Raw genomic sequence first — 57,671 nt, 5'->3', positions numbered from 1 at the left:
CCCGTCTCTACTACACTACAGCAAACTGTTTTAAACAAAGCTGCTGAAGGTAAAGCTGGAACGACAGCTAGTCCTAATGTTAACGTCAATTTCGATGTCCTTGGAATTGCCAATGCAATCATTAACGCAGTAAATGCAAATGCCAACCGTTCTGGATTCGTTAAAGGTGTAATGGAAAGCACATTCTATGCTGCTGGCGGCAGATATAACGTCATGGTCTTTAACCTAAGCCAAAACTATGAAGACCGCTTTAATGGCGTGAAAACTTTCGCTACTGCTAACCTTGGTAATGTTGTTTACGGTATTTGGGTTTTTGAGAGCGGTACATTTAAAAACAACGGCGATGGCGGCTGGGATAACTGGGCATTTAGAGGCTGGTTTGACCGTCAAAATAAATTCGTTACGTTCCATCGTCCTTAATTCTCGCTTTATCCATCAATCATACACGCACATTGGACCGATCTCATCGCTGAGATCGGCTTTTTTATGGTGAAAACGTATAAGTTCACCGCTGCTGCTTCATGATATAATGCAAGTCTGGAGGGGTGCACATGCTGAAAAAACTTGCAGTGACAAAAAACGGCGACTTGATTGAACATGCAACATTGCAGCAGCTTTCAAGCCCCGATATTGCCTGGTATTGGATTGATTTTTATGCGCCAACGGAAAAGGAAGCAGCACTGTTAAAGGAATTTTTTCAGTTCCATCCGCTTGCGATTGAAGATTGCTTCCATTATTTACAGCGGCCAAAGCTTGATTTTTATGAAGGGTATTTATTTTTCGTCCTTCATGCCCTCAATCAAAAAACACTTCGATCTGAAGAAGTCGACCTGTTTGTTGGAGAAAACTATATCGTTACTTTTCATTTGAAGGAAGCGCCCTACATTGATCGCGTCATTCGAAAGCTCAAAGGGTCTGATAAAGCACGAGAGAGCGGTCCAGAGCATATGGCTTATATGCTGATTGACCAGCTCGTCGATGATTATTTTCCTATTATTTATCAAATTGAGGACAGGCTCAATGAAATCGAGGATGAAGAAGGGCATAAAACGTATGGTACATTAATGAACGAAGTATTCGGTATTCGATCCGATTTGCTCAAACTGCGCAGAACCATTATCCCGATGAGGGACCTCTTATATCGAATTGTGAACACGAATATGATGAAAAGCGATGCAAACCGGCAAGCATATTTTAATGATATTTATGATCATCTATTGAAACTAACAGAGATCGTTGAGTCAAATCGTGATATGACAGCCGATTTACGAGACAGCTATCAAACACTAAATTCCAACCGAATGAATGCCATCATGATGACACTGACCATTGTCTCGACGATTTTTATTCCACTGACCTTTATTGTTGGGGTGTATGGGATGAACTTTGATAACATGCCTGAATTACACTGGAAATATGGCTATTTTGGCGTACTGATTTTCATGGGTTTGCTTGTCTCAGGGATGCTTTTGTGGTTTAAACATAAAGGATGGTTTAGGATTTTCAAATAGTTTTTTGAGAGAAGTGCTTGAAAGGGAGATACTATGGAAAACTGGATTCCACTGTCAGACAAAGAACTAAAGTACGCATGGAAAACATTTGATCAAAAGTTTAAATTTAACCCAAGCATTTCTCGCTTTCCCGGTTTTCAAGCACCATCTCCTTACATCACATATGATATCTCTGCTTATTTCGAGGACCCTTCTCTCCTAAGTGCGGATGAAGACCTTGAAAAGAAGGCACTGCTGTCTTTTCAGGAGAATATCACCGGAACCGGCGAATATATGCTGGTACTTGATTGGCAGCACGAATGCTATTGGATCACACCATATGGCTCATTTGAAAAAGATGAATTTGGAGAATGGAGAGTTCCTGTGCTCCCAAATGGGGATTACTATTTCTTTTTATCAAAAGAGATGACCTGGGGTTTACTAGGACATCCTTGGGAGCAAAGCATCACGATTTTCGGTGAGGGCTTGATTGACTCCTTTACTCGTCATCGTCCCCTTTTGTTCCAGCGTAAAATAAGAGAAGGATAAGTCAAAAAGCTTGCAGATGTCTGCAAGCTTTTTTCTATAGCTGAGGGAGATGCCATACTTTTTCAAGCATGAGATCGTCTAAGCTTTTAAAGGTATATCCTTGTTTTTTTAAAGCAGTGATGGCATCATCAAGTGCCTCGGCATTGTCCCTTGAGACGGTATGAAGTAAGTAAATGGCACCTGGATGCGCCTGTTTCATCATTTGATTGTACGCATACTGTTTTCCTTTTTGATGGTGGATGTGCCAATCTACAAACGCTACTGACCAGAAAACGGTTTGGTAGCCAAGCTGTTTCGTTTCCTTTAGTACCCTTTCACTGAACACCCCGCGCGGTGGACGAAGGTAGAGGTTATCTTGTTTTCCTGTGATTTTGTATACCGCTTCATTGACATGATCTAGCTCTTCTTTGATTTCTTTCGTGCTCTTTGTTGTTAAATCTGGATGGTGATAGGAATGGTTGCCAATAATATGACCTTCCTCTGCCATACGTTTGACGAGCTTGGGCTGGTCCTTTACGAAGTGCCCAGTCACAAAAAAGGTGCCGGGTACTTGATGCTTTTTCAGCACGTCCAAGATTTTGGGTGTGTACCCATTTTCATAGCCATTGTCGAAAGTAAAATAAATCTCTTTCTTTTTCGTATTTCCTAAATAGAAAGCATCATATTTCTTTAAGAGGGTCGTCAGTTCCTTGCCGGCATCTGCTGGCTTGTGCTCTTTGCTTTTAGCAAATCCCCAATGAATCGGCTGATTAGACACGGCTTCTAAGTTTGAAAAAGGCATCGATACAAAAAGCGCACATAGACAGATCAGTATGCATTTTTTCATTTAAGTCACTTCCCGGTTTTTCTTCTATTGTGCAGAATATACCGGGTACTCATACACTTTTTGACCTGCCAATTTAAAGAAAAAAGCCCGCATCAGCGCGAGCTATTCTTCCTTCCAATCGGTTTTAAATCGTTCATATTTCGCTTCTAGGTCGTCAATCATCTGGATGAGTCTGTCTATATCCTCAACGTCTGTGGATTCAGGATCTAATGAATCAATCACATTCATAAACATATCTAATCGGTTCTTTAAATAATCAACCTGCTGCTCTTTGCTGTCTGCTGCCTTGCCCATAGATACACTCCCTTTAGCATTTGTTTATAGCTTATCTTTTTTTCCTTTGTAAATCAATTGTGTCCCCTCTTGCGTATAACGGTGATGGGGCTTAAAATTAACTGTTGGCGGGTCTATGTTTGCCCGAATGAAAAGGAGATAGATACCATGAACCAAAAAACAGCACTTCGTCCGATTACACCTGCATTCGACCCTTGGGAAGCCTATCTCGATGTGCAGGATTACGGAGAAATGAAGCTGACAAATATTGAATTGACGACAACGACGTTGTGTAACATGAGATGTGAGCACTGTGCGGTTGGCTATACTTTGCAGCCAAAAGATCCGAATGCACTGCCACTCGATTTACTGCTTCGCCGTTTAGATGAAGTACCGCTCTTGCGTTCCCTTAGCATCACAGGCGGAGAGCCGATGCTGTCTCTGAAATCTGTACGGGAATATGTCGTTCCTTTATTAAAGTATGCCCATGAACGCGGCGTCCGTACCCAAATTAATTCGAATTTAACACTTGATTTGGCTCGATATGAAGAGATTATTCCATACTTGGATGTCCTACACATTTCACATAACTGGGGGACGGTCGAAGAGTTTGCTACGGTTGGTTTTGCAATGATGGACCGAAAGCCAACCTTTGAGCAGCGTGAGAAATTGTTTAACCGCATGATTGAGAATAGTCAGGCCCTTGTGAAAGCGGGTGTAACCGTATCTGCTGAAACGATGCTGAATAAGCGTACGCTTCCTTATATTGAACACATTCATCGTCAAATCGTGGACGAGATGAAATGCCAGCGCCACGAAGTTCATCCGATGTATCCAAGTGATTTTGCGAGCGCCCTTGAATCATTGTCGCTTCCACAAATGCGGGATGCGATTCATCAGTTGCTCGATGTTCGTGATGAGAACACATGGATGCTGTTTGGCACATTGCCATTTTATTCATGCAGCACAGATGAAGAAGACCAGCGCCTCTTGACTCGATTGCGTCAAGCGAAAAATGTGACAGTACGAAATGACCCTGATGGCCGTTCACGGTTGAATGTGAATATTTTTGATGGGAATATTATTGTGACAGACTTTGGCGATACACCGCCATTAGGAAATATTGAAACCGATACGTTGCAATCAGCTTATACACGCTGGATGAACACAAAATTGGCAAAAGAACTGAATTGTCATTGCCCAAGTGTGCAATGCCTTGGTCCAAATGTTCTTGTGAAAAACAGTTATTATCAAGATGTTGATTTTACTTCTCGTACAGCCAGGGGGTAACCGATAGATGGACGAAACATTTCTGACAGTGGTCAAGAACAAATACATTGAAATTCTCCTTGTTGGACTCATTCTTTGGCTTGCCGTCTTTATGATCAACAAAGCGCTTCAGATTTTCTTTAAACGAACTGAATTCATTGAAGATAAAAAGAAAAAAACGATTGAGAGCTTGGTCAAATCGGTTTCAAAGTATACAGCTTCCATATGTTTTGTCTTATATGTGATTTCTCTATTTTTTCATGACTTTGGGAAAATCCTTGCGGGGGCTGGTGTTGCTGGAATTGTCATTGGTTTTGGCGCTCAGACCTTGATTCGTGATATTTTAGCTGGCATCTTCCTCATTTATGAAAGGCAAATTCATAAAGGTGACTATGTGACGGTCAATAATCTTTTTAACGGAACCATTGAAGAAATTGGTCTCCGGTCTCTGCAAATTAGAGAATGGAGCGGCAAGCTGTTAACCATTTCAAACGGAGACATTCGTCAAATCCAAAACTACAATATGCACTACATGCGTATCACAGAGTCAGTCTTGATCAGCGCAAACCAAAATCCTGACATTGCTTTCAAGGCGCTAGAAACAGCATGTGATCACTTAAATCAAATGCATCATGATTTACTGAAAAAAGATGAATTCCAAAACGCCATTGAACCTTTTCAGGTTCATGGCATTATGGGGCTCAATAAATTGAATCGCGGGATTGAGATCACCGTAAAAGGAATGGTCGAGGATGAAAAATACTTTGAAGCCGCCCTCGCTGTGCGAAAAGAAATGATCACACAACTTCATCAGCATGATGTGAAATTGCTTGAGGATCTCGTCTATCCACAGCCTACAAAATAACCTCATTTGTGATGGGGTTATTTTTTTGATCACTTTTTGTTAATTAGTTAATTATCATGCATGTAGTTCACATGATCATTCGGTGTGATGAGCTGACTAGACCGCATGAGAAAAATAAGACGCTTGAACAACTTGGACATATCAGCTAAGGAATTCTTTTCTTTTCAGCCGTCTTACTTCTATCCTCTTGACTGATTCATGTATAATAGAAAGCAGATTGATTTCATGCAGCATGGGGACCCTCATACTGTGTATTTACTAATTGAAAGAGAGTGAATAAGATGGGTCGTAAATGGAACAACATTAAAGAAAAGAAAGCATCAAAGGATGCCAATACAAGTCGTATTTACGCAAAATTCGGGCGTGAAATCTATGTGGCTGCCAAGCAAGGTGAGCCAAATCCAGAATCAAACCAAGCACTTCGCTTTGTCCTAGAACGTGCAAAAACATATAGTGTCCCAAAACACATTGTGGACCGTGCGATTGAAAAAGCAAAAGGCGGTGCAGAAGAGAACTTCGATGAGCTGCGTTACGAAGGATTTGGTCCAAACGGATCTATGGTGATCGTTGATGCCCTGACCAATAACGTCAACCGCACAGCGTCTGATGTTCGTGCAGCATTTGGGAAAAACGGCGGAAATATGGGCGTCAGTGGATCTGTTGCTTACATGTTTGACCAAACAGCGGTGATCGGTGTCGAGGGGAAAAGTGAAGAAGAAACGCTTGAACTTTTAATGGAAGCAGACATTGATGTACGTGACATTATGGAAGAAGATGATACGGTGATCGTCTACGCTGAACCAGATCAATTCCATCAAGTTCAAGAAGCGTTCAAACAGGCAGGCGTAGAAGAATTTACTGTCGCTGAAATCACAATGCTGCCTCAAAACGAAGTGACATTAGATGATGAATCGAAAGCACAATTCGAGAAACTAATCGATGTATTAGAAGAGCTTGAAGACGTGCAGCAAGTTTATCATAATGTGGATTTAGGAGAATAATCAGCTAAGCCATCGTAGTTGTTGGATTCATTCAACTTCCGCGTTGGCTTTTTTATTGTCTAGGTAAGGTTTACGTTCTACTCAAGACCATGTAATATGAAGAAAGAGTCGTTTCCACAAATAACCAAGGAGCTGAGTTTCATTTTTAAAACATGGTGGTTTTCGTATTATGGCTTTATGATCCTCCCTTTTATTGGCCTATGCTTAATTTTCAACAATTTGACGATATTCACTAAAGTCTTTCTCTTTCTTTTCTTTGTATGGTTTTTATATAACGCCTTTGATTTTTACATTCATGAAATGAAAAAGAAAAAAGATAGGACATCTTAATCAAAAAACAGTCATCTCCCCTTGGTAAGAGGAGATGACTGTTTTTAATTCATCCCTTGAAACCCAAACGTCAGGTGATCCTGAACAGGAATCCAAGCGCCGATTCCTTGTGAGGTCACATTTTTTACGACAAGTTTGCGTTTATTTCCCTTGAGCACAAGATACACTTCTCCGTAAGTAACCTTTCCTTTTTCGTTAATGGCTGGAGCGTATGCATGCAGGGATGCTGCTTTTTTCGGAGATACGTGGTAGGACTGATCTCGCTTTGTTCCTGCACCAATCACTGTGTCGAAGGCGAGCGGAAGTTTTGTTTTTTGGATGGCTTTTTGCATCATCAATGTTTTCACATCTTCTGGGTTTGGTACTTTTGCTGTGAGCCCTCCACTTACTTTTACTTGTTGCTTTTGCACATATTTGCCGATGGCTGTTTTGTTTCCGCCTCTATTATCAATGTGATTCGTGTTCACTTTTTTGTATTCCCAATTGGCGACGGTTTCGTTTGAATCATAGCTGAGTGCCCATCTTCCAAGAAAAATCGTTGCCCTGTAGCCAACTGCTAGCGGTGTACCTGAGATACTGGATTCATTCAGCATTTTAATTAAATGTGTATTTTCTATTGGTACACTTGTTGTTTTAAATAATTCGGCCGTCAGCTCGCTCGGCTGGAGCAGCGGTTGATCCTGTGACGCATTTGGATACGTATTTTCCTTTGAGATACTGGCGACAGACGATGGCACCTTAAACGGCTTTGCTGCCTCGGCTGGAAAACTATATAGAAAACTTAAGGATAAGAGAACAACAAACATGATGCGGGGCATCTTTTTCATATCATCACTCTTTCTCATTCATTTTTCCATAGTATTTTCCCGAAAGACGTCCCTTATCCACAAAAGATTATAAAAGGAAAAATCCAATCGCCATAATGAAATAGGCAGCGAGCAATGTAGCACCTTCAAACCAGTTCGTATCCCCATCATTTGAAAGGATGACCGTCAGTAAAACAGAGGATGCCATGGCAATGAGCTCTGGTAATGAGAAGATCAGTGGCATTTGCTTTTCAAAAAACAGAGAGCTGATCACAAGGATCGGTGCGACCATCATGGCGACTTGAAGCGTGGAACCGAAAGCAATTTCGACCGCGACATCCATTTTGTTTTTATACGCCATAATGACGGCAGATGCGTGTTCTGCTGCATTACCGACAATCGCAACAATGATGACCCCGATAAACAGTTCACTCCAGCCAAACTGTTCTCCGACTGTGTCAAATGTATGGACGAGCCGCTCTGAAATATAAGCCACAGCAATTGTCGCAAGGAGTAAAATCGCCGTGGCAAACTTCCCAGACCATTCTGGTATTTCTTCTTCCGTCGCGGCTTCCCCTTCCGCAATTTCTTGCTTGGCAACATAAACACCTCTGTGGCTGACCAGTTTGAAATAGAGTGCTGCGACATAAAGCAAAATCATCACAATGCTAATGCCGATACTTAAAACAAATTGACGATCTTCTGCCATCCCTATGGAAAAGACTTCTGGAATGACAAATGCCACAATAATCGCAAACATAAGCAGCCCAGAGTTATGCCTTGCATCGTGGACATTGAACTCTTGTCGTTTAAATTTCAATCCGCCAACGAAAAAAGACAGTCCAGCCACGAGCAGTAAATTGCCGATCACTGAGCCAGTGAGTGAAGCAAGGACAATGGCGGTGAGTCCTTGTTTTAATGCAAAAAATGAAATGATTAATTCCACTGCATTTCCAAAAGTAGCGTTTAATAACCCACCAATCCTTGGTCCCGCTATAATGGCAAGACTCTCTGTCGCTCTTCCCATATAACTTGCAAGACCGATGATGGCGATACAATAGACGGCAAACATGACAGCCTGCGGAAAATGAAGAAAACTACCAATTACAGATAATGGAACACCGATTGCGACAATCACAAGAAACAAACGATTCATACAGCCAATCTCCTTTACATCATATCTGACTGTTATTCTTTCGTGAGTGCCGGCATCATATACATTTAGATTCGTTCGTGTGAAAGGGTGATATCAATCGTTCCTTTCACGGATTGCACCATCGAGCAATGCTTCAGCGCAAGTTTCATTACTTTTTCCAGCTGTTCATCAGAGGTGCTGATGCTTTCAAAGATCATATGTAAATGAATATGAGTGATTTTGTTTACAGTTCCTTCTCTTGTCGTTTCAGGTGTAATGGTCAGCCCTTGATAGGATATTCGTTTTTTTCGGCATACATGAATGACCATTTCTCCAAAACAGCCCGCAATAGCCGAGGTGAACAATTGATACGGCCTGTATCCCGCTTCTTTAATTCCCGAAATAGACAGCTGCCTTTGATCAGCATTTGCGATCCACCGATCATTTTCATATATCAGCTTCATTCCTTTTCCACCTTTCTATTGAAACCCCTATGGTTCCATTGTACGATGAAAGCATGAACTTGTAAGGAGCTTCTTATGGCGAGAATTCATTTTATGATTTTAATTTTACTTGTATCCGTATCTGGTTTTTCGCAGGGAGCGTTACTGCCAGTTATTTCGATTATTTTCGAACATGCCGGCACTTCCCCGACGTTAAACGGACTGCATGCCACCGGTTTATATATCGGCGTGCTGCTTGCGTCTCCTTTTATGGAAGCGCCGCTGCGCCGCTTCGGATTTAAACCATTGATCGTCATTGGAGGCGCTGCTGTCTTTTTAAGTTTGTTTAGCTTTGTCTTTATTGAATCTTATGTCGTCTGGTTCTTCTTGCGGCTGATGATTGGCATCGGTGATCATATGCTTCATTTCTCCACACAGACGTGGGTTACCTATGCCTCATCATCTAGAAATCGCGGGCGAAATATTTCATTGTATGGGTTATCCTTTGGACTCGGTTTTGCCGCTGGCCCTTTTTTAACACCACTCATTGAAATCAATCCATCCTTGCCGTTTATTGTGTCTGGTGCAGTTAGTTTGTGTATTTGGCTGCTTGTGTTTGTTTTAAAAAATACATATCCTGATACAGGTGAAATGCAGACGTCAGAGCAGACAAATAGTTTGAAGCGCTTCAAGAAGGCGTTTCAATTTGGCTGGGTAGCGTTTATGATGCCGTTTTGCTATGGCTTTTTAGAAACAACGCTCAATAGTAACTTCCCTGTGTATGCGCTGAGAAGCGGGGTGACGATAGATGCTGTTGCGTTTATTTTACCTGCGTTTGCGATTGGGAGTATTGTTTTTCAGCTTCCTCTCGGGATGCTGAGTGACCGTTTCGGCAGACGACGCATGATTTTAGTTGTGACACTCGTCGGTTCATTCTTTTTCCTTTTAGCAGGGATTTTCATTCAGTCCGTTTTGGCTGTTGCGATCTGTTTCTTTATCGCAGGTATGGCTGTAGGTTCGACCTTCTCACTTGGCATCAGTTATATGACGGACTTATTGCCAAAGCATCTGCTGCCTGCTGGGAATTTGATGTGCGGGATGGCGTTTAGTGCAGGAAGTATTCTCGGGCCGGTTCTTGGCGGATTCTTTGTGCAGACGTTCGAGGGCATGAATTTACTTTACCTTGTCAGCATTGTGATTTTATTTGTATTTTGTTGTGTTCGATTTGGGAAGACGCTGGCAGTGGTTGACACTCCAAACGAATCCATTTCTCATTAAAAACTCCCCTGCACCTATGCAGAGGAGTTTTTTCATCTAGTGATACCCATTTTGCCCATTCGCACTTCCGCTTGTTTTGTGCTTTGGCTGATGGCCTTTGTTTTGTTTTGTGTTGCTTCCGCCTTTTTTCGATTGTTTAGACATTCGTTATTCCCCCATCCGTAAAGATTGAACATGTTCGTTCTCCTTTAGGATGCCCGGTTTTCTTTAGAGCTTGCCTGGTACGATTTTACGCTTATGTAAAAGCGCATTGAGCTCGCCGCCGAGGATGATCATAATGCCGGTTAAATAAAACCAGATCATTAATATTATGATTCCCCCAATGCTTCCGTACATCGCACTATAGTTGGCAAATTCGCCTACATAAAATGAGAACAGCATGCTGACGAGAATCCAGCCAACAGATGCAAATATGGCGCCTGGCAGCACAAATTTCAATTTCAGCCTGATGTTAGGGGCAAAATAATATAGGGATGTAAAAACAATCAGTAAAATCAGTGGACTAATAATCCATCTCATGGCGGTCCAAATGGTGAGAAACGCATCTGACTGCCCTACTAATTTGGCAACGAATAAACCAAGCTCTTTTCCAAAGACAGGCAGCATCAAGGCAAAAATAATCGTAAGCACCATCGCAATGGTTAAGATGATCGATGTTAAACGTACGAGAATGAAGGAACGATTTTCCTCAACTTCGTAAGCGTGGTTAAATGCTCTGACCACCGCATTAATGCCGTTGGATGCAGACCAGAGTGCGGCAATAATCCCGAATGACAACAATCCGCCGTTACGGTTATTCAGCGTCTCTTCGGCAATGGATTCAATCATTGATAGCGCTCCCTCTGGCGCATAACCAGAAATGACGCTTAGAACATCCTTTGATGTCAGCGGCAAATAACCAACAAGCGTCAGCACGAAGATGAGAAACGGAAATAATGAAAGCAAAAAGAAATACGCAAGCTCAGCTGATTTTGCCGGTCCTTCATGCAGCAAAAAGCGTCCTATTAACGCTTTAACAAAACCCATACGCCTCATCTCCAATGATCAATCTTTCTGTTTCTTTTGAAAGTGATCCTTTGTTTCTTCAATAATCTCTAATACCTTTGGTGTTGTTTCCTTTAACTGATTCACCTGTACATTCAGAAAAGACAAATCATCTGAGACCGTTCTCATCAATTGCTTCGTTTCTTCCATTTTTTCCTTCACGCAAGCAGACATCTTGCCAGGCTCCAGGCGGTATTCATCCAGCTTTTGCTGGCAGTCATTCCATTTTTCTTTTAATGCAATCCTTGTTGGGCGATGAAATAATGTCAGCAATATGCCGCAGGCTGCGCCTATAACAGCTCCCCGAAGCACGATTTGTTTGTTCTCTTCCATCTCATCTGATCTCCTTTCCGTTAAAGGTGTTTCTCTTTTTTTACATACGTCAAAAAACGATCAATTCCTGTTTCAATTAAATCATGTACTTCCTCAAAGTTCCCAGTGTAATAAGGATCTGGCACATCGTCTCGATCGTCGTCTTCTACAAAGTCAAGAAGACGGCCAATAAAGTGATGTTTTCCATAGCCGGCTAAACTGCGGAGGGCGCCAACATTTTCAGCATCCATCGCAATGATATAGTCGTATGTGGTGATATCCTTATCCATGATTTGTCTTGCCATCATTCCTTCATAGCTGATACCCTTTTCATCAAGCAGCTTTCGTGTTCCTTCATGCGGAGGACTGCCTTGATGCCAGCCACCAATGCCTGCTGAATCAATCACAAAGTGTTCACTCAGCCCTTCGTCTTCGACTCGTTTTCTAAACATCGCCTCTGCCATCGGTGACCTGCAAATATTGCCGAGGCATACAAATAATACATGAATCATCCTTCATTCTCCTCCTATCTTTTCCCTAAGAGTCCCTTTGGAAAACCTTTTCTCTATCATATCAAGCCCTTTTTCTTTTGGAAACTTTGCAAGAAAAACTCCCATCGGCATTGACAAATTACACAAAAACAGGAGAAACTTTAGGAGAATTACACAAACAAAGGGGGACATTAGATGGGAATCATTGAGCAATTTGTCACGACGATGAACAATTTTTTGTGGGGGCCTCCCCTGTTGATTTTAATTGTTGGTACTGGAATCTACCTCACCTTTCGCGTTCTCTTCATTCAAATTAGATTACTTCCTTATTCTTTAAAGCTCGCTTTTTCAAAACAAGACAAAACTTCAGAGGGAGATATCTCCCATTTCCAAGCATTAATGACGGCTCTTGCTGCAACTGTCGGTACAGGGAATATCGTCGGTGTTGCCTCAGCTGTCATTGCAGGTGGTCCTGGTGCAGTATTTTGGATGTGGTTTGCTGCATTTTTCGGGATGGCCACCAAGTTTGCAGAAGCTGTTCTTGCTGTAAAATACAGGGTCAAAAACGAAAAAGGCGAAATGTCTGGCGGACCTATGTATTATTTAGAGCATGGCTTAAAACAGAAATGGCTAGGGGTGCTATTTGCTGTTTTCGGTGCCAGTGCTGCCTTTGGGATCGGCAACCTGGTACAGTCTAATTCCATTTCAGGCGTCATGAATTCTACTTTTCAAATTCCAACATGGGTAACAGGTATCATCATTACCGCCTTTACGGCACTCGTGATTTTAGGCGGAATTAAAAGTATCGGCCGAGTGACATCTATTTTTGTACCAGTCATGGCTTTATTTTACGTCATTTGTGGGCTCATCATTCTTGTCATGAATGCTGATCTTGTTCCTGGCGCAGTCAGTCTTATTTTCTCAGATGCCTTTACAGGTCAAGCCGTGGCAGGTGGTGCGATTGGAACCGTTATTCGTTGGGGTGTCGCGCGAGGCGTCTTTTCCAATGAAGCTGGTCTTGGATCAGCACCAATTGCTGCTGCAGCTGCGAAAACGGATATGCCTGCCCGTCAAGCGCTCGTCTCTATGACGCAAGTGTTTATTGACACCATCATTGTTTGTTCTATCACTGGCATTACGATTGTCATGGCAGATATGTATTTAACAGAAAAAAGTGATGCGCTGACTTCGTTATCCTTTGCTCACTTCCTCGGTCCAGCTGGCTCAACCATCGTGGCAATCGGGCTGCTCCTGTTTGCCTATTCAACCATCATTGGCTGGTCCTATTATGGAGAGAAATGCTTTACATATTTGGCGAAGGATTCGTACGTCATGTATTACCGTATCGTGTTTGTGATAGCTGTCTTTTTCGGTGCCGTGTTTAAGAATGACTTCGTTTGGGGCGTAGCAGATATGCTCAATGGGCTGATGGCCATTCCAAACTTAATTGGCCTCATCGGTTTATCAGGTGTTGTGGTGTTTGAATCCAAACGAATCATTGATAAGATCAAAGAGGAGAAAAAGGAAAAAAACATTTCAGTGTCGTCATAATAGCCCTTTTATTCTTTTGCTTTTCTGTTAAAATAGACATATTATTCGACACATGCAGGAAAGGACGTGCCGCCCTTGTCACAGCAAAAAGCGGCTGAAGTCAATCAGCTGATTGAAGACATTTCGCAAAAGCTCAATATGCTGAATATTGGAGTCATCAAAGCAGAAGACTTCAGTCCAGATAAGTATGAAGATATTGAATTTCTTCACCAAATGGTGATGAAAAAATCTTCATTCAGCCCAAGTGAAATGCAAGCCATTGCAAGCGAGCTGAAAAGCTTAAGAAAATAATCGTGCACCTGATACTGAATTGCGGTTTACGCCGCTTTCTTACATCCATGCACAGAAAAAGCCAGCACCTCGCAAGGTGCTGGCTTTGTTTATCCTGTCAAAACTACTTATTTTGCAAGCAGTTTTAATGATTCACGGTTAAATGCTGGAATGTCATCAGGTGTACGGCTTGTGACAAGCTGATCCTGACAAACAACGACTTCTTCATCTTTGAATTTGGCGCCTGCGTTTTCCATATCTACTTGAATGGATGTATAGCCGGTCGCGCCTCTTCCTTCCAACGTCTTCGCTGTAATAAGCAATTGCGGTCCATGACAGATCGCAAATACTGGTTTTTTCTCGTCCATAAAAGCTTTTGTGAATTGCACGTAGCGATCATCCGCACGCAGAATGTCTGGTGAGAAACCGCCAGGAATCAGAAGTGCATCGAAGTCTTCTGGTTTCACGTTATCGATAGACGCATCGACTCTTACTTCTGCCTCTCCTTGCTTTCCTTTCACTGTTTTTCCTTTTTCGTTTTCAATCACTGTGATCTCATGGCCTGCGTCTTTAAAGGCTTTTGCAGGCTCGGTGAATTCAACATCCTCAAAGTAATCTGTTAAGACAACTGCAATTTTCTTACCCATGTAGAAACCCTCCTGCTTAATTATCGTTTACACTACACACTATACCCCCACCAATTGAAATCAAACATCCTATCCCTATGAGAAAACACCCTTTCAGAAAAATAAGCATTTAGACTCATTCACATTCCCTTAACAAGGTAATTCGTATGATTTATGTTATCTTTACAATAATCTGCAAAAAATAACTACAAAAGTTAACGAAACATTTCTACAATAGGTATTGTGGTCAAAAAAATTAGAAAGGCGGAGATCAGGTGAAGAAGCAAGCACATAGGTCTAAACGAAGGAAAAACCTGTCTATTCTGCTCACTTCCATGATGTTGATTAGTCTCATTCTCCCAGCAGTACCTACTCATGCAGAAACAGAAAGCGGCAGCGCCGTAAAGGTCAGTATCTTAGCCACAACGGATGTTCATGCGAACATGATGAATTACGATTACTACAGTGACAAAGAAACAAATGAATTCGGTTTGGCAAAAACAGCCGAGCTGATTGACAAGCACCGTTCACAAAATCCCAATACACTCCTTGTTGATAACGGAGACCTGATTCAAGGAACCCCTCTTGGAGAATACGTTTATAAAAATGAAAAAGACAGCATCATCAATCAAACAAAGGTTCACCCCATTATTCATACACTCAACAAATTAAAATATGATGCAGGTACACTCGGCAATCATGAATTTAACTATGGTTTATCTTTTCTTGACGGTACCATTGCGGGCGCCAACTTCCCGATTGTCAATGCGAACGTCAAAAAGTTAAACGGAGAACACCGATTTACTCCTTATGTCATTCAGGATAAAACCTTTAAAGATGCAAACGGAGCCTCCCAAACTGTGAAAGTCGGTTACATAGGATTCGTACCACCACAAATTATGACGTGGGATAAGAAGCATTTAGATGGACAAGTTCAAGTGCAGGATATTGTGGAGTCTGCCAATGAAACCATTCCAGAAATGAAAGCAAAAGGCGCAGATGTCATCGTCGCTCTTGCTCATACAGGAATTGAAAAAACAGCTTCACCTAAAGGATCAGAAAATATGATCTTTGACCTTGCCACGAAAACAAAAGGCATTGATGCGATTGTGTCTGGCCACCAGCATGGCACATTCCCTAGCGCTGAATATAGCGGCGTAGACAAATTTGATGTCGCGAAGGGAACCATTAATGGCATTCCTGTCGTCATGTCAAAAAACTGGGGAAGCTACCTCGGGGTCATTGATTTAACGCTAGAACCAGACGGAAGCAACTGGAAAGTCACAGACGGAACAGGCAAAATCGAATCCGTTGCCGGGGTGACATCTCAAAACAGTACAGTGAAAAATGCCATTCAAACAACTCACCAAAACACCCTAGATTACGTCAGAAAGCCAGTTGGAAAAACAGAAGCAGACATTAACAGCTTTTTCGCTCAAGTGATGGATGACCCTTCTATTCAAATCGTGACAGATGCCCAGAAATGGTATGCACAAGAAAAAATGAAAGATACTTCGTACAAAAACTTGCCGATTCTCTCTGCGGGTGCGCCATTTAAAGCCGGGGGACGCAACGGTGTGAACTATTATACAAATATCGCAAAAGGTGATTTAGCCATTAAAAACATCGGCGATCTCTATCTTTACGATAACACCGTACAGATTGTAAAACTAAAAGGCAGTGAAGTAAAAGACTGGCTTGAAATGTCTGCTGGTCAGTTTAACCAAATCAAACCAAATACTTCAAATGAACAGCCTATTTTAAACGAAGAATACCGCTCATATAATTTTGATGTAATCGATGGTGTGACGTACCAAGTAGATGTCACACAGCCTGCTAAATACAGCACAACAGGCACACTTGTTAACGCTAGTGCGAACCGCATCAAAAACTTGTCTTACAACGGAAAACCCGTTTCTGACAATCAAGAATTTTTAGTCGTGACAAACAATTACCGTGCATCTGGCGGCGGAGGCTTCCCGCACCTCACACAAGATAAAGTCGTGCTCGCCTCAGCAGATGAGAACCGCCAAGTGCTGATGGATTATATTATTGAACAAAAAACCATTAACCCAAGCGCAGATCAAAACTGGTCCATTGCACCGATCAAAGGCGCAACCGTCACTTTTGAATCTTCTCTTTTAGCCAAACCGTTCGCAGAGAAATCAAGCAGCGTCGACTTTATTCGGAATGCCAGCACAGACGGACTTGGCGTGTACAAGCTAGCGTTTAAAGATGATGGTACAACAGAACCACCTGCAACAGACAATTGGCATTTAACGGTGATGCATACAAACGATACACATGCCCATCTGGATGATGCAGCAAGACGCGCAACCAAGATCAAAGAAGTTCGCGCCCAAAGCGAAAACAATATTTTATTAGACGCTGGAGATGTCTTCTCTGGTGATCTCTATTTCACAAAATGGCAAGGACTTGCCGATCTGAAACTGATGAACTTAATGAAATACGATGCCATGACGTTTGGGAATCATGAATTTGACAAAGGTCCATCTGTCCTACGTCAATTCCTGACAGGTGACGCATCCAGTGTAGATGCTAAAAACCGTCACCAGTTTGAAAAACCGAACTTCCCAATCGTGTCATCAAACGTGAATGTCTCTAAGGAAAAACAGTTAAGCGACTTAGTGAAAAAACCAGCAACATTTAAAGCTGGTGAGAAAAAAGAAGCTGGCATTTACCCTTACATTCTGCTTGATGTAAATGGTGAAAAGGTCGCTGTATTCGGTCTAACCACTGAAGACACAGCCATTACATCCAGCAGTGGTCCAAACATTCAATTTCAAGATGCATACAAAAAAGCAAAAGAAACAGTCAAAACCATTCAAACTGAAGAAAAAATCAATAAAATTATTGCGCTTACACATATTGGCTATAACCGTGATCTAGAACTGGCTCAAAAAGTAGATGGCATTGATCTCATCATTGGTGGTCACACCCACACCCTTGTTGAAAAATTAAAGGTCATCAATAAAAAAGAACCAACGATTGTTGCGCAAGTAAAAGACTACGGACAATTTTTAGGAAAAGTAGACGTGGCCTTTGACAAAAAAGGCGTCGTACAGCCAAAAGAATCTACTTTTGACCTCATCACGATCGACGACTCTGTGAAAGAAGATGCGGACGCAAAAGCGATTCTTGATCAGTACAAGGCAGATATCCAAGATTTAAAAACCGAAAAAGTCGGGACGTCAGATGTCTTCTTAGATGGACAGCGTGAACACGTCCGTGCAAAGGAAACGAACCTTGGAAACTTTATTGCAGATGGCATGTTAAAGAAAGCACAAGAATCTGCTGGGGCTGACCTTGCCATTACAAACGGTGGCGGTATTCGAGGCAGCATTGAAAAAGGAGATATCACATTAGGGGATATTTTAACGGTGATGCCTTTTGGAAACACACTATATGTCGCAGATTTAAAAGGCAGTCAAATTAAAAAAGCGCTTGAACAAGGTCTTTCAGGCATTGAAGAAGGCGGAGGCGCATTCCCTCATGTAGCCGGTATTGAATATACGTTTACACTGAGTAAACCGGCTGGCAGCAGACTGATTGATGTCAAATTGAAAGATCAAAAGGGCAATCTGACTGATATTGATGATCAGAAAACATACCGCGTGGCGACTAATGCATTTGTCGGCACAGGCGGTGATGGCTACAGCGTCTTTACAGAAGCGTCTCATGGTGAAGACTTAGGCTATGTTGACTATGAAATTTTCAAAGAGCAAATTGAACAGGCAGACGGTCATATTTCTCCAGTCATTGACCATCGAGTGAAAGAAGTATTCCTTCCTCGCTTGAAAGGAAAAGGCGCCTATGACATTCAAGATGATGAGAAATTCCAAACGTATGTGCAGCATACGAACAAAGCATTGCTTTATTTAGACAAAGCAACCGAAGCGAAAAAGGTTCAATTGTCTCTATCAAAAGGGCAAGTAGCTGAACTGAAGAAACGAGAGCAAGATCCAAACGTCACCATCTATCATGACAAAGTCGGTCTAGCATTACCGCTCTCCAATTTGTCAGAGCAACAAGCAGATATATCAATGGCAAAAACAAATAAGGTGAAAAACGCATTAACCGACACTTACGATTTCCAAATCAAACAAGATCAGAAAAATGTGTCTACCTTTAAAGATCCCGTCACACTGTTCTTTACATTAGATGCGCCTGAAAAAGCGAAAAAACCAGGTGTCTATTATGTCGATCGTGAGAAAAACCGCTATGCCAAAACAAGTAACGGTTCATTCGAAAACGGGATTGTCTCAGGTAAAACGGAGCACTTTAGTGAATACACCGTACTCAATCAAAGTGAAGCTGCTGGAACAAGTCCAGACCAAAATGGCGGAGACGGTGGAACTTCTGCTCCAGGCGGATCGGATCCAAATCAAGATGGAAGCGGCATGCCAGGCGGCACTCTGCCGAATACTGCAACGATGATGTATACAGCGGTATTGATTGGCTTACTCATGCTCGCCTCAGGCGGTATCCTTTATTACTACCAGCGCAAGCGCACACGAAACAAAGTATCATCTTAATAGAAAAGGACAGAGCATTGGCTCTGTCCTTTCAGATTGAGGACAAAGGGCTAAAATGGACTTTATTTTAGCCCTTTGTCTTCTTTTCAGCGTGATAGAAAACCTTTGCAGTCTAGGAAAGTCGAGCACCGGAGCACAGATTTGACAACAAATGCGAGGGTTTGTCTACACGCTGAGGACAGAGCTTCGGCTCTGTCCTTTTTCCATCTCACTATCAATCTTGGGATAAATACATCCAATGACGGTCATCAAATTTTTTCACATCATCTGACCCTATATGACGCAGCATTCTATTAAAGAACGTGATATCATCTTCATCATCAACGGCATATAAATCCTCTTGAACATATTCTCTCGTAATGAAATTCGTTAAGTTCGTATTATTCACAAATTCAGCAAAGTACGATTTCACTAGGGTTAAATCTTCTTCATTTAATGTTTCATCACTGATAATTGAAATATGAAACACATTCAAAATCGCTTGAATGTCTTCTTCATCCATATCACATAATGGCTCTAATTTTCTATCTTCTTCCGTAAACGGTTTTCGCGTGTCTTCAATGATGACATAACATAAAATCCTGTGATCTTTCATCACGCTAAAAATTTCTAAATCTCTTAATTTTAATGGTCTATTCAGTCTGATCATTTGTCCTCCTAGAATGTTGCTCTTGTTTCCCTAAAACCTGAAATAGACAGAGCCTCGGCCCTGTCTACTTCTCTCTTCTAGCAAAATCCACGAACCTGAAACGATCTAGGCGGTGGCGGCTTTCTGTGTATTGGAATAGACTCGTATCCTCCAAGAACACATAATTCTTCACCACTACCACATGATCAAACCCGTTCAAATCGAGATACCTTTCATCTTCTTCAGTACATGGCTCGACCACAAATTCCTTTTGAGCATAACTAATCGAGACCCCAAGTTCTCCTTCAATATACTCGTAAATCGATCCTTCACAAATGTCCTTAGACAAGACCTGCACATGTTTTTGCAAAAAGTAATCTTTGTCTAAAATGACTTCTTCTCCGCTAATATTGCGAGAGCGAATGACTTCCCAAACGTCCTCCTGCCCACTGATTTTCAGCTGAGACTGAATATACTGATCTGGCTTGATTAAACCGAACTCATGAACCGTTGTTACCGTCTTGCGCCCAAGCGTTTGGGAAAGCTCTTTAAAGCTGACAAGACCCGAAACTGGGAACTGCATTTTCTCTCGGTTCAGCAATACTGAGCCTTTCCCGCGAATTTTTTGGATATAGCCATTTTGCACAAGGATGTTTAATGCCTTTCTCACCGTCTCACGGGATGTGTCATACATGACAGACAGCTCATGTTCTGATGGGAGGATGCCTTTATCCTGCCATTCACCTTGTTCAATTCGTCTTGCGAGCTGATCATAGATCACTCGAAACTTATTCTCTTTCATTTTCCTTCCGCCCCATTTACTAGCGTTTGGTTAAATGATAAACGATTGACTCATATGGGCGCAACGTAAATCCCTTGATATCTGCCGGCACATCCTCATAATTGGACAGCAGAACTTGCCCTTCCATTTCATTGACATCCTTTGCAAGCTCATCTGGAAGTGTAAAGTCCGTCTCGCCTGCATAAAAATGGTTGATCACGAGAATCTTCTCATCTTTGCCTTCTCGGACATACGCAAACACCTTTGGATCATCTGCCAGCAGTAAAGTAAAGCTCCCATAGGTGATTACATCAAGTTCCTTACGAAGCCTGCAAAGGGCTTGATAATGATAAAAAATCGACGTCTCATCTTTTAAGGCAGCTTCTACTGAAATGCCGTTTTTAGCTGGTTCAATCCAAGACGTACCTTTTGAGAACCCCACATTTTTTTCCGACGTCCATTGCATAGGTGTCCTTGCGTTATCTCTTGATTTGACCTGTAAAATCGCCAAAGCTTCTTCCTTTGTTTTCCCTTTTTCAAGCATGACTTCGTACATATTGAGTGATTCGATATCGCGGTATGACGAAATGTCCTCAAAGCGAGGATTCTTCATCCCAATTTCTTCACCTTGATAAATATAAGGAGTGCCTTGCATCAAATGAATGGTGGTCGCCAGCATCTTCGCTGATTGCTGATGGTACGTGCCATCATCACCGTATCTAGACACGATGCGTGGCTGGTCATGGTTGCACCAAAAGAGTGCGTTCCAGCCGCCGCCCTCATGCATTTTCGTCTGCCATTCTGACAGAATTGATTTCAACTCTAGAAAATCAAATGGCGCAATGGCCCACTTTTCACCGTTAGGATAGTCGACTTTTAAATGATGAAAATTAAACGTCATATCCAGCTCCTGCCGATCAGGTCTTGTATACCGAATGCAGTCTGTAATATTCGTTGAAGACATTTCCCCCACGGTCATGCTATCGTATTTCGAAAACACTTCCTGATTCATTTCATGCAAAAATTCATGAATTCTCGGCCCATCTGTATAGTACATACGCCCGTCACCTTGCACTGATTGCCCGGCATCATCTAAAAAGCGTTGATCCTTTGAAATGTTATTGATGACATCCAGTCTGAATCCATCGATCCCTTTTTCAAACCAAAAGTGCATGATGTCATATACTTTCCTGCGTACTTCATCATGTTCCCAGTTGAGGTCTGCCTGGGTAACATCATATAAATGAAGATAATAGTCACCTGTCGCTTCATCTAATTCCCACGCTGGCCCGCCAAACTTTGACTGCCAGTCATTCGGAGGAGAGCCGTCCGCTTTCGGCTCCTTCCAAATATAATAGTCTCGATACGGGTTCTCCTTCGACTCTCGGGAGGCTTGAAACCACTCATGGAAAATCGACGTATGGTTCACGGCGAGATCCATGATGACACGGATCCCTCGTTCATGTGCTTCTTTCAGCATGTGCTCAAAATCAGCCATTGTGCCGTACATGTCATGGATTTTTGTATAATCACTAATATCATAACCATTGTCATGCTGTGGTGACTCATACATAGGGGTCAGCCAAATACAATCCGCCCCTAGCTCTTTGATATAGTCGAGCTTTTTCGTCACGCCATTGATATCACCTGTACCAGAGCCTGTTGTGTCTAAAAAGCTCTTCGGATAGATTTGATAGACCACGGCTTTTTTCCACCACGGTTCGTTTGTTTGTTGATTCAATTTCCTTCACCACCACTAGTTAAGTTCTTGTGATACATCCTTCTTTTTAAGTTTTGCATATAAAAGGGTACCAATGAATGGGACGATCAGCACAATCACCATTCCGATGGCAAATGCCCCCCAATATTTCGGAATGATCGAGAAGATTCCTGGAATGCCTCCAACGCCGACTGAACTTGCCAGTACCCCTTGTGAGGCAATAAACATACCAGCTATCCCTGAACTGATCAGGGCAAAAATAAACGGGAATCTATAGCGCAAGTTCACCCCAAACATCGCCGGTTCAGTAATGCCCAAGTAAGCAGAAATACTTGATGTCAGCGAGAGCCCTTTTTGCTTTTCATCTTTTAAGACAAACATCATCGCAAGTGCTGCTGATCCTTGAGCAATATTAGACAGGGCGAGCATTGGCCATAGGAACGTGCCGTGCAGTTTTGAGTTAATCAGCTGAATATCGACTGCTAGGAACGTATGATGCATCCCTGTAATGACTAACGCTGCATACAATCCGCCATATAAAAGACCGCCAAGTGCTGCGAATTGCTGGAATACGGTGACGAGTCCAGATGTTAAAACGTTTCCGATCGCAAATGTAACGGGACCAATGACGATAAATGATAAAAATCCAACGAGTAATAATGTAATTGGTGCAACAACTAACAGCTGAATACTTTCAGGTGTCCTTTTTGTTATAAATAATTCGAGCTTTGCGAGTAAATAGGAGGCGACGAGTATCGGAAGAACCTGCCCTTGGTAACCTACCTTTTGTACTTCAAGTCCAAACAAGTTCCAAACAGGAATATCACCTGTCTTTTCCGCCGCTCCATATCCCCACGCATTCAACAGATCTGGATGTACAAGCATCAGTCCGAGGACCATCCCTAAAAGTGGATTACCTCCAAACCGCTTGACAGCCGACCAGCCGATTAATGCTGGCAAAAAGGTAAAGGCAGTGCCTGCAATCAAGTTGATCATATTTGCTAAATCCGCCCATGCCGGATACACATCCACAATGGATTTTTGATCAAAGAAAATATCAGGAGCTGTTAAAATATTATTAATCCCCATCAATAAACCGGCTGTCACGATAGCTGGAAGGATTGGAATGAAGATATCTGCAAGCGTTTTCACCGCACGCTGTAAAGGATTTAATTTCTGATCAGAGGCACGCTTGACGTCCTCTTTTGTCGCTTCGCCGATTCCCGTCTGTTTGACCATTTCGGCATAAACCCGATTCACCACTCCTTGACCAATGACCACTTGGTATTGGCCATTCGCTGAGAAAGATCCCTTCACTTCATCAATTTGTTCTAGTGCTTTCTCATCCACCTTACCTTCATCTTTTAGCACAAAACGAAGTCTTGTCACACAATGTGTGGCTTGATCAATGTTTTCTTTGCCGCCAATGGCTTTCACAATCTGATCTGCCGCTGCCTGATAATCAGCCATGCTATCCCCTCCGAGATCGTTTTTTTATAAGAAAAAAGAATCAAAACTTGTATATACATGTTCACTTCATATTTTATATTTGTATATACATGTAGTCAATAAGAAAATGTAGCGCTTTCATAAAAAAAGCTCCCTCAATGTGCTCAGAGAGGCAGCGTGTCATCATCTTTTTTATGCTCCGTTAGTTTTTCGTAGACCCTATTCTTATAAAAGGAGGAGGCTGGTCGAGCAAACGTTTGGCGCTTGGATGTGAGTTCATCGAGGCGTTTTTGTTTTTCCTCACATACGAGAGAGAGTTTTTTTCTTTCTTCTCCATCTATACTCGTTTTCAGTAATTCTTTGACCGTCATTAGTTCTTTTTTCAAAGCGGTTTCTTCCCCGGCAAAGCCAGCATTTTTCATGATTCGATAGCCCATCCTCAGCTCTTCTGGTACATGAGCAGCATCATCCTTTGGCAGAGGTTTCCCAAAGCCTGATAGTCCTTCAAAAGCTCCATGGTCCATCGCCTTTTTGATCCGTTCTTCTGACAATCTCTGCGCAAAATCCATGACACGTCTCCTTTCAGATCGTCTGATATTTTGGTTAAGCATAGCAAAAAAGCTGACTCTCTCACAAGAGCCAGCTTTCTCGTTATTTTTTGTCGATTTTAAAAGTAGATACCATTTGTGCCAAGTCCTCTGACATGTCAGAGAGCTGTTCAATCGCACTTGAAATTTGCTGCATGCCAGCACTTTGTTGTTCTGTTGCTGCCGCTACTTCTTGAGAGCTTGCCGCATGTTCTTCTGACACGACCGAAATTTGTTCAATCGATGTAGAAATTGTTTGATATGCTCGTTCTACCTGCTGAATAGATTGAAGCAAATTGTTCGTTCTGCTTGCAAATTGAGACACTCCATCATAAATACCAGCGAAGTTCTGCGAGGTGCCTTTCATTTGCTCCCGGCCTTCTTCCACTGCTTTACTGCTTTCCTCCACGCTTTCAAGGACACGCTGACTATTTTCCTGTGTGCCAATGACTAAGTCTGAGACCGTTTTAGCTGCATCAGCTGACTGTTCAGCTAACTTACGGACTTCATCAGCGACAACGGCAAATCCTTTTCCTTCTTCTCCTACACGTGCGGCTTCAATAGAAGCATTCAGTGCAAGCAGATTCGTTTGCGCTGAAATGTCCGTAATAATGGAGATGACACTTTCAATTTCTGTTGAATGTGATTGCAATTCTTCTGCCGCTTGCTTGGAGCTTGTCATCATGTCATGTAACATGTTGAGATGTTCAAGCACATGCTGCACCAATTTTTGACCAGATTCTGACTGCTCTTGTACTTCTGATGAAACAGATTTCATTTCATCCACTTCTTTTGTCACGCCTTCGATTTGTGTATCGATTTCCGCAACAGATGTTGTGCAGTCTGTAATGTTTGCGACTGAATCATTGATTCCTTCACTCATATTCGTCATCGCTTCTGACACTTGTTGTGCACTTTGACTAGATTCCGTTGTCACTGTGCGAAGCTGTGAAGACATTTTCGACACTTCACTTGATGAGTTTGAGATCTGTCCAATAAGCTCTTTGATCCGTCCCTGCATTTTCTGGAAGGAAGCCGCTAATTGACCGATCTCATCTTTACTTTGAACTTCTACCATGCCAGTTAAATCACCATCTGCAATTCGATCCGCTGATTCCATTAATGAGCGTGCTGGTTTTGCAATTCTTCTTCCCATGAAGAATGAGAAGAGTAATCCGCCGATGAGCACAATCGCAGATGCTACTGTGATATAAATTGTCAGCTTTTTCGTTGTTGCTGGAACAACAGAGGCATCTAAGTCAATTCCTAAAATCCCCGTGAGTTCACCGCCTGAATCTTTAATTGGTAAAAAGACGGATTTATGAGTCCCATACGAATCAACGTAAATGTCACTTTTGACCATTTTATCTTCAGAAAGAGCTTGTTTCATTTCATCTGAAAAGACATAATCTTGATCAAAATCATTGTCTTCCCCTGTTAGTACGATGATTCTTTCTTTGCCGCCCTTATTTGATAACACGTATAAGTTCTCAAGCGTATGATCTTTTTGTAGTTCTGTGAATTTCTTTTTGATCTCCACATAAATGGGATCATCCTTCCCGCTAATGCTAAGGACATTTCCATCAATATGATCGATTTCTTTTTTCGCTGTATCAATATCTGTTGTTAATCGATAATCAAATTGCTTTAATAATTGGGAAGATAAATCCTGGCTAACTAAATAAAATGTTAGAACGAATAATGCAACGGTTGCGAGTAATGTTACGACAACGACTGACATGATTTTGGAGGATATCGTAAGTCCTCCAAACTTCCTTTGTTTCGCCATTTTTTTCTACATCTCCACTCTCAATTTTAATTTAAGCCTCTACACTTTCAAATTGTCCACAAACAGATGCAATGACATCTTTTAAATAAGATACGATATGAGGGATATGCTCCGGTAACGTATAAGGTGAAATCACAAAAAATTTACTCACACTTAGATAGAATTCTTGACCTTCTTTGGCATTGACTTGTAAAAACTTCGTTGTATCACCAAAGAACATTTCGTCTCTTTTCTCTCCAAGCTTTTCAAAGAGGATTTTGTTCAAATCATTGTTGCGCTCAATTTCCATAGCAGTTGCTTCTCCAGATATTTCTTCCTTAAAACGAGGAGAGCCGTCTAGGTAAATTCTAAACAATGTAGCCATTCCGACATTGTCATCATTGACGACTTCTGCTTGTGGAATTTCCTGACGAAGTGCTTCTCTAAATGCAAGGTTCACCTCTAAAAATTGACCGAGCAAGCGCTGGTATCCTTCAATTCCAAACGTTAGCAGCACACTTAGCATGCTGATGGAGCTTCCCATTCTTGAGCATTCAAGCGTATAACCGGTATGGTATTCCCCGTATCCTCTATGTCCAACATATGGTGTTTCTTGTTCTTCTAGATCCAAGCGCTTTAAGTCAGCAGCGTTTTTCACTAAGAATAAACTAGATGTGTACGGTGTTTGTCCGAGTTTTTGAAAGTCAAAACACATCGTGTCAGCAAGAGAAAGATGCTGGAATTTCGCTTTGATTTCTTTTAGCATACGAAGAACACCGTCTGAGAATTGCAGCGGGTTTTCAGATACATCATACTCATTAAAGAAAGCAAAGAATCCACCAAGCGCCGAATCTGCATGAATATGCGGCACCTTGAGACCATACTTCTCAGCAATGGCTTCTGCCGTTTCACGCACCCCTTTTACATCATCAATTGCAATGGCATCTGTTGTTCCGGTTGTTGCCACAATATAAACGGGAATTCCGCCATTTTGGGCAACACGTTCCATTTGACAACGCAAATCTTCCATATCCATCGAATGATCTTTATTCGTCTTAATTCTGATTAAGTTGTCTGTGCCAATCCCTGTTGCTTCCATTGACTTAAATAAGCTGTAATGTGCTGCATCAGAACAAAACGCATAAAGATTTTGCGGGACGCCTTTTCGTAATGACTCCGGTGCAACTTTCGCAATCGCTAAACGAAGCCCCGAGAAAATAGCCCCTTGACCTCCCCATGTTGTGTAGCCCCCGCTCACATTTGGATCATATCCGATGAGCTTAGACATCATTGAGACCACTCTGACCTCAGCTTCCGCACCTGCTGGTCCATACACATCCCAAAGGTTGTTTCCGTTAACCAGCATAGCCGTCAGCATGCCTAGAATTCCTGGTGTACTTGCCATTGGCAAAATGTTCGTGAAGAAATACTTCGTGTGGTATGGATGATTATGTAAAAGCTTCAGTAATTCTTCATTCACAAGTTCCGCTTGTTGTCCGTTCATCGGAATTTGACTTGTTTCAGTGAGCTTTTTGTAAAAGTCCTCCTCGCGATTCTTTTCACCTTTTAGGTGAGCACGGTTCGGATCCTTCAGGTCATCGACCCCTGAAATGATCTGTTCCATTAATTTAATGAGTTCTTTCCGCTCTTCTGCATTTCCGTCCTCACTCGGAAACCAGTTCTGAACGAGGTTCTGTGCTCGTACAGTCATATACTATCAATCCTTTCAATGGAAGATTTCCTGTCACTGTCTATATCGACCCCGTTTCAAAAGTTTATAGTGTCGAACTGTACACTTAAGTATATTTAGATAATTTGTTCACCCGTCAAAAAGAATAAAACCCTTACAATACACATCAAAACCATTATGTTTGTGAAACAACAATATATATCAATATACTTTCTTGAAGGAATTATTATCCAGACAATTCAGCGGTTTATTCATTCATTTTTTTTACTTAACCTGCATAAACATTAATAAACACTGGAAATCCGCCTAAATGCACCATTGTAGAAATCAAATTAATTCTTTAGACTTGTGTCTTTTTACCTGTTTTATTGATATAGCAACAGGAAAAATACAGAATTTTCTGTCATTATTAGGATGAATTTCACAAAAAGTTTTTCGGAGATCGAATATTTTCGATGTCTTCCCATTTCTAGCTCGGACAGGTTGCCTTAGGTGCTCACCGGTTATGACTTTTCTATTTGTGCATTTCATGGTATATTCTAATGGTTCGTTTTCTTTCGTTCCGCCTCTTCCGTTTAACGGAGAAAAGGAGTGTTTAAATGAAAACATTTATTCAAAAAAGGGGCCTCGGCTTCTTTGTGATTGCAGCCATCTTGTTATGGCTCAAGACGTATACAGCTTATTTAATCGAATTTAAACTTGGTATATCAAATGTGCTTCAGCATATTTTGCTTTTTGTGAATCCTATTAGCTCCAGCTTGTTCTTTCTTGGCTTTGCTTTATTGTTCAAGAAAAAATGGCAGCCTGCCGCTATCATTGTGATTCACTTTTTCATGTCTTTTTTACTTTACGCAAACATCGTGTACTATCGATTCTTCAATGACTTTATCACGCTGCCTACAGTGATGCAGGCAGGAACGAATGGCGGACAATTAGGTGATAGTGCATTTTCACTCATGCGTTGGACTGATATGTTTTACTTTCTCGATACCATCATCTTGATCGTACTCGCAGTCCGCATGAAAAGACAGCAGCAAACAAGTACAGCGACTGTACCTGTTCAAAAAACAAAATCGTTTAGACTCGTTCTTGTGTCCTCTGTTCTGATCTTTGTTGTCAACTTAATCGCAGCAGAAATTGATCGCCCAGAGCTTTTATCAAGATCGTTCGACCGCAATTATTTAGTCAAATACTTGGGTGCTTATAATTTTACGGTGTTTGATGCCATTCAAAATGTGAAATCAAACAGCCAGCGTGCCCTGGCAAATTCAAGTGATGTAACAGATGTAGAGAATTATCTAAAGGCGAACAGCGCTGATCCTAACCCAGCTTATTACGGGAAAGCGAAAGGCATGAACGTCATTACGATTTCTCTTGAATCACTGCAAAACTTTGTCATTGATTACAAGGTGAATGGAAAAGAGGTCACTCCTTTTCTCAATTCATTAGCCCATGACAACAAAACGTTTTATTTTGATAACTTCTTCCATCAAACAGGACAAGGAAAGACATCTGATGCGGAATTTATGATGGATACGGGGCTTTTCCCATTATCACAAGGCTCTGTGTTTATTAACAAAGCTCAAAACACATATCAGGCGCTTCCTGGCATTTTGAAAAAGGACCAATACACGTCCGCAGAATTCCACGGGAATACGAAAACGTTCTGGAACCGAAATGAAATGTTTAAGTCCTTTGGATATGACAGATTTTACGATTCTGAATACTACGATATGAATGAACAAGATACGAAGAACTATGGATTGAAAGACAAACCGTTCTTCAAAGAATCCATGCCAATGCTTGAAAATCTAAAACAGCCGTTTTATTCAAAATTCATTACGCTGTCAAACCACTTCCCATTTGGTATGGATGAAGGTGATACTGATTTTGAACCTGGCGACTTCGGAGACTCCGTCGTTGATAACTACTTCCAATCTGCTCATTATTTAGATGAAGCCATTGAACAGTTCTTTAATGACTTGAAGACATCTGGTCTCTATGACAATACCGTCGTCATTATGTACGGTGACCATTACGGCATTTCAGAAAACCATAATGAAGCGATGGAAAAAGTGACTGGCGAAAAAATTGGAGACTATGAAAATGCCCAGCTTATGCGTGTGCCGCTCTTTATCCATGTGCCAGGCGTAAAAGGCGGACAGATTCATAAATACTCTGGTGAAGTCGATGTTGCGCCTACTCTTCTCCACCTGCTCGGAGATGATACGAAGAACTATTTAATGTCTGGTTCTGATATCTTATCGAAGAACTTTAAAGAGCTTGTGCCATTTAGAAATGGAGACTTCGTGTCTAAGGACTACACGAAAGTAGGCAACAACTATTACAGCAACAAAACAGGTGAAAAAATCGAGCCGACTGAAAAGGCATCACAAGAAAACGAAACGGTGAAAAAGATGCTAGAGACATCTGATAAGATTGTCACGGAAGATTTACTCCGTTTCTACAAACCTAAAGGCTTTACACCAATTGAACGCAATGATTATGACTACACAAAGAAAGTACAGGATGAAAAAGATTCCTCTTCCGCCAAAGATGAATCCAGCTCGTCTTCCAAATAACTTTTTCATTTAAGGCCCCAGCCGTCAGCTGGGGCTTTTTACGTTTGATCCGCATGACACCGGGTATAGTTGAAGAAGGAGGGATTGATTAATCATGAAAAAAACAGCAGCTTTTGTCGTGACCGCTTCACTCGCTTCTTCCACCTTATTCGGTTTTAGCCCGGCGATTTCAGCACACACCATGACCAAAACGGAGACAGAACAGTCCATTCCTCAAGGGCCGAAAGCAGCGCTAAACAGCATTTATCAGCTAGCACATCAAGGACAAATGCCATACTATGCAGAAGGACTCAAAATAGGGGTTCAAACAAAAAAAGACGTTCGGCATAAACTAGGACAGCCTTATCCAGAAACGGGTCAAAGCGGCTTTGATTTGTATCATGCTGAGATGGGCAACCCTGGATTTGCTTTTCACTATGACAAAAAAGGCAAGATTAACGAAATCCGTTATTTTGGAACAAATGTAGAAAAAGAAACGAATATCGGAGGAATGACTCCTTCCCTATTAAAGAAACATCTTGGACCAGCAGATTCAGTCAGCACCATCCCACAAACAAAAGAGAAGAAATACGTTTATCAGACCGGTGATTATGAGCTCGAATTTATCGTCGGACATGATCCAGATATCAGTCAGCACTCGTTAACAGTCTTGCATATCAACCTTATAAAAAGTGATTCTTAAATAAAAAGCATCCTGAGTTTTCGCTCAGGATGCTTTCTTTTATTAAGATGCCACTTCTAAATGCGGCTTTCTTTTCAGTTTTCGCTTAAGGACTGGACCTGCTACATAATCAAGGCCAAGTTTTCCGGCATTTCCTTTCGCTGCCATAATGAAGACGGCGATCAGAAGAAGAAGCGGGTTAACAGAAACGGTTCCAGCTAGTAAGAAAGAGACATTCATCACGCTTCCAAAAAAGGCTGCTGTTGTTGTGAACAATCCAACAATTAGTCCTAGACCAACTAAGATTTCTCCCCACATGACCATGGCACTGAAGAGTCCGGCATTTGGCAACGCGACATTTTCTAAAAACCAGACATAGAACGGATAAACAAGATGTCCATCTTTCACAACAGGTTCAGCTATGGCAAATTGCAAATATCCTGATGCATCGAATCCGCCTGTTAGTTTTCCAATACCAGATGTCAGCCAAGTCCATCCGATATAAAGTCTTGCTGCCAAAAGGATAACCGCTGCCCATACATTCGTTTGTAAGAATTTTGTAAACATGATGATGCCTCCTTTTAAATTATGTGAAATATTTCACATTTTCTTTATGATCTTATTATACTACTTAATATACATTTGTGATCCTTTTCACATATATATTCACAAATTGTTCATGAATATCTAGTTGAGGTAAACTTTTCTCTCGTTATCACCGTCTCAGTAATTCAGACAGTGAAAAGGGGTTACATTTTGTATGAAAACATTATTTCATTTTGCTTATTTACAGGCCATCTCTTGTCTATTTCCTGTCATGATCTTTACGGCGCTTGCCCTATCAAAGGTCGTGTCTATTCCTTTTCTTCATCGATATGATGTTATTCTTCTGCTTTGCCTCATGGCACAGCTTCTCATGCTGATGCTACGGCTTGAGACGCTGACAGAGTTGAAGGTTATTTGTCTCTTTCATGTGATTGGAATAGGCTTAGAAATCTACAAAGTACATATGGGTTCATGGTCCTATCCTGAAGAAGCTTATACGAAAATTTTGGGGGTTCCGCTCTATAGCGGTTTTATGTATGCGAGCGTGGCAAGCTATATTTATCAGGCACTGACTCGGCTTCACGTGAAGGTGAAAGCATGGCCTCAGCCGTACCTTTCGATTGGGATCAGTTTATGTATTTACCTCAATTTCTTTACTCATCACTGGATCTATGATTTACGCTGGTGGCTGACATTACTCCTAGTGGTTGTGTTTCGAAAAACAAAAGTGTCCTTTCAGGTCGGTTCATCGACCTTTCGTATGCCGCTTGTTATCTCGTTTTTGCTGATTGGCTTTTTTATTTGGGTGGCCGAAAATGTCACGACCTTTTTAGGAGCATGGCAATATCCAAATCAGCAGCATGCTTGGTCTCTCGTCCATCTTGGTAAAATCAGTTCATGGTTTTTACTTGTTGTCATCAGCATTGTACTGGTGATCGAACAGCGAAAACAAAAAAACGTTCAGCCCATTTGATCTGGCTGAACGCTTTTTTTAGTCCCGATCGACTTCCTTGCGAAGATCATCGGCGACAAATTCGACATTTGTTCCAATGATGATTTGTACGGAAGTTTTTCCTGACGTCAGTACCCCTTTGGCACCTGCTTTTTTCAATGTACCTTCATTTAATAAATCGGTATCTTCTACTGTTAAACGAAGACGGGTCGCACAATGGTCAATTGTGGTGATATTGTCTTTGCCGCCTAGTCCCTCTACGAGCATACTTGCTCCGGCAGTATGTGTATCATCCCCTGGGATATCTTCGATGTCATCATCTTCCCTGCCCGGTGTTTTTAGCTTTAACAATTTAATCAGGAAATAGAAAACAACAAAGTAAATCACGCCATAGATGACCCCAACCACAAGTAACAGAATGGGTTTTTGCGCAATTCCAAAACTTAAAACGTAATCAATCGCACCGGCTGAAAAAGCGAAACCGCTATGAATGCCTAAGGTGTTGACAATAAAGAGCGAAAGACCCGTTAATATCGCATGAACACCATATAAAAGTGGAGATAAAAACATAAATGAGAATTCAATTGGTTCTGTGATCCCTGTAATAAATGACGTCAGTGCCATCCCAATCATAAGACCGGCTGTTGCTTTTCGTTTTTCAGGCTTTGCGGTCACAACCATCGCGAGACATGCCGCCGGCAGCCCGAACATCATCACTGGGAAGAAACCAGTCATAAAGACACCTGCACTTGGATCGCCTTTGAAGAACCGCGCTAAATCACCAGTCGCTCCGCTGAATTCACCGAATTGAAACCAAAATAGATTATTCAGCACATGGTGAAGTCCTAATGGAATGAGCAAGCGGTTAAAGAAGCCAAACAGCCCGGCACCCGTTGCTCCAAGACTTAAAATCCACTCCCCTAAATCATTGATCACACTTTGAATTGGAGGCCATACATAACCAAAAACGGCTGCTAATAGAATGGTAAAAAGTGCTGTCATAATAGGCACAAGCCGTCTTCCACTAAAGAAACCTAAGTATTCAGGCAGTTTCGTGTCCTTAAATTTATTGTAAACGTAACCTGCCAAAAGTCCGCACAAAATACCACCCAATACCCCCATATTGTTGGTCGAATTGATCGACGTGGTACCAGCTGACAAAATAAAATAAGAGATCGCTCCAGATAACGCCGCTGCTCCGTTACCATCCTTTGAAATACCAATCGCTACACCCATAGCAAAAATTAAAGCCAAATTCGCAAAAATTGCATTTCCTGCCGCATGAATAAACGGGATGTTGAATACATCTTCCCGCCCAATAGCCAAAATGATACCCGCTGCAGGAAGCACAGCGATTGGAAGCATAAATGATTTTCCTAACTTTTGAAAAAACTGAAACACCATCTTATTTCTCCCCCCTTCGTCATCATCATGAACAAATCTCTCATGATGTTCATAAAAAATATATCATATGCACATCTAGTTATCTATACCAATTTGTCCACATCTCACCCAAATCTCAGCCTTTACTCTTTTGGCGTAAAATGTGGTAAGCTATTGAATAGAATGAAGTTATAGAAAGCGGGAATGAACAGTGATTGTCAAACATGATCATGAGTTAGAAGCCTTAAAAAAAGTCGGCCGAATTGTCGCTTTGGCAAGAGAAGAAATGAAAAGCCAAGCGAAACCAGGCATGTCTACAAAAGAATTAGATTTGATTGGGAAAAAAATATTAGAAGAGCATGGAGCCAATTCAGCTCCTGAAAAAGAATATGATTTCCCCGGTACGACTTGCATCAGTGTCAATGATGAAGTCGCACATGGCATTCCAAGTGAAAAAACCATTTTACAAGAGGGCGACCTTATTAATATTGATATCTCAGCAGAGCTTGATGGATATTATTCCGATACTGGGATTTCATTCGTTTTAGGTACAGGAGATGCTCGTCTTGAAGCATTATGCCAGTGTGCAGAGGATGCATTCCTTGAAGGATTAAAGCACGCGAAAGCCGGAAAAAGACAAAATCAAATTGGCCGTGCAGTCTACAATACAGCCAAAGAACAAGGATTTACCGTCATTAAAAACCTGACAGGACACGGCATTGGGAAAAGCCTGCATGAAGCACCTAACCATATTTTGAACTATTATGATCCATTCGATAATGCTTTGTTTAAGAATGGGACAGTGATCGCCTTTGAACCTTTCATTTCAACAAATGCTGAATCGATTTATCAAGCAGATGACGGCTGGACATTTAAAACACCTGATAAGAGCCTGGTCGCACAGATTGAACATACGATTGTGATCACAAAAGACGAACCGATTATTTTAACAAAGCTGTAAGTAAGCGGGTCCCCTCCTTCACTGGAGGGGATTTCAGTTTGTAGACAAACCCTCGCATTCGGTGTCAGTCCTGCGTGCCGGTACTCGTCCTTCCTAGAATGCAAAGGTTTTCAATCACGCTAAAAAGAAGACAAATGGCTAAAATCAAGTTCATTTTAGCCATTTCTCAACAATCTGCAATCCCTTTCACGAATCTGTCACGACTAAACAAAAATGCCTGTGGTAAAATAGGCAAAGATATGCGAAAGGGGTCTTATTTGTTATGTGGTTCATCATCATCGGTGTTATCTTCTTTATTGAAAGTATTATTTTAACGGTTGTAGGTATTAAGAAAAAACAATCCATGATGACCTACCTCGGTATTGTCATCATGATTATGACAGTCGGCATGATCATCGTTACCCTCAACCCGCCAAATTCATAAATGATTATTTCCAGCATATACATGGATCATAGGCAGATAGAATCAGTTTTCATTTCTAAACACCTGCACACTTTTCACGTCCTTTTTTGAGATGTTACAATGCAGGCAGTTTCCATTGAAAGGAGTTTTCTATCATGCATTATGGTAGCAAAGGCTGGTATGTCGAAGAATTAAAGAAGCTTGGTGTGACCAAGCATGAAGGAAGAAAGCTTCAAAGCTTTAAAACTTATTTCCTTGCAAATCTTCTTGAGCAAAAGAAAACGAGCTCTTAAATGTTGAAAAGCCGTACATCCATATCAGATGTACGGCTTTTTTATATGGGCTGAACACGTTTTTCTAAAGACTTCCTGACCACATCTGCTAAGGCATCTACTTCAAGAACTGCTTTCAGCCTGTTTTGATCTACTTGACGGTATTTAACTTCATTGACTTCGTGGACTGTGATGGAATGGGGCGCTTTTTCGACTAACACAAGAGCTTCATCAGGAGAGACCATTCCTTCTTTCAGCACACGCAAATAAAAACCGGTATATCCCGTTTGCTGCACTTCCTTCACAAGCTTCATGTTTCCATGCTTAAGAGAGAGCTTCACACATGGCTGTCTTGGCTGGCTGACCTCAACAAGCGCTTCCCCAAACTGAAATACATCTCCAATACGGACTTCTGTCTCTACAAGCTGATGCACAGTCACGTTTTCACCGAAGGCTGCTTCCTGTAACGACACCCCTAAAAATTGCTCAAAGTAAGTATAGTGATCATATGGAAAGACGCAAATGGCTTTATCATCACCTCCGTGATGGACCAAATCACCTTGGCCATCTCCATCAAAATTGAGCTTACTCAAATAAACAGGCTCGTGAATACGCTTTTTGTTGATGGCTGTTTTGATTTCTTTACCATTCACATAGGTGGTGATAGGTTGTCCTACTTGAATTCCTTCGATGTCGTACCTTGTCTGCCCCACTCTCGCCATCTCCTTTGATTGTCTGATTGCTTTTATTTTACATGGTTTGACAGTCAAATCATAGTCGGTACATGAAGGAACGAGGCAGGTTATGGTACGATGAGAAAAAAGGAGAGATGACATTGGTTCATTATAAAGCTATTGTAAAAGGACGAGTGCAAGGAGTCGGCTTTCGATATTTTGTTCAAGGAGAAGCCGTCAATCGAGGGATAAAAGGCTGGGTACGCAACACAGATGAGGGTCACGTGGAGTTAAAAGTAGAAGGAGAGCAGCAGGAGGTTTTTGACTTTTTAGAGACCGTCCGTAAAGGCAGTCCTTTTTCAAAAGTCACACATTTGGACATGGAGCCGCTCACCACGTTCGCCCATTATCAAGACTTTCGGATTAGAGGATAGTTGATGTGTGTCCTTTATTTCACAACAGTAAATGGGTTTGCAACATAATAACCAATCAAGGTTGTACGTGAAGCATCTTTGTAGAGACTCACATGAACATCATAATTGGCTGATCCACTGTTAGGAAGTAATAAACGAGTAGGTGCTGCGAAAGCGTTTTGTCCAGAGATAGACCCTTCGTGTGTAAAGACTGGTGTCACTGGGAAAGTAAGTTTTCGAACAGCAGCTGTATAATAAAGTGTTTCATTTGTTGTTGCTGTCATGTTGATGTTGACCTGAGGATGAAGCGAAGTATAAGTTGAACGATCGGTTGTCACCTTTAAATTGATGTCATTCTGAACCATTGCTCCAGTCGTTGCTTTAGCTCTTTCATCACCTAGTGGTAGAAATCCGTTGAAACTGAATACAGCCAAAAATATGAGCAACGTCATTTTTTTCATCTCTATTCCCCCTTTTTGATTTCACCGCCATTAAACCATCATTTTCCAAATCAAACAACATTCCAAAGACTCATTTCATACAAAAAAACCTAGCTTTTCGCTAGGCTCTTTCCGTCCCGTGGTAGGGTTTTTCCTGATAAAAATAATTCGGTTTCACGATCGTATTGTCATAGTGACGATGGAAGATATGCGTAGCAGCTGGTGATACTGGCGGAATCAGCCATGTCCAATCACCAGTCAGCTTACGATCAGCTTTTTCTTCCTGTTTTTCAAATTGTTTGAACTGATGGGCAGCTGTATGATGATCCACAATGGTCACCCCTGCTTCCCTGTAAGAATGGAGAACCGCGACATTCAATTCGACAATGGCTTTGTCTTTCCAAAGTGACGAATTTTTTGTTGTATCGAGCCCTAAAATAGAAGCGACTTTTTTCAGCATATTGTAGCGGTTTTCGTCAGCTAGATTTCGTGCGCCAATTTCTGTTCCCATATACCATCCATTAAACGGTGCCGCATTGTAATGAATGCCACCAATTTCTAATTTCATATCAGCAATAATCGGAACAGCATACCATTTCAGTCCTAAATCACCGAATCCATCATATTCAGGATGAGTGATCTCTACCTCTTGAACAATCTCTTTCGGAAGATCATACAGAACCGGCGGCTGATCTTTTAGCTGAAACATAAGTGGCAGAAGGTCAAAATGCGTGCCTTCGCCTTTCCAGCCATGCGCTTCACACAACTTGGTTAATTCAAGTGATGCCTCGTCCCCAATGATGCCATATTCCGACTCATATCCCGCATAACGAACGAGCTGATGATTATAAATAACGACTTCCTTCCGTCCCTTATTCTCTGGTGGGAAGATGGTAATGGACGGTTTGATTTTACCGCCATTTGTCGCATACTCAATATGATGAAAGAGTGCCTCTTTCACCTCATCTTCTGTTGTCACGTGCCGGCAGTCATGCACATGCAGTGTTGACCAAAACAAGCGCCCAATGCACCGGTTGCTGTTGCGCCATGCCATTTTTGCCCCGTGAGCTAATTCTTCCTGCGTATGAGTATACATGCCATCAGACTCAATTTCTTTTTTTATTTCATGCAGACGTGCTGCTTTTTCTTCATTTGATTTGCCTAATTCTTCATAGCATACAGAAATAAAAGCTTCTGCTTCATTCCACAACGCTTCTTGGTTACTCAAACATACTCGCCTCACTTTAATACGAATATATCCATTGTAGCGGTTTCTATTGATAAATTCACTTGTTTCAAACCATTTTTTATCATATCGTGCGACGATTGTCCTTAGACAATGGATGAATCAATGACTTCAAGGGTCTTTTGGAGCCAGCGAACATATCCTTTTTCCCTTTCAATTGCTCTTGTCAGCACTAAATAATGCCCGAATTGTGTTGAATGCAGTGATTGGGCAGATGGATCTTCTTCTGTTAAAATGTTCAGTTTCTGTTTAAGCATCTCTACTTTCTTTGTTCGCTCCAGCAGCTGATGTGCGAACAGACCGGCCGCTTCTTTTTGATCCATAGATGAGATAAAGAACGTTTTTAACATAAATTCATCTTTTGTTGTGTCTGGAATCGGGCCTTTTTCCCTTAACCATTCATGCAGTTCTCTTTTTCCTGCATCAGTGATTTGATAAACCTTCTTCTCTAGCTTTTTTCCTTGTATGTGAATATCAAATTCAATAAAACCCTCTTCTGTTAGCCGCTTTAATTCAGGGTATATTTGACTATGCTTCGCACTCCAAAACTGTCCAAGGGAATCTTCAAAGTGTTTCTTCATATCGTATCCCGTCAGCTCACGCTGATCTAGTAAGCCAAGAATGGCATATTTCAGTACTCTCATGACATGCCTCCAACGCATATTCTTTGACAATAGTATACCATACACCCTAAAATAAACATGTAAATCATGACATGTTTGAAACAACATCATTTTAATTGAAAGAAGGAATAAACATGGATCAATTCGTTGGACTTCATATGATTTATACGTATGAAAATGGCTGGGAATATGAGATTTACATTAAAAATGATCACACCATTGATTACCGCATTCATAGCGGAATGGTTGGAGGCCGCTGGGTTCGTGATCAAGAAGTGAATATTGTGAAGCTGACAAAAGGGGTATACAAAGTTTCCTGGACGGAACCGACTGGGACAGACGTGTCTTTAAACTTTATGCCTGAGGAGAAACGCATGCATGGGGTCATTTTCTTCCCAAAATGGGTGCATGAACGTCCAGATATCACCGTTTGCTATCAAAATGACTATATCGACCTCATGAAAGAATCCCGTGAAAAATATGAAACCTATCCGAAGTATGTCGTACCAGAATTCGCAGACATTACGTACATCCACCATGCTGGGGTAAACGATGAAACGATTATCGCAGAAGCACCGTATGAAGGCATGACCGATGAGATCAGAGCTGGACGAAAATAGAAAAAGCGGCACGCACTGTGCCGCTTCTAGGATGGTTGACAAAGGACTAAAATGAACTTGATTTTAGTCCTTTTTATTTTATACCTAACGTCTTTTGAGATAACAGGAATCGGTAAACTGGTAGTTCATCGCCTACTTTTGATGCAATAAAACCTGATGACATATAGCTGTCTTTTGATTCTGGTTCAAGGGCAAGTGACAACAAATTGGTCTCTGGCTGTGCAGTCACATATACCTTTGTTCCTTTTGGCAGCTGACGTTTCTTTTCAACGAGTCTCGTTTCAAGCTGAATATCTGTTTTGCTTGTTTCCACTCGTTTTGTTACCTGATAGGCTTGTACAGGTACTTTCATGCCAACAGGAAGTGTCACACTTTTTAACCCTAAAGTTCTGAGCTTTCTATCTACTCCTTCATGTCCTGGGAGAATAAGATAAGCTGTCGGCCGTTCTCTTGTCAATACAGGAACCGCATCACTTGCACTATGAAAACGTACCGGGACATTGGTGGTTTGTCCTTTCTCAATATCCACCATTTCAAGTGAATCGTTCACAGGCGCCTTGAAAGCATCTTGAATGACCACTTGATCATCATCGTTTGATTGAAGACCTTTTTTCACAAGTTTCAGCCGCTCCGTCACCATTTGCTGCTTCACCTGCTTGGCATGCTTCACTGTTGTCTCAATGATTTTTTCATGAGTGGTGACTTGTGCTGCCACGCGCCGGGTAAAGTCCTCTCTGCCAATTCCAATCCCCCTACTTTCTACAAGAAATGAAATAGCTGGTGAAAGCGCTAGGGCATTTCGGCCAATTCGTGCATCAGTTCCGCCTTCATAAAGATCGATTTTTCCGTCCTTCCCTCTTGTGTTTGTATAATATAAATCGTTGGAAAATCCCTTATTTGTCAATGTTTCACGCACTCCGTTGACGTACAATTCATTTGACGTGAAACGAATACTTTCAGGAATGTTCAAATTCTTACCGGATAATATCAGCAAATCGTGATACTTGAGTGCACCTGATGCACCGATGTCTTCAAACTGCTTTTGACCAACATCATATTCATGGGCATCGATGACGACCTCGGGCGCAAAGCGATTAAATTCTTGATGAAGGGCTGTCAGCTCTGGAGATTCTAGTGTCATGTGGTCACGGTTGCCATCCATTCCGTTTGCAAGCCTGCGGTCAAATGCATAAGAACCATCTGGATTGATTCTTGGAACAATGATGACGTTGACATGGCTCAGTATACGCTCTCCTTCATCACCTGCTAGTCGTTTGGCGATGACAAGGGCAGATTCACCGGAGGCTGGTTCATTTCCGTGTATTTGTGCTTGAAGCCAGATCGTTGGCTTTTTTGACAGTGGAGAGATGTGACGATCCTTTGTAAAATAGAGGGCTGGAATGGATCTGCCTTCAATGGATGTTCCAATCTGTTTCTGCGTGGCGTAAGGACTTTTACTGACAATGTCACGTAAAAAATCTTGAAGCTCTTCTTGTGTGGTAAATGCTTCTCCTTTTTTCTGAAAGGCAGGGGTATCAAACGTTTCGTCAGGCTCAGGATACAGTTTTTGAACCGTGGCTGGCTGCTCATAGCTTTTTCCATAATAAGGGGTCTCTGCATTCGCTGAAGCTGGTGTCACCATCGACAAACTTCCTGCCATGAGGCATATAGCAGCAAAAAGAATGGTACTTTTCTGTTTGGACATGCTATCCTCTCCCTTCGTTGATTTGCATTATAAAGAAAAAAACAGCAAAAGTGTCAGCATTTTTCAAAAATATATCTTTTGGAGGAATCATGCATGTCTTTATATAGGGCAAATGAATGGATGTTGCCCTGCAATAGGACCTAAAAAAGAGCGCCTGCATGAGCAGCAGACACTCTTCTCATTACCAGATCGAAATGGCCCCAATTAGAACCGCCATCACTGTCATGGCGACGACTGCAAGAACCGCCCATTTCATACCAAATTTCTGATGCTGATCTAGTGATACCCCAACGAGTCCCACAAGTAAATGAGTCGATGGAACAAGTGGGCTTAACATATGAATCGGCTGACCAATGATAGATGCTCTCGCAATCTCAATTTTATCGACACCGTACGCTGCCGCTGTTTCTGATAGGATCGGCAGTACCCCATAAAAGTATGCATCATTTGGCATAAAGAAAGTGAAGATCCCGCTCGTTAGCGCGACAATGACTGGAATAAACCCGCCAAGCTGCTCTGGAATAGCTGAAACAATCGAAATCGCCATTTCATCAACCATTTTCGTCCCAGTTAAGATGCCTGTAAAAACACCTGCCGCAAAAATCATCGAAGCAATCGCTAAGACGTTGGTTGAGTGAGCCGCAATCCGCTCACGCTGCTGCTCTAAATTCGGATAGTTCACGATAATTGCCACACAGAAAGCCAGAACAAATAGAACCGTTAAGCTGACTTTTCCTGAGACAAGAAGGAGCACCAATAACAACGTAAGCGTTAGGTTAAACCACCAAAGTTTCGGTCGCTTAATATCATCTTGCAGCGCTGCTGCCATTTCATTTGCATGAATCGGCTGTTCGAGCTCAATAACACCAAGACGTTTTCTTTCAGACTTCCCAAGAAAGTATGCCACCACAATCATGCTCAAAACCCCTGCACCAATGACTGGAATCATCGGGCCAAATAAAAGTGATGGATCAACGCCAAGTGCACTTGCCGCTCTAGGTGTTGCCCCTCCCCATGGAATCGTATTCATAATCCCCATGCCGACTCCGGCGATACCCGCTAAAATAATCGGACGAATGCCAAGCAGTGTAAATAGTGGAAGCATGGCTGTTGTTGTAATCATGTACGTTGTGGTTCCATCACCGTCAAGTGCGACAAGCATCGTCAGGACGGCTGTTCCGACAACAATTTTTAATGGATCGCCTTTGACGATCTTTAAAATTTTCGCCACCATTGGATCGAATAAACCTGCATCAATCATAATCCCGAAGTACAAAATGGCAAACATGATCATGACCGCCGTTGGAGCAACTTGCTGTACACCTTTGACAATCATGTCTGAAATTTCTGTAAAATGAAAACCTGCAATAAGAGCAAATGCAATCGGTGTTAATACCAATGCCGTTAAAACAGACATACGTTTCGTCATAATTAAAACCATAAATACAATCATCATAAGAAATCCTAAGATCGCTAACATTTCGTTCACCCCTTATGTTGTATACGCTTTCATTAAATGTTGGTATCCCATTTCCAACCCTTTCTGTCATGATATCTGACGCCTTAATTGAAGTAAATATTATGAATTTTAATTCTTTTTTGGTCGATAAATGCTTTTTGTTCATTTTGTGCAATTGTTGTTCTTTGTTGGTTCCATGAAAAAAGCGGTCTCATTTGACCGCTTTTTCTCCTTGTATAAATTGCTCATAACGCCTTAATTGATCTTCCATATAGACCTTTGCTTCTTTACTATTCATATAACGGCCTGTCCAGCCTTTTTGTTTTAACTGCTTTTTCCATGACTTCGTTTGCGTCATTTTTTGAAGAAGCTGATCCCATGCTCGAATGTCGTGCTGATTCATTTGCTTTGGTCCCATCACACCACGCCAATGAGAGAAAATGAGCGGAATCCCTTGTTCTTTCCAAGTGGGCACGTCTTTGAATCCTTCTAAACGCTGATTCGTTGTGGTCGCAACAAGCTTCAGTCTTTTCTTTTCATAATCGTGGCGAACCTCCGTAATGGTTGTAGTTGCCGCATCTACCTCATGGTCAATGAGTGCTTGGAATAAATCATCTGCACTGTCAAATTTTAAAAACTGAATGCGGTACGGATCTATCCCTGCCATTTCGGCAGCCCGTGCGAATGAGATTTGATCATCATTTCCAAAGTCCGGGGCAAACCCAATTTTTAAGGAATCCGGTTTCTTTTTTAGTGCGTGTAATAGCTCTTTTCCATTTGAGAAAGGAGAATCAACTGGCACTGCGACTACCTGCCACTCTTCCGCAAGAATAGCGAGCGGGGTAACATCATTCATGGTCACGTTACTGCTGCCCAGCAAATTACGGCTTAATAATAAGCTTGAATTTAAACTGATATAATTGGCATCTCGCTCCATCATATAGGTCCATCCTTTATCAACCGTTCCGCCTCTTTGATAAAGAATATGCACAGGCTCTTCCACTAGCTTTTCTTGTTCTAGCACGGTTTTCATCACTTGAGCTGTTTGGTCAAATCCGCCATCAGGTACACCTGATACCACAATGTATAATGGGCTGTGCTCCAGGAAAGAATCTTTTGCTGTTTTTTCATTAAAGGTGAGCGTTGTACAAAGACAGACCAAAATGAGTAGGAGTATTCCTTTTTTCATTTTTATGACTCCGTTTGTTTTTTGGCGGGATAATATTTTCGTTCTGGTCTACCAATGATTCCATACGCCAGCTCTGCCCGGCATTCTCCCTTTGTCACAAGATACTCTACGTATCGTCTTGCTGTTGTGCGTGATGCGCCCATTTTTTCTCCGAGTTCTTCTGCTGTAATTCCGTTCATCTCTGCTGCCATGAATGTTTTCACTTTGTCCAAAGTCAGTGAATTAATGCCTGTTGGCAAGTCTCGCTCATCCTTTTGCTGCGATTCTTCCTGTATTTGACCAAAAAACAGATCAATCATCGTTTGATTGACTTCATCTTTTGAATTGATTAACTCTCTCTTCTCTTTATATTCGGTTAACACCTGCGTGAATTTTTGGGCGGTCACTGGTTTGATTAAATAATGAACCACTCCATAATGCAGTGCGTCTCTTAACAGCATCGTTTCCGTTGCAGCCGTGATAATGATCACATCCACTTCAGGATGGCGCTCTCTTAACAGCGGCAAAAGGTTCGTGCCGAGCTCATCAGGCATGTAGACATCAAGTAAAATGAGATCCACTTGTTCTTTTTGAAGTGCCTCCCACAGATCCTTTGCACTCTTTGCCTTGCCGGCCACTTGAAAGCCTTGTACCTTTTGTATATAAGATTCATGAATCGCAGCGATTCGAAAATCATCTTCCGCAATGAGTACCTTTATCACAACCTATTCCCCCTTTGTGCCTTTCGGTATGTAAACAGTGAAGATGGCACCGCCTTCTTTTTGGTTCGCAACTTCAATCCAGCCCCCAAGTTCATCTAGCACTTCTTTGACATTGGCAAGTCCATAACCTCGCCCTTCTCCCTTTGATGAATGTCCTCTTGTGAAAAGTTGTGAAATGGCTCCTTCATCTACACCGTCCCCTGAATCAGATACCTCTATGATAATATCAAATCCAATATCTGTGATGAACAAGCTGACTTCTCTTTTCTCTTTATTCAATACAGCCTCAAACGCATTGTCTACGAGATTGCCAATGATGGTGATAAAGTGAGATAAACTCAAATGGGCTGGGAGCGGCTCCAATGAACTATTTTCATCAATGTGAAAATGAACCTTTTTTTCAGATGCCTTTCCTAACTTCCCAAGTAAAATGGCTTGTATCTTCGGAGAGCGAATTTGTTTCATGAGTAAATCATGCTGGCGATTTTGAAGTGTATACTCTTCTTTAATTAACTCAATGGCTTCATCCACTTGTTTCAACTCAAGCAAGCCTAAAATAGCGTACAGCTTATTCGAAAATTCGTGTGTTTGTGCTCTAAGGTCTTCTGAATATTGACTGACCTCTGTCAATGTATCCAGCAGCTTTGTCAGCTCGGTTTTCTCCCTGAAGCTCACAATTCCTCCAAATACTCGATTGTCCTGCACCACTTTTTTGACATTTAACACGAAGGTTTTATCATTGACGACTGATTCTATGTTAGGTTCAATCGTCTCTACCTTTAGATAGGATAGAAGATTGGCATTTGGCAACACTTGATCAATATGAAGAGGCAGCGTTGAAGAGACGCGTAGCATCTGTTCAGCTGACGTATTCATCATCGTAATGGCACCTTTACGGTCAAATGCAATGATTCCCTCTTTAATCGCATGCAGCATCGCTTCTCTTTCTCGATATAATGAAGCAATTTCATGCGGTTCAAGCCCTAATATATCTTTTCGAATACTCCTTGTTAAAAAAATCGCTCCAAAAACCCCAGGCAAGAGCACAAGAAGGGCAATATAACTTAATTTGAATAGTTGATGAGCTGTCGCTTGGTCGATATCTCTTTTTAAAAATTCGACACTGACTGTCCCAATAATCTCTTCATAACTGCCAGTTTCTTTCATGATCGGAGCACTTCCTCTGACAACGGTTTCACCATCAGAATCACCCGTTGATATGGAAGTTCCTCCAAATAGCAGTGTACTTCTTCCTTCCGACACACTGATGGTTTTCCCTACATCCTTATGATTCGTATGAAAAAGAACCTTTCCTTTTTGATTGGTGATAAAAATGGCATGCGCTCTTACTTGCTCTTTCATTTGCTCAAGCACAGCCTGTTCTTCATTTTGCGAATCTCCCGTGGCCACCGATGTTTTAATGGGCGGCATATAAGATATCGTTCTAGCAGTTTGCACCGCCAGCTGTTCAGCTTGGTTCTGCCTTTCTGATGTCTGCAAAAAACCAAAACAAATGGTTAATAAGGCAATAACAACAAGCAAAAGACCAATAATTAACCCCAAAATTTTTGTTTGTAAAGTGACTTTCCTTTTGCCCATCCTCACCGCCACAACCCCTAATTCAGTAGATTCACCCGAATAGACTCTAAGAAAATCATATCATTTTTTCTCATGAAGTTAAGAGAAAATTCACACAGACAAAAAAGGATGACTCAGTATTGAGTCATCCCTGTGTGCCTATTACGTGATGGATAAACCAGCACTTGCATAGCCTGCTACAGTATTCACTAAGGAAAGACCAGTAGCTGTTGCCGAGAATACAACAAGCAATCTTGTTTGCGGTGTGACTGGTACATTTAAACCAGTAGCGATACCGTTTGTAATAGCCCCTATCGTTAAAACACCGGTTAACGCTGGAGCCAATGTAACGCTCGCTACTTGAGTGAAGCTGTTATCTGGTGTTGGTGAAGCAAACAGACTAGCAGTTACAGTAATACTCGTGCCAACTAAAGAAAGGGCTGCAGTCGTGCTAAAATAGCCAGCAAATGACGTAATGGTTCCAGCTCTTGGAACGGAGAATGCCATGTTTAACAATGTTCCTGCTGCTCCGGTTAAATCAATGATTCCTCCTACAATACTGACACCAGTGGCTGAGTTACCGAATCCGACCAAGCTAGATGTTCCAACTAGACCGCCTGCGATTGTGGTTAAAACAGCTGGCGTACCAGATGCAAATGGAATAATCGCACTTGATCCTGTCGCACCTGTGGCGCCTGTTGCACCGGTTGCTCCCGTGGCGCCTGTTCCTGTAGCCCCTGTTGCACCCGTATCTCCTGTTACACCTGTGGCGCCTGTGACTCCGGTCGCTCCTGTTGGACCTGTATCTCCGGTGACACCGGTTGCTCCCGTGGCGCCTGTCACACCTGCGGCTGCCAATAACGTATAATCTGGAGACGTATCTGGTGTGCCAGTTGGTGGTGCTGTATTTACGACATAAGTTCCACCTTCATATGTCACCACTTGACCTACTGGATAGGTTGGAGCTGTTGCTGGGTCAAATGCCAAAATACCAGCTAACCCTACTCCGGTTGCCCCGGTATCTCCCGTTGCACCTGTGGCTCCGGTTACTCCAGTCGCTCCCGTATCTCCTGTTGCACCTGTGGCTCCGGTTACTCCAGTCGCTCCCGTATCTCCCGTTGCACCCGTGGCTCCGGTTACTCCGGTCGCTCCCGTATCTCCCGTTGCACCTGTAGCTCCGGTTACTCCGGTCGCTCCTGTATCTCCCGTAGCGCCAGTTGCTCCGGTTACTCCAGTCGCTCCCGTATCTCCTGTTGCACCTGTAGCTCCCGTTACTCCAGTCGCTCCCGTATCTCCCGTTACACCTGTGACTCCAGTTACTCCGGTCGCTCCCGTATCTCCCGTTGCACCCGTGGCTCCGGTTACTCCGGTCGCTCCCGTATCTCCCGTTACACCTGTGGCTCCGGTTACTCCGGTCGCTCCTGTATCTCCCGTGGCGCCTGTCACACCTGCGGCTGCCAATAACGTATAATCTGGAGACGTATCTGGTGTGCCAGTTGGTGGCGCTGTATTTACGATATAAGTTCCACCTTCATATGTCACCACTTGACCTACTGGATAGGTTGGAGCTGTTGCTGGGTCAAATGCCAAAATACCAGCTAACCCTACTCCGGTTGCCCCGGTATCTCCTGTTGCACCTGTAGCTCCTGTCGCTCCCGTATCTCCCGTTGCACCTGTGGCTCCGGTTACTCCGGTCGCTCCCGTATCTCCCGTTACACCTGTGGCTCCCGTATCTCCCGTTACACCTGTGGCTCCGGTTACTCCGGTCGCTCCCGTATCTCCCGTTGCACCCGTGGCTCCGGTTACTCCAGTCGCTCCTGTATCTCCCGTAGCGCCAGTGACTCCGGTTACTCCAGTCGCTCCCGTATCTCCCGTTACACCTGTGACTCCGGTTACTCCAGTCGCTCCCGTATCTCCCGTTACACCTGTGGCTCCGGTTACTCCAGTCGCTCCCGTATCTCCCGTTACACCTGTGGCTCCGGTTACTCCGGTCGCTCCCGTATCTCCCGTTACACCTGTGGCTCCGGTTACTCCAGTTGCTCCCGTATCTCCCGTTGCACCCGTGGCTCCAGTTACTCCGGTCGCTCCCGTATCTCCCGTTGCACCGGTCGCTCCAATTGCTCCTGTCGCTCCGGTTGCGCCTGTATCTCCTGTAGCGCCGGTCGCTCCTGTTCCTGTGGCTCCCGTGGCACCCGTATCTCCGGTGGCTCCTGTCGCTCCGGTTGCGCCTGTATCTCCTGTAGCACCGGTCGCTCCGGTTCCTGTGGCTCCAGTTGCGCCCGTATCTCCGGTGGCTCCTGTCGCTCCGGTCGCTCCTGTATCTCCTGTAGCGCCGGTCGCTCCGGTTCCTGTGGCTCCCGTGGCACCCGTATCTCCGGTGGCTCCTGTCGCTCCGGTTGCTCCTGTATCTCCTGTAGCGCCGGTCGCTCCGGTTCCTGTTGCTCCCGTGGCACCCGTATCTCCGGTGGCTCCTGTCGCTCCGGTCGCTCCTGTATCTCCTGTAGCACCGGTCGCTCCGGTTCCTGTGGCTCCCGTGGCTCCCGTTGCTCCGGTGGCTCCTGTCGCTCCGGTCGCTCCTGTATCTCCTGTAGCACCGGTCGCTCCGGTTCCTGTTGCTCCAGTTGCGCCCGTTGCTCCGGTGGCTCCTGTCGCTCCGGTTGCGCCTGTATCTCCTGTAGCACCGGTCGCTCCTGTTCCTGTGGCTCCTGTGGCACCCGTGGCGCCCGTATCTCCCGCAGCTGCTAACAATGTATAATCTGGAGACGTACCTGGCGTACCTGTTGGTGAAGCTGTATTCGCCACATACGTACTTCCATCAAATGTCACCACTTGACCTTCTGGATAGGTTGGGGCATCCGCTGGATCAAATGCCACGATACCGGTTAAGCCTACACCGGTGGCGCCTGTTGCGCCCGTTGCTCCTGCTGGACCCGCTGGGCCTACTGGACCCACTGGACCCGCCGGACCTGCTGGGCCTCTCCTTCCTCTTCCCCCTGGCGGTCCTTGAATGACACACACACAAGGATCTTTTCCGCAGCATGGATTTTTTACTGGTTTCCTTGGTTTGTCTGATTTACCTTTCTTACAACTATCACATTCCCAGCCATCATCCTTATACGCATCATACCAGCTTCCTTTTTGGTAGTGGTCTGTCGAATGAGTTGGGTATATCTTTCCGCATTGTCTACATTTTCTCATAGAATCACCCCAATCCATCGTATTCATCATGATCGATAAAGGTGTATGTACAATTTTATTTTTATCAAAAAATTTGAAAGGCCTTGCACTCTACGTGCAAGGACCTCTCTCCATCGTTAAAATGTCATCGTCATTTTTAAATCTTTTCCTACCATACTATATTCAATATCCGCTGGACGGATCGCCTTTTTTAGTTTTTTCACACCTTCTCCTTCAAAAAAAGTAGGTGCATCTTTCCCTCCGATTAATAAAGGTGCCATATAGATAACAGCTTCGTTCACAAGTGATGCTTCTAAAAATGACGCACTCACACTGCCCCCTGCCTCTACAAGCACTGACATCACAGAGCGCTTCTTCAACATGTGTAACACAGCCTGAAGATCTGTCCGGTGTTCTCCGCTTGTGACAAATACTTGATGACCTTTTTGTATCAACTGTTGATACTTTTGATGATCATAATCTTGTGATGTACAAATTATGGTTTCTGCCCTATGATCTGTTAAGCATTTGGCATGAAGCGGTATCCTTAATGTTGAATCTAAGATGACACGAATGGGCTGATGGTTGAATGAATCCTTTACAATTAAGCCGGCATCATCTTGAATAATCGTTTCCACTCCTGTCAGCACCGCATCTGCTTCTTGACGTAAGCGCTGCACTTCTGTTCTCGCTTCTATTCCAGTGATCCATTTGCTTTCTTGCTCAGCCGTGGCAATTTTCCCATCTATCGAAATAGCTGATTTTAAAATGACATAAGGAAGGTTTGTTTGCATCAAATGAAAAAAAGGAGCATTTAAACGATCTGCTTCCTGTTTACATATCCCTTGCTCCACTTCAATTCCAGCCTTTTTCAAAAAGGCAATTCCTTTACCTGCAACAACCGGATTCGGATCTTGGGTGGCAATCAGCACTTTCTTCACTCCACTTTTGATGATCGCTTCGGTGCAAGGGCCTGTTTTTCCGTGATGTGTACAAGGTTCGAGTGTCACATACATGTCAGCTCCCTTCGCCTTTTCTCCTGCCATTTGTAGCGCATGAATTTCAGCATGAGGCTCGCCAGCCTTCATGTGCGCACCAATCCCAACGATCTCACCGCTCTGAACAATCACTGCACCAACAAGCGGATTGGGTGAGGTTTGTCCTTTCATCGCCTTCGCGTTGGCAATCGCCAGCTTCATATAAAAAACATCATCTTTCATCTCGGGCTCCTTTCTTCTCTCAAGGGAAAGAACTCCTTCAGAAAATGAAGGAGTTCTATTCTCATGTGCTATACTTTCTCAAGCCGTTTCTTTTCAGATCGATCATAGTAAGGCAAGGAATAAAACAGTTTATATGATGCTCGTTGTTTACAAAAACAGCATTTGCGACATTCATATTTATTAATGAGGAGCACATGCGGACAATTGAGTACAGTCAGACCTTTTTTCATATGTTCCTTGCAAACACTTATCATGAGAATCCCCCGCTTACATTCTTTTTCTTAATGAGAGATTACTTCTTTCGGAAATTGTTCAAATAAGCGCAGTACTTCCGTATGTGTGCCATCTTCTCGAATATGATAAATACCACCGTCATATGAGCTTGCATACACATCATTTCCTAGTTGTCTAATGGCACTAATACCATTCTTAGCAATTCGAATCGGACCTGTATTGACATCTAGCTCTGGATTCCAGACCACAATATACCCCCAATAGTCTCCGCTCACAATATAGCCAGAGTCTGTCACAGTGATGGATTTAATGGAATATTGATGCTCGTTGTGCTGATTTAAAATTCTGCCTGTATGCAAATCAAACAATCGGACGTTTTTATCCCGGCTGACAATGGCAATACGATCTCTTTTGCTATCAATAAATACATCATTTAACAGCTCTGTCGCCCCGATATATTCTGCTGTTAAGGACAAACTCTTTTTATCGAGAAGACAGATGGTTCCTTCAACTGCCGCTGTGATGATATGATCTCCTTCTACCTTTAATGCTTTGACTGCGCAATCATGTGCTTTAGAACGGCCGATTTCCTTTAAGTGTTCTGTCGAAATGACATGCACATAACCGCCATAAGTGCCAATATAAAATTGACGATCCTCCTCATGGAAATACACACTATTGACAGGACCTGTGTTGAGATCAAAAGAGACCATTTGCTGCAATGACTCGTGTACAATATGCACCTGACTCGCATGATCGCCCCATGCATAATAGCTTCCATCCCGTGCAACAGCCACTCCATTTGTGAGAACACCTGTTGATTTTGCGATTTCGATTCCATTCTTTCTGAATTTTCCGTCATCTGATGCAGTGATAATATCACCCGCTTCAGTCAACGCAATATCATTAATAGAAGGTGTCGCCAATTCCTGCTCATCAGAGATCACTTTTCCTTCTTGAATGGACCATTCACAATACGTTTTCCCAAAGCTGGCTCCTAAAATGGCTTGCTCGTCTTCTGTCCAAACAAGCGAGCGCTCCCATTGATATTTATGAGGCAGCAACGTATCAATTAAATCACCGGTTTCATAATTCCACAGCTTAATTAGATGGTCATAACCCGCTGTAAGCAAGTAGTTACCGCTCGGTGAAAAATTCACACGTTTCACACCTTGTAAATGAGCTTTAATGTTTTTTTTCTCCTGTAATGTAGCGGCATCATAAATGATAACTGTGCCATCATCTCTGCCAAGGGCGAATACTTCTTTTTGATTGCTGCCGCTGATCGTATCCAGCTCATAATCAAACGGGCCAATTTCACCTACAATTTCTCCTGTTTCATAGAGCCATACAAGGACATAGCCATCGTCACCAGTTGTATAAGCTTTATCCTCATGAATCCATACAGCTAATACATCCTTGCTATGTCCATGAAATTCTCTTAAAATGGCTCCCGTTTCAATATCCCAAACTAAGCATCTTCTGTCTCTGGACACTGATACAAGAAGCGTATCCTGCTTTGCAAATGCGACAGCTTCCACATCATCCGCATGACCATATAGCGTACGAATTCTTGTATGTGTGCCAGTATCATATAATTGAATGGTATAGTCTGACGATGCACTCGCTAAATACGTTCCATTTTCCGAAAGGGATAAAGAGTTGATGATATGCTCGTGACTGCCAATGAATGTTCCTTCTCCCGTGGCACGGTCCCATTTATAAATACAGCGGTCATAGCCACCTGTGTAGACAATTTGGTCATGCTGAGTTGATAAAACGGATGTAATCGGTCCTCTATGCATGGTTTTACACTCCCACCTTTATATGTTGTTTTTGACGAGTAACTACACGAAAACCAGTAAATCGAAAAACAGGGTCTGGGTGTTTCCCGTGTCTTCTTGCGACTCTGCATAAATCTCCGCCTCTTGCGAAGGAGCCACCTTTTAAAATGTAGTAATCACTGCCGAGTGTCTCGGTTAAATCATCTACAACCTCAATTCCGCCTTCATATATGTGATACTTGGTGTTGACCCATTCTTCGACATTGCCACCCATATCATATAGTCCAAATAGAGATCTTCCTTTTTCGTAATGACGGACAGGTGTCGTTTTTTCAATATTTGATTCGTGTGTATTACAGTAAGAGGGGTTAAACTCATCTCCCCAAGGATATTGATGTCTCGTATTGCCCCGGGCAGCATATTCCCATTCTTCCTCAGTAGGGATCGATACCTCGTATCCAAGCTTCCCGCTCAGCCACTGACAAAATGAGAAAGCTTCCTCGATGTCCATGCCCCAAGCTGGATGGTCTTTCCCCCCGCCAAGTTCTAGGTTCGTCAAGCTCTCTGGATAAGGCTTTCCTGTCTCGTCGCAATAGCTTTGATACCATTCATTGGTGACGACCGTATCTGAGATGAAAAATTCGCTCATATACGGCTGATAAGATGGAAATTCTTTGTACAGCCATTTTTGAAATTTTTTCTCACGGCCATAGGCTGGATTGAGAAGTTTGTCCTTCCAAAATTCTGATGCCTTTTTCATATCTTCTTCATTACTTCCAATCGTCGCATAGCCGCTTGGGATTTGAATCCAATTGATATCAGGTTTCACGCTTTTCTCCCGCCTTCTTTAAATAAACTCATCTACTGATTAATTAATTTCTTCTCATCGACCATATGCCCTGATGCTGCTTTTGCCTTTAAATATGCTTCATTATAGAGAGAGGCTTCTACCGTATGATCAAACCGTAAAACCGGAAGACCGTAAGCAGCAATGGAATCGACTTTATCTGGATTATTGGTTAAAAGATGCAATGGTTTCCCTTTGTTTAAATAGTGCAAGACAGCCGCCGCTTCCTCGTAATGCCGATCATCATCTCCGCAGCCGATCAACCTGTTCGCCTCAAATGTATCCAGTTTCATTTCCTGTAATTTATACGTGAAGGCTTTGGCCATTAGCCCAATAGAGCGCCCTTCTTGATTGGCCATATACACAAGCATGCCTTTTCCGTAATCGGTGATTTTTTTTAGCGATGATGCAAGCTGTGGACCGCAATCACATTTCAGTGACCCAAACACATCCCCTGTTTGGCAGACACTATGAATTCGCACAAGCGGCGGCACTTCATTTTCAAAGTCGCCAAAAAGGAGACAAGAGGAAAATGTTTGCTGCTCGGTACTCATTTGTACAATAGACTCAACCGTTGGCGTTGTATCAGCTTCTACAGACGCAAAAGCATACCATGTAAACTGCACTTCTTCATGTTCAATAGAGATCGGCAGGTTCACTGGCCCCACGAGCAAATAGTGTTTTTCTTGAAATGTAAAATGATGAATCATTGATTGTAGTTCAGCTACAAACTTGTTCATTTGTCTCCCCCTATTCATCACTGCACCCCATTGAACTCTCTCAGCGCAGTGATGGCGTGATGAATATGTGTATGCACTCCCTTTGCACCCTGAGCACCGGTTCCAGCTAGAATCATGGCTCAGGAGAAATTTCCTGTCATACTGGCTGAATAGATGTGCGATGCCAATCATCCATCAGTACCTTTCATAAAGACTCTTTTTAGACTGTCACTTGTCCAGTACAAAGGAGCAGAAATCGAGCTTCATACGCTGTATTCTCTGTAAGAGAGCAACACCATTTGATGATTCTTGAATGGAAACTGACATGCTCTTTCTCTAAAAGAATATCTCTGCTAGCTTCGAGCTGCTTTCTCCTTTACTAGAAGCTCTGGTCCTTCAAATGCACGTCATCCGGTTGTGCCCTTTGATTGGATGAATAGTCCGTACTTCAATTCAGCTACATTGATTGAAGCACTCGCCTAGGTATGCACCAAGAACCATCACATCAAACATCGCGTTTATCCTCCTTTGCACTAGATTTTGACAGCAATGACATGATGCTGGCTGATCCCAGCCTTCGCTTGTAATGGTGTAATCGAAACGAGCTCAAGTCCTGATGTACAAATCTTTTCTCCAAGCTGAGTATCTGAGAATGAAAAATGGAAGCGTCCATCTTCTCCGATTAAGCCTGTTTTCCACTCTTCTCCCCATACAACAAGGGAAAAGACACCACCTTCATGAAGCAGCGAGGAAATCTGCTTTAAGTATCGTTCGTGGTCATCAGGATGCTGATGGTGAAAGCAGCCATGATCTAAAATCAGATCAAACGTCAGCTCGCGCCCTTGATCCATTGACCAGGACATAAAATCTTGATGATAAAAATGGACAGGAACCTCTTTTCTTTTCTTTAATCCTTGCCATTCCTCATGTTCATAAAGATCAATGCCGGTATATGCCGACAGTCCTTGTAAATGTTCAAGAGCCCTGCCGTTCCCGCAGCCGATATCCAGCACAGAAGCAAGTGCATCCTTTTCCCTGGAACGCCATGCCTTCAGAGACATCACAGCAGCGTCTGTTAATGATGGATCAGTAGACCACATATCTGTTCTTTGCTCATAGTGTTCTTGAAAAGCCATGCGCATTTTCTCTAAATACAACCCGCTGTCTTCATGATACAAAGCCTTTTTCATCACGTGACCTCCTTCAATTCACAATCACCTTTCCTAACAAAGGTGGTTTTCAAGCAAAAAGCCTTATGATAAAATGAAAGATGGATTTTTTAGGAAATCTATTTTCTGAAAAAGGAGAGAAGCATCCCACATGTCACTCTTCTTTTTCAGCACTCATCTTCACATACAACCCCAGCCATTCAACTGTTACAGCGCCTTAGTTTGTTGTACATTTTCTTCATATGGGTTCACCTCCTTAACAGCGTTTAGAAAGCGTTTTCTTTATGATGATCCTCTGAATACCCTGAATCATATCATTGAGAAATAGGCATAGTAGAAAAACGAATCTACCATTCTAAGCTATCTATCATCCATTTCTTTTTGTCTAATAGATATTTCTTCAGTATCGCTTTGCCCCAGAAGTGCTCTTCCTTAGGTCTTAATGCATCATCATTTACAGAATTGATCCTGAAATCCACCTATCAAAAATTTAACAACTAATTCCATAATGACTTGATTAAGCCAAATATATTGTTTTTAGATTATTTTGTCAACAAATTATTTCCTAAACATTAGAATGATTTTCTAATTGAAAATACAGGTATATTTCGTGGTTTTTTGACCTTAAAACACTTATTTCTACACAAAAATACAACTTAAACCAATAGAACTAAGAAATTTATCTACTAAATTACACAAGATTTTTATTTCATTTTGAGATAAAAATAAAGATATCATAATTATTTCCCGAATGGTTTTTTGTGATATTTTCACTACTTTTTTCTTTTTTTTGATGGTATCCTTTGATATTTCTATATTTTCAATTAGACATTTTACTGTTTACCCCAATTTTTTAACCTGTCTTATTATAGTGAAAAAGACAGATGGTAGATTTTAATTATCGCAGCATGAAAAAAAGCCCCTTACAAAAGTAAGAGGCTTTTTACGATGGCGTTTATGCCCAATTTTTCACTTTTTCATGGTCAGTCACAAAGAGAAGAACTTTTCCTTCGTCTAAATGTTCTTCAAATGTCTCAGCTTCTTCTTTTGAGAAACCAATTTCGTGAATCTTATTGCGGAGTTCATCTCCCTTTTTGCTAAAGATGTTTCCAACCGCATGCTTGAGTCCAACTTCTTTTGGACCTATCGTATTGGCATCTGCATTGCTTGCAATACGCTCAGTTCGATCATCGTCATGGGACAGAACATAAATGTCCTCTCTTGCAACACCGAGTTGTTTTAATTGCTCCACATCTCTTTGAAGTGTTTCATCATTTGAATACTCTCTTACAACAGGTTTCATTTATTATTCCTCCTTTAACGTCTTACGAATCTTTTACCCGTCACTTTTGTCATTAAACCCTCCTCCGGCACATCCATTTTTACTCTGTTAACTTAATGCGTCTATGGACTTATTTTTGACAAAAAGACTGTAAAAATGACTAAATTTTCTGAAAAATCGTATTCATTCCTTGTCATTTGTTGTACAATTCTTATACTGGAGGCTAGAAATGGGGTGGAGCTGATGTATTATTTTTCAGCTGAGCAGCAGTTTAATGCATGGGTTGTCAGTGATTTGGTGAAACAGCTTTTTCAAAAATGGAATCCTGAAGAATCAAAAGCAAAGCCGCTTACTTTGTTTGCTGAACAGCACTTTCACATCTGCATCGATTATCTCTTTTCTATTATTATCAACATTGGAGATATCGAGTCAATCGAACAAGATCCACAAGACCTGTTGTCCTCATATTTAAATATCCTTTTTCCTTTTGTGACGCACGATATGATGAAAGCCTCCATGCAAAATGCAAATGAATATTTGTTAAAAGAACGTGATGCGGATGAGTATCAACTGTTTGGTTGTCTCCCGCCGCTCCTTTCTGTCTCTCTTCAAAAAAAGTAGTCCCCTTCTTTTAGATGGTGGCTGCTTTTTTGTATGTGCTTGGAAAAGACCGTATGTTTTGAACGAAAAGAAGCATCATGTTAATGTAAATCTAGGTTGCAAGTGAAAGGGAGGATTTGACATGAGTCAACAAAAACAAATTCAATTAGCAAAACGTCCAAAAGGGTTACCTACTAAAGATGTTTTTCATTTTGAAACAGTTGATATACCAACGCCGCAAGATGGCGAAGTCTTGATTCAAACGAAATATGTGTCTGTAGATCCTTACATGAGAGGACGAATGCAAGATACAAAATCCTATACACCTCCGTTCAAGCTGAATGAAGTCATTCAAGGTGGTGTGGTCGGAGAAGTCGTCGAGTCCAAATCTCCTCAATTTGAGAAAGGTGATTTTGTACTTGGATTCCTTGGCTGGCAGGAATATTCTACTGCCAAAGCAGAGTCTCTGACAAAAATTGATCCATCCATTGCG

54 protein-coding genes (2 of these 54 only partly in view) are annotated in these 57,671 nt (G+C 42.3%); 20 read left to right on the top strand and 34 right to left on the bottom strand.

All coding sequences use genetic code 11. The annotated features are described in order from the left end of the window. The 3 genes from NST09_RS03985 to NST09_RS03975 all read left to right on the top strand — a co-directional run. Window positions 1–420: the 3' portion of a hypothetical protein gene (locus tag NST09_RS03985; protein ID WP_017366836.1), read on the top strand. The gene continues 93 nt to the left of window position 1, outside the view; 420 of the gene's 513 nt are visible here — the last part of the coding sequence; its start codon lies off the left edge, out of view; the stop codon is at window positions 418–420. A gap of 131 nt (window positions 421–551) precedes the next feature. Beyond that, complete coding sequence (gene corA / locus NST09_RS03980; protein ID WP_007496624.1) at window positions 552–1,511, top strand: magnesium/cobalt transporter CorA; 960 nt, start codon at window positions 552–554, stop codon at window positions 1,509–1,511. 33 nt (window positions 1,512–1,544) lie between these two features. Then, on the top strand, window positions 1,545–2,039 hold the full coding sequence (locus NST09_RS03975) for a DUF2716 domain-containing protein (protein WP_113747777.1): 495 nt from the start codon (window positions 1,545–1,547) through the stop codon (window positions 2,037–2,039). 34 nt (window positions 2,040–2,073) lie between these two features. Here NST09_RS03975 and pdaA read toward each other — a convergent pair whose 3' ends face one another. Together pdaA and NST09_RS03965 are read right to left on the bottom strand one after the other, a co-directional pair. Further along, on the bottom strand, window positions 2,074–2,865 hold the full coding sequence (gene pdaA / locus NST09_RS03970; RefSeq protein ID WP_017366834.1) for a delta-lactam-biosynthetic de-N-acetylase: 792 nt from the start codon (window positions 2,863–2,865) through the stop codon (window positions 2,074–2,076). Window positions 2,866–2,967: 102 nt separating this feature from the next. Further along, entirely contained in the window at window positions 2,968–3,159 is a 192-nt protein-coding gene (locus NST09_RS03965) for an SE1561 family protein (RefSeq protein WP_003218031.1), read from the bottom strand. 147 nt (window positions 3,160–3,306) lie between these two features. Here NST09_RS03965 and yfkAB point away from each other — a divergent pair, with 147 nt between their 5' ends. The 3 genes from yfkAB (at window position 3,307) to NST09_RS03950 (ending at window position 6,273) form a co-directional block, all read left to right on the top strand. Beyond that, window positions 3,307–4,428 (top strand): radical SAM/CxCxxxxC motif protein YfkAB, encoded by a 1,122-nt coding sequence (gene yfkAB / locus NST09_RS03960; RefSeq protein WP_017358799.1) that lies wholly within the window; start codon window positions 3,307–3,309, stop codon window positions 4,426–4,428. A 7-nt stretch (window positions 4,429–4,435) separates the two neighbouring features. Further along, window positions 4,436–5,272, top strand: coding sequence for a mechanosensitive ion channel domain-containing protein (locus tag NST09_RS03955; protein WP_046527360.1), 837 nt, complete (start codon window positions 4,436–4,438; stop codon window positions 5,270–5,272). Between the two features lie 281 nt (window positions 5,273–5,553). After that, window positions 5,554–6,273 carry a YebC/PmpR family DNA-binding transcriptional regulator gene (locus NST09_RS03950; RefSeq protein ID WP_007496614.1) on the top strand — a complete coding sequence of 240 codons (720 nt, stop codon included), beginning with the start codon at window positions 5,554–5,556 and terminating at the stop codon, window positions 6,271–6,273. 374 nt (window positions 6,274–6,647) lie between these two features. Here the strand turns inward: NST09_RS03950 and NST09_RS03945 are convergent, their stop codons facing one another. The 3 genes from NST09_RS03945 to NST09_RS03935 all read right to left on the bottom strand — a co-directional run bounded on the left by NST09_RS03945 (window position 6,648) and on the right by NST09_RS03935 (window position 9,008). After that, window positions 6,648–7,409 (bottom strand): YfkD famly protein, encoded by a 762-nt coding sequence (locus NST09_RS03945; protein ID WP_223255680.1) that lies wholly within the window; start codon window positions 7,407–7,409, stop codon window positions 6,648–6,650. Window positions 7,410–7,497: 88 nt separating this feature from the next. Next, window positions 7,498–8,565, bottom strand: a complete 1,068-nt coding sequence (gene cax, locus NST09_RS03940) for a calcium/proton exchanger (RefSeq protein WP_268450664.1) — start codon at window positions 8,563–8,565, stop codon at window positions 7,498–7,500. Window positions 8,566–8,630: 65 nt separating this feature from the next. Next, window positions 8,631–9,008 carry an OsmC family protein gene (locus NST09_RS03935; RefSeq protein ID WP_342493369.1) on the bottom strand — a complete coding sequence of 126 codons (378 nt, stop codon included), beginning with the start codon at window positions 9,006–9,008 and terminating at the stop codon, window positions 8,631–8,633. 75 nt (window positions 9,009–9,083) lie between these two features. On the opposite strand from NST09_RS03935, the gene NST09_RS03930 reads away from it, so the two are divergent. Next, window positions 9,084–10,265, top strand: coding sequence for an MFS transporter (locus tag NST09_RS03930; protein ID WP_342493368.1), 1,182 nt, complete (start codon window positions 9,084–9,086; stop codon window positions 10,263–10,265). A gap of 207 nt (window positions 10,266–10,472) precedes the next feature. Here NST09_RS03930 and NST09_RS03925 read toward each other — a convergent pair whose 3' ends face one another. From NST09_RS03925 to NST09_RS03915, 3 genes are read right to left on the bottom strand one after another with little or no spacing between them, the layout of a single operon-like run. Further along, window positions 10,473–11,291, bottom strand: coding sequence for a YhjD/YihY/BrkB family envelope integrity protein (locus tag NST09_RS03925; protein WP_060832167.1), 819 nt, complete (start codon window positions 11,289–11,291; stop codon window positions 10,473–10,475). Between the two features lie 18 nt (window positions 11,292–11,309). Then, window positions 11,310–11,642 (bottom strand): hypothetical protein, encoded by a 333-nt coding sequence (locus NST09_RS03920; RefSeq protein WP_060832166.1) that lies wholly within the window; start codon window positions 11,640–11,642, stop codon window positions 11,310–11,312. A gap of 20 nt (window positions 11,643–11,662) precedes the next feature. Continuing rightward, on the bottom strand, window positions 11,663–12,133 hold the full coding sequence (locus NST09_RS03915; RefSeq protein ID WP_060832165.1) for a low molecular weight protein-tyrosine-phosphatase: 471 nt from the start codon (window positions 12,131–12,133) through the stop codon (window positions 11,663–11,665). 174 nt (window positions 12,134–12,307) lie between these two features. On the opposite strand from NST09_RS03915, the gene NST09_RS03910 reads away from it, so the two are divergent. Both NST09_RS03910 and NST09_RS03905 read left to right on the top strand, forming a co-directional pair. Next, window positions 12,308–13,663 carry a sodium:alanine symporter family protein gene (locus tag NST09_RS03910; protein WP_007496593.1) on the top strand — a complete coding sequence of 452 codons (1,356 nt, stop codon included), beginning with the start codon at window positions 12,308–12,310 and terminating at the stop codon, window positions 13,661–13,663. Between the two features lie 75 nt (window positions 13,664–13,738). Continuing rightward, window positions 13,739–13,954 (top strand): DUF1128 domain-containing protein, encoded by a 216-nt coding sequence (locus tag NST09_RS03905; RefSeq protein WP_008341757.1) that lies wholly within the window; start codon window positions 13,739–13,741, stop codon window positions 13,952–13,954. A 107-nt stretch (window positions 13,955–14,061) separates the two neighbouring features. Here the strand turns inward: NST09_RS03905 and NST09_RS03900 are convergent, their stop codons facing one another. Further along, window positions 14,062–14,580 (bottom strand): type 1 glutamine amidotransferase domain-containing protein, encoded by a 519-nt coding sequence (locus tag NST09_RS03900; RefSeq protein WP_007496591.1) that lies wholly within the window; start codon window positions 14,578–14,580, stop codon window positions 14,062–14,064. Between the two features lie 254 nt (window positions 14,581–14,834). On the opposite strand from NST09_RS03900, the gene NST09_RS03895 reads away from it, so the two are divergent. Continuing rightward, window positions 14,835–19,115, top strand: a complete 4,281-nt coding sequence (locus NST09_RS03895; RefSeq protein WP_060832163.1) for a multifunctional 2',3'-cyclic-nucleotide 2'-phosphodiesterase/3'-nucleotidase/5'-nucleotidase — start codon at window positions 14,835–14,837, stop codon at window positions 19,113–19,115. Between the two features lie 214 nt (window positions 19,116–19,329). Here NST09_RS03895 and NST09_RS03890 read toward each other — a convergent pair whose 3' ends face one another. From NST09_RS03890 to NST09_RS03860, 7 genes are all read right to left on the bottom strand, one after another. After that, window positions 19,330–19,764 carry a hypothetical protein gene (locus NST09_RS03890; protein ID WP_048002063.1) on the bottom strand — a complete coding sequence of 145 codons (435 nt, stop codon included), beginning with the start codon at window positions 19,762–19,764 and terminating at the stop codon, window positions 19,330–19,332. Between the two features lie 64 nt (window positions 19,765–19,828). Then, window positions 19,829–20,545: a trehalose operon repressor gene (treR, locus tag NST09_RS03885; protein ID WP_007496585.1), complete on the bottom strand. Its 717-nt coding sequence runs from the start codon at window positions 20,543–20,545 to the stop codon at window positions 19,829–19,831. A 19-nt stretch (window positions 20,546–20,564) separates the two neighbouring features. Then, the gene (gene treC / locus NST09_RS03880) at window positions 20,565–22,265 is read right to left on the bottom strand and encodes an alpha,alpha-phosphotrehalase (protein WP_017366820.1); all 1,701 of its coding nucleotides are present in this window, start codon (window positions 22,263–22,265) and stop codon (window positions 20,565–20,567) included. A gap of 15 nt (window positions 22,266–22,280) precedes the next feature. Beyond that, window positions 22,281–23,714: a PTS system trehalose-specific EIIBC component gene (treP, locus tag NST09_RS03875; RefSeq protein ID WP_342493367.1), complete on the bottom strand. Its 1,434-nt coding sequence runs from the start codon at window positions 23,712–23,714 to the stop codon at window positions 22,281–22,283. Between the two features lie 143 nt (window positions 23,715–23,857). After that, window positions 23,858–24,262 carry a DUF1992 domain-containing protein gene (locus NST09_RS03870; RefSeq protein ID WP_224559719.1) on the bottom strand — a complete coding sequence of 135 codons (405 nt, stop codon included), beginning with the start codon at window positions 24,260–24,262 and terminating at the stop codon, window positions 23,858–23,860. Between the two features lie 82 nt (window positions 24,263–24,344). After that, window positions 24,345–26,069 carry a methyl-accepting chemotaxis protein gene (locus tag NST09_RS03865; protein ID WP_224559720.1) on the bottom strand — a complete coding sequence of 575 codons (1,725 nt, stop codon included), beginning with the start codon at window positions 26,067–26,069 and terminating at the stop codon, window positions 24,345–24,347. Between the two features lie 31 nt (window positions 26,070–26,100). After that, window positions 26,101–27,759 carry a pyridoxal-dependent decarboxylase gene (locus NST09_RS03860; protein ID WP_007496575.1) on the bottom strand — a complete coding sequence of 553 codons (1,659 nt, stop codon included), beginning with the start codon at window positions 27,757–27,759 and terminating at the stop codon, window positions 26,101–26,103. A gap of 578 nt (window positions 27,760–28,337) precedes the next feature. Here NST09_RS03860 and NST09_RS03855 point away from each other — a divergent pair. Together NST09_RS03855 and NST09_RS03850 are read left to right on the top strand one after the other, a co-directional pair. Beyond that, a complete protein-coding gene (locus NST09_RS03855) occupies window positions 28,338–30,320 on the top strand; it encodes an LTA synthase family protein (protein WP_008341764.1) in 1,983 nt (660 codons plus the stop codon). Window positions 30,321–30,414: 94 nt separating this feature from the next. Beyond that, complete coding sequence (locus tag NST09_RS03850) at window positions 30,415–31,002, top strand: YjgB family protein (RefSeq protein WP_342493366.1); 588 nt, start codon at window positions 30,415–30,417, stop codon at window positions 31,000–31,002. A gap of 42 nt (window positions 31,003–31,044) precedes the next feature. Here NST09_RS03850 and NST09_RS03845 read toward each other — a convergent pair whose 3' ends face one another. Then, window positions 31,045–31,548, bottom strand: coding sequence for a DoxX family protein (locus NST09_RS03845; protein ID WP_007496570.1), 504 nt, complete (start codon window positions 31,546–31,548; stop codon window positions 31,045–31,047). Window positions 31,549–31,741: 193 nt separating this feature from the next. Between NST09_RS03845 and NST09_RS03840 the strand changes: the two genes are divergently transcribed. Beyond that, window positions 31,742–32,500 (top strand): DUF817 domain-containing protein, encoded by a 759-nt coding sequence (locus tag NST09_RS03840; protein ID WP_057078333.1) that lies wholly within the window; start codon window positions 31,742–31,744, stop codon window positions 32,498–32,500. Window positions 32,501–32,518: 18 nt separating this feature from the next. Here the strand turns inward: NST09_RS03840 and nagE are convergent, their stop codons facing one another. Further along, a complete protein-coding gene (nagE, locus tag NST09_RS03835) occupies window positions 32,519–33,883 on the bottom strand; it encodes an N-acetylglucosamine-specific PTS transporter subunit IIBC (RefSeq protein ID WP_342493365.1) in 1,365 nt (454 codons plus the stop codon). A 190-nt stretch (window positions 33,884–34,073) separates the two neighbouring features. Here nagE and map point away from each other — a divergent pair, with 190 nt between their 5' ends. From map to NST09_RS03820, 3 genes are all read left to right on the top strand, one after another. Then, window positions 34,074–34,823 carry a type I methionyl aminopeptidase gene (map, locus tag NST09_RS03830; RefSeq protein WP_008341769.1) on the top strand — a complete coding sequence of 250 codons (750 nt, stop codon included), beginning with the start codon at window positions 34,074–34,076 and terminating at the stop codon, window positions 34,821–34,823. A gap of 262 nt (window positions 34,824–35,085) precedes the next feature. Beyond that, on the top strand, window positions 35,086–35,247 hold the full coding sequence (locus tag NST09_RS03825) for a hypothetical protein (protein ID WP_008341770.1): 162 nt from the start codon (window positions 35,086–35,088) through the stop codon (window positions 35,245–35,247). 134 nt (window positions 35,248–35,381) lie between these two features. Then, window positions 35,382–35,519 (top strand): YflJ family protein, encoded by a 138-nt coding sequence (locus NST09_RS03820; protein WP_008341771.1) that lies wholly within the window; start codon window positions 35,382–35,384, stop codon window positions 35,517–35,519. A 41-nt stretch (window positions 35,520–35,560) separates the two neighbouring features. Here NST09_RS03820 and NST09_RS03815 read toward each other — a convergent pair whose 3' ends face one another. Next, window positions 35,561–36,211: an MOSC domain-containing protein gene (locus NST09_RS03815; RefSeq protein WP_008341772.1), complete on the bottom strand. Its 651-nt coding sequence runs from the start codon at window positions 36,209–36,211 to the stop codon at window positions 35,561–35,563. 122 nt (window positions 36,212–36,333) lie between these two features. On the opposite strand from NST09_RS03815, the gene NST09_RS03810 reads away from it, so the two are divergent. Beyond that, a complete protein-coding gene (locus tag NST09_RS03810; RefSeq protein WP_039955923.1) occupies window positions 36,334–36,606 on the top strand; it encodes an acylphosphatase in 273 nt (90 codons plus the stop codon). A gap of 14 nt (window positions 36,607–36,620) precedes the next feature. Here NST09_RS03810 and NST09_RS03805 read toward each other — a convergent pair whose 3' ends face one another. The 3 genes from NST09_RS03805 to NST09_RS03795 form a co-directional block, all read right to left on the bottom strand. Beyond that, window positions 36,621–37,046: a hypothetical protein gene (locus NST09_RS03805; RefSeq protein WP_342493364.1), complete on the bottom strand. Its 426-nt coding sequence runs from the start codon at window positions 37,044–37,046 to the stop codon at window positions 36,621–36,623. Window positions 37,047–37,146: 100 nt separating this feature from the next. Further along, entirely contained in the window at window positions 37,147–38,253 is a 1,107-nt protein-coding gene (locus tag NST09_RS03800) for a nitric oxide synthase oxygenase (RefSeq protein WP_058214353.1), read from the bottom strand. 104 nt (window positions 38,254–38,357) lie between these two features. Next, the gene (locus NST09_RS03795) at window positions 38,358–38,915 is read right to left on the bottom strand and encodes a PadR family transcriptional regulator (protein ID WP_017358773.1); all 558 of its coding nucleotides are present in this window, start codon (window positions 38,913–38,915) and stop codon (window positions 38,358–38,360) included. Window positions 38,916–39,028: 113 nt separating this feature from the next. Here NST09_RS03795 and NST09_RS03790 point away from each other — a divergent pair, with 113 nt between their 5' ends. Continuing rightward, window positions 39,029–39,514, top strand: coding sequence for a phenolic acid decarboxylase (locus NST09_RS03790; RefSeq protein ID WP_008341777.1), 486 nt, complete (start codon window positions 39,029–39,031; stop codon window positions 39,512–39,514). Between the two features lie 73 nt (window positions 39,515–39,587). Here NST09_RS03790 and NST09_RS03785 read toward each other — a convergent pair whose 3' ends face one another. The 12 genes from NST09_RS03785 to NST09_RS03730 all read right to left on the bottom strand — a co-directional run bounded on the left by NST09_RS03785 (window position 39,588) and on the right by NST09_RS03730 (window position 56,599). Then, window positions 39,588–41,219, bottom strand: coding sequence for a M14 family metallocarboxypeptidase (locus tag NST09_RS03785; protein WP_171465081.1), 1,632 nt, complete (start codon window positions 41,217–41,219; stop codon window positions 39,588–39,590). A 181-nt stretch (window positions 41,220–41,400) separates the two neighbouring features. Further along, window positions 41,401–42,699 carry a citrate:proton symporter gene (locus NST09_RS03780; protein ID WP_008341779.1) on the bottom strand — a complete coding sequence of 433 codons (1,299 nt, stop codon included), beginning with the start codon at window positions 42,697–42,699 and terminating at the stop codon, window positions 41,401–41,403. Between the two features lie 190 nt (window positions 42,700–42,889). Beyond that, window positions 42,890–43,867, bottom strand: a complete 978-nt coding sequence (locus tag NST09_RS03775) for a tripartite tricarboxylate transporter substrate-binding protein (protein ID WP_046342937.1) — start codon at window positions 43,865–43,867, stop codon at window positions 42,890–42,892. 2 nt (window positions 43,868–43,869) lie between these two features. Further along, the gene (locus NST09_RS03770; RefSeq protein WP_342493363.1) at window positions 43,870–44,568 is read right to left on the bottom strand and encodes a response regulator; all 699 of its coding nucleotides are present in this window, start codon (window positions 44,566–44,568) and stop codon (window positions 43,870–43,872) included. 3 nt (window positions 44,569–44,571) lie between these two features. Further along, the gene (locus NST09_RS03765) at window positions 44,572–46,167 is read right to left on the bottom strand and encodes a sensor histidine kinase (protein ID WP_342493362.1); all 1,596 of its coding nucleotides are present in this window, start codon (window positions 46,165–46,167) and stop codon (window positions 44,572–44,574) included. Window positions 46,168–46,308: 141 nt separating this feature from the next. Next, window positions 46,309–49,344, bottom strand: a complete 3,036-nt coding sequence (locus NST09_RS03760) for an exosporium glycoprotein BclB-related protein (protein WP_342493361.1) — start codon at window positions 49,342–49,344, stop codon at window positions 46,309–46,311. A 116-nt stretch (window positions 49,345–49,460) separates the two neighbouring features. After that, window positions 49,461–50,543 carry a bifunctional diaminohydroxyphosphoribosylaminopyrimidine deaminase/5-amino-6-(5-phosphoribosylamino)uracil reductase RibD gene (gene ribD, locus NST09_RS03755; protein WP_046527040.1) on the bottom strand — a complete coding sequence of 361 codons (1,083 nt, stop codon included), beginning with the start codon at window positions 50,541–50,543 and terminating at the stop codon, window positions 49,461–49,463. Window positions 50,544–50,824: 281 nt separating this feature from the next. Next, window positions 50,825–52,582 (bottom strand): WD40 repeat domain-containing protein, encoded by a 1,758-nt coding sequence (locus NST09_RS03750; RefSeq protein ID WP_048002284.1) that lies wholly within the window; start codon window positions 52,580–52,582, stop codon window positions 50,825–50,827. A 4-nt stretch (window positions 52,583–52,586) separates the two neighbouring features. After that, entirely contained in the window at window positions 52,587–53,390 is an 804-nt protein-coding gene (locus tag NST09_RS03745) for an SUMF1/EgtB/PvdO family nonheme iron enzyme (protein ID WP_017360403.1), read from the bottom strand. Window positions 53,391–53,422: 32 nt separating this feature from the next. Continuing rightward, window positions 53,423–54,148 (bottom strand): GTP cyclohydrolase II, encoded by a 726-nt coding sequence (locus NST09_RS03740; protein ID WP_017360404.1) that lies wholly within the window; start codon window positions 54,146–54,148, stop codon window positions 53,423–53,425. 512 nt (window positions 54,149–54,660) lie between these two features. Continuing rightward, a complete protein-coding gene (locus NST09_RS03735; RefSeq protein WP_007496773.1) occupies window positions 54,661–55,317 on the bottom strand; it encodes a methyltransferase domain-containing protein in 657 nt (218 codons plus the stop codon). A gap of 934 nt (window positions 55,318–56,251) precedes the next feature. Next, window positions 56,252–56,599 (bottom strand): general stress protein, encoded by a 348-nt coding sequence (locus NST09_RS03730; RefSeq protein ID WP_007496775.1) that lies wholly within the window; start codon window positions 56,597–56,599, stop codon window positions 56,252–56,254. A 222-nt stretch (window positions 56,600–56,821) separates the two neighbouring features. On the opposite strand from NST09_RS03730, the gene NST09_RS03725 reads away from it, so the two are divergent. Both NST09_RS03725 and NST09_RS03720 read left to right on the top strand, forming a co-directional pair. After that, window positions 56,822–57,199, top strand: a complete 378-nt coding sequence (locus NST09_RS03725) for a YfmB family protein (RefSeq protein WP_017366799.1) — start codon at window positions 56,822–56,824, stop codon at window positions 57,197–57,199. Between the two features lie 121 nt (window positions 57,200–57,320). After that, window positions 57,321–57,671, top strand: partial view of an NADP-dependent oxidoreductase gene (locus tag NST09_RS03720; protein WP_035391385.1) — the beginning only. The gene runs 654 nt beyond the window's last position; 351 of the gene's 1,005 nt are visible here — the first part of the coding sequence; the start codon lies at window positions 57,321–57,323; its stop codon lies off the right edge, out of view.

Origin of the sequence: Bacillus sp. FSL W7-1346, from assembly GCF_038593335.1 — a bacterium.
Lineage (GTDB): Bacteria > Bacillota > Bacilli > Bacillales > Bacillaceae > Bacillus > Bacillus altitudinis.
This window is presented reverse-complemented; position numbering and strand designations above follow the sequence as displayed.

Excerpts from the sequence above, each read along its gene's own strand:
- NST09_RS03910 (WP_007496593.1), top strand. The coding sequence starts at position 12,308 with ATGGGAATCATTGAGCAATTTGTCACGACGATGAACAATTTTTTGTGG.
- NST09_RS03950 (WP_007496614.1), top strand. The coding sequence starts at position 5,554 with ATGGGTCGTAAATGGAACAACATTAAAGAAAAGAAAGCATCAAAGGAT.
- NST09_RS03975 (WP_113747777.1), top strand. The coding sequence starts at position 1,545 with ATGGAAAACTGGATTCCACTGTCAGACAAAGAACTAAAGTACGCATGG.
- NST09_RS03935 (WP_342493369.1), bottom strand. The coding sequence starts at position 9,008 with ATGAAGCTGATATATGAAAATGATCGGTGGATCGCAAATGCTGATCAA.
- NST09_RS03915 (WP_060832165.1), bottom strand. The coding sequence starts at position 12,133 with ATGATTCATGTATTATTTGTATGCCTCGGCAATATTTGCAGGTCACCG.
- NST09_RS03900 (WP_007496591.1), bottom strand. The coding sequence starts at position 14,580 with ATGGGTAAGAAAATTGCAGTTGTCTTAACAGATTACTTTGAGGATGTT.
- NST09_RS03955 (WP_046527360.1), top strand. The coding sequence starts at position 4,436 with ATGGACGAAACATTTCTGACAGTGGTCAAGAACAAATACATTGAAATT.
- NST09_RS03760 (WP_342493361.1), bottom strand. The coding sequence starts at position 49,344 with ATGAGAAAATGTAGACAATGCGGAAAGATATACCCAACTCATTCGACA.
- NST09_RS03930 (WP_342493368.1), top strand. The coding sequence starts at position 9,084 with ATGGCGAGAATTCATTTTATGATTTTAATTTTACTTGTATCCGTATCT.
- NST09_RS03795 (WP_017358773.1), bottom strand. The coding sequence starts at position 38,915 with ATGAGAGTACTGAAATATGCCATTCTTGGCTTACTAGATCAGCGTGAG.
- NST09_RS03845 (WP_007496570.1), bottom strand. The coding sequence starts at position 31,548 with ATGTTTACAAAATTCTTACAAACGAATGTATGGGCAGCGGTTATCCTT.
- NST09_RS03870 (WP_224559719.1), bottom strand. The coding sequence starts at position 24,262 with ATGGATTTTGCGCAGAGATTGTCAGAAGAACGGATCAAAAAGGCGATG.
- NST09_RS03840 (WP_057078333.1), top strand. The coding sequence starts at position 31,742 with ATGAAAACATTATTTCATTTTGCTTATTTACAGGCCATCTCTTGTCTA.
- treP (WP_342493367.1), bottom strand. The coding sequence starts at position 23,714 with ATGGCTGATTATCAGGCAGCGGCAGATCAGATTGTGAAAGCCATTGGC.
- NST09_RS03945 (WP_223255680.1), bottom strand. The coding sequence starts at position 7,409 with ATGTTTGTTGTTCTCTTATCCTTAAGTTTTCTATATAGTTTTCCAGCC.
- NST09_RS03925 (WP_060832167.1), bottom strand. The coding sequence starts at position 11,291 with ATGGGTTTTGTTAAAGCGTTAATAGGACGCTTTTTGCTGCATGAAGGA.
- NST09_RS03785 (WP_171465081.1), bottom strand. The coding sequence starts at position 41,219 with ATGTCCAAACAGAAAAGTACCATTCTTTTTGCTGCTATATGCCTCATG.
- corA (WP_007496624.1), top strand. The coding sequence starts at position 552 with ATGCTGAAAAAACTTGCAGTGACAAAAAACGGCGACTTGATTGAACAT.
- NST09_RS03820 (WP_008341771.1), top strand. The coding sequence starts at position 35,382 with ATGCATTATGGTAGCAAAGGCTGGTATGTCGAAGAATTAAAGAAGCTT.
- NST09_RS03920 (WP_060832166.1), bottom strand. The coding sequence starts at position 11,642 with ATGGAAGAGAACAAACAAATCGTGCTTCGGGGAGCTGTTATAGGCGCA.
- NST09_RS03855 (WP_008341764.1), top strand. The coding sequence starts at position 28,338 with ATGAAAACATTTATTCAAAAAAGGGGCCTCGGCTTCTTTGTGATTGCA.
- yfkAB (WP_017358799.1), top strand. The coding sequence starts at position 3,307 with ATGAACCAAAAAACAGCACTTCGTCCGATTACACCTGCATTCGACCCT.
- nagE (WP_342493365.1), bottom strand. The coding sequence starts at position 33,883 with ATGGTGTTTCAGTTTTTTCAAAAGTTAGGAAAATCATTTATGCTTCCA.
- NST09_RS03860 (WP_007496575.1), bottom strand. The coding sequence starts at position 27,759 with ATGACTGTACGAGCACAGAACCTCGTTCAGAACTGGTTTCCGAGTGAG.
- NST09_RS03965 (WP_003218031.1), bottom strand. The coding sequence starts at position 3,159 with ATGGGCAAGGCAGCAGACAGCAAAGAGCAGCAGGTTGATTATTTAAAG.
- NST09_RS03740 (WP_017360404.1), bottom strand. The coding sequence starts at position 54,148 with ATGAACAAGTTTGTAGCTGAACTACAATCAATGATTCATCATTTTACA.
- NST09_RS03805 (WP_342493364.1), bottom strand. The coding sequence starts at position 37,046 with ATGAAAAAAATGACGTTGCTCATATTTTTGGCTGTATTCAGTTTCAAC.
- NST09_RS03725 (WP_017366799.1), top strand. The coding sequence starts at position 56,822 with ATGTATTATTTTTCAGCTGAGCAGCAGTTTAATGCATGGGTTGTCAGT.
- pdaA (WP_017366834.1), bottom strand. The coding sequence starts at position 2,865 with ATGAAAAAATGCATACTGATCTGTCTATGTGCGCTTTTTGTATCGATG.
- NST09_RS03730 (WP_007496775.1), bottom strand. The coding sequence starts at position 56,599 with ATGAAACCTGTTGTAAGAGAGTATTCAAATGATGAAACACTTCAAAGA.
- NST09_RS03765 (WP_342493362.1), bottom strand. The coding sequence starts at position 46,167 with ATGGGCAAAAGGAAAGTCACTTTACAAACAAAAATTTTGGGGTTAATT.
- NST09_RS03750 (WP_048002284.1), bottom strand. The coding sequence starts at position 52,582 with ATGCATAGAGGACCGATTACATCCGTTTTATCAACTCAGCATGACCAA.
- NST09_RS03850 (WP_342493366.1), top strand. The coding sequence starts at position 30,415 with ATGAAAAAAACAGCAGCTTTTGTCGTGACCGCTTCACTCGCTTCTTCC.
- NST09_RS03890 (WP_048002063.1), bottom strand. The coding sequence starts at position 19,764 with ATGATCAGACTGAATAGACCATTAAAATTAAGAGATTTAGAAATTTTT.
- ribD (WP_046527040.1), bottom strand. The coding sequence starts at position 50,543 with ATGAAAGATGATGTTTTTTATATGAAGCTGGCGATTGCCAACGCGAAG.
- treR (WP_007496585.1), bottom strand. The coding sequence starts at position 20,545 with ATGAAAGAGAATAAGTTTCGAGTGATCTATGATCAGCTCGCAAGACGA.
- NST09_RS03775 (WP_046342937.1), bottom strand. The coding sequence starts at position 43,867 with ATGAAAAAAGGAATACTCCTACTCATTTTGGTCTGTCTTTGTACAACG.
- cax (WP_268450664.1), bottom strand. The coding sequence starts at position 8,565 with ATGAATCGTTTGTTTCTTGTGATTGTCGCAATCGGTGTTCCATTATCT.
- NST09_RS03865 (WP_224559720.1), bottom strand. The coding sequence starts at position 26,069 with ATGGCGAAACAAAGGAAGTTTGGAGGACTTACGATATCCTCCAAAATC.
- NST09_RS03825 (WP_008341770.1), top strand. The coding sequence starts at position 35,086 with ATGTGGTTCATCATCATCGGTGTTATCTTCTTTATTGAAAGTATTATT.
- NST09_RS03790 (WP_008341777.1), top strand. The coding sequence starts at position 39,029 with ATGGATCAATTCGTTGGACTTCATATGATTTATACGTATGAAAATGGC.
- NST09_RS03735 (WP_007496773.1), bottom strand. The coding sequence starts at position 55,317 with ATGAAAAAGGCTTTGTATCATGAAGACAGCGGGTTGTATTTAGAGAAA.
- NST09_RS03780 (WP_008341779.1), bottom strand. The coding sequence starts at position 42,699 with ATGTTAGCGATCTTAGGATTTCTTATGATGATTGTATTTATGGTTTTA.